Below are 48012 nucleotides of genomic sequence, written 5' to 3' on the forward strand. Positions count from 1 at the left end.
CCTCAACGTCCTTTGGGCGATGATCCGTGACGGAGAGCAGTTCCATGCTTCACCCCCCGTCACGCTGGCGGCTTGACATCACGATTGGGAAGTCCTACGGCTCCTGGCCGATGGCCTCGGCGTCTCACTGCAGGAGTTGCGGCCGGATGCCCCGCCGTCCGTGGAGGCGGAGGAGCCCGCGCCACGACCGAACGACCTCGACCAGGCCCGGCTTCTCATCTCGGGACATCCATCGCTCGATGTCCTTCTCTCTCCGGACGGTCACTGTGAGGAGCAGCCGCTGGCCGTACTGCGGTCGCAGGTCGACGAGGCCTGGTCGCTCGCGCACGGGGACCGGCTCTCGGAGCTGAGTGGATCGTTGGGCTCTCTCATTCCCCGCCTGGAACGCGCGACGCGGACGGCCGACAGTCGTCGGCGCTCCGAGGTGTACGCGTTGCAGGCTCGCGCCTACCAGGCACTGTCGGCGGCGTTCGTTCAGCAGAACGAAGCGGACGCCGCGTGGGTGGCCGCAGATCGGTCCATCGCCGCTGCCGAGCGGTCCGGCCGTGTGTTGGACGTGTTCGCAGGCACGTTCCGGCTGGCTCATGCCTTCGTGCGCCTCAAGCGCTATGACCAGGCCGACCACGTGGCGCAGTCGGCGGTGGTCGCGCTGAGGCGGCACACCGACCACGCCGAGGCCTCCCCGGATTTCTTGTCCCTCCTGGGTTCCCTGCATCTGGTACTCGCCTTGGTGCACGCGCGGTCCGGGAACCGGGCAGGCGCCCGACGCGAGACGGATCACGCCCGTCGAGTCGCCAGGCAACTCGGGGAGGACCGTAATGACTTCAATCTCGAATTCGGCCCGACCAACGTCGAGATCCAAGCGGTATCCGTCGCGGTCGACCTCGGTGACGCAGGTGAGGCCCTGGAGATCGGTGAGCGGTTGGACGCCTCGGGGCTGTCCATCGAACGTCAGGCCAGACTGGCTCTGGACCTGGGCCGGGCGCATGCCCAGCTTCGGCGTGTGGATGATGCGCTCGAGTCCTTCACCAAGGCCGAACGGCTGGCCCCTGAGATGGTGCACTCGCACGTGGCGGCACGCTCCGCGATCCGAGACTTGATGCTCGTCGCGGGCCGCACCGCTCCGCCGGAACTGCGGGCTCTTGCGCAACGGGCTGACGCGATGTCCTAGCAAGGAGGCGCTCATGGGCAGGCGTGACTTCGAGGACGATCCGGCCGCCCCGGCGGCCAACAGCCTCGTCCCGGCGGCTTCGGCTGTCGTCGTGGACGACGAGGGCCGTGTCCTGCTTCAGCGGCGGAGCGACAATGGCATGTGGGCGCTGCCCGGAGGTGCCATGTGCCTTGGCGAGTCCCTTGCCGAATGTGCCGTGCGGGAGACGCGAGAGGAAACGGGTCTGCGTGTCGAAGTAACCGGCATTGTGGGCACGTACAGCAATCCCCGGCATGTATTCGCCTACGACGACGGGGAAGTGCGGCAGGAGTTCTCCATCTGCTTCCTCGCCCGTCCGGTCGCGGGGGAGGCGGGCGCCCTGGTGGTGTCGGACGAGTCCACGGACGTGCGCTGGTTCGCTCCCGAGGAAGTGGACGCGTTGCCCATGGTGGCCGGCGTTCGCAAGCGCGTGGACGACTGGCGGCATGGGCGTATGCCCGCGATCCGATAGGGCTGGGGCGCGATGAGCAGCCTCGATTCGAGCGAGAGAAGTTCGTGACCCGGACCGACGTGACCTTCCTGGAGCGCGTCGACGGGAAGGTGTGAGCACGCGCCGGACCGGTGATCCGGTGAGTCCCCTGGATAGCTCACGCCGCGGCTCGATCAGCCGCTTCGCGGGGCGATGACGTCGGTGAGCACGGGCGTGCCATGCGCCGCACGGCTCGTCGCGGCCTCGGAGGTCGGGGGCGTGGGGTGTCCCCGACCCGTGTACCGGCGTAATCCCGATCGTCGGGAGACCGCTTCTATCGCCGAGCTGTCGAGGCAACGTCGCCGGAGACGGAGACCTTTTCGGCCCCGATCCGCCGCATGCGTTCGGTGCCCCATGTTCCCAAGGAGGCAAGGGCGGCGTTGAGCGAGACGCCGTGCTCCGTCAAGGAGTACTCGACCTTCGGTGGCACCTCGCGGTACACCTCACGGTGCACGAGCCCGTCTTCTTCCATCTCCCGCAGATGTTGGATCAGCATCTTCTCGCTGACACCCGGCAGTCCGCGTCGAAGCTCGGCGAACCGGCGGGTCCCGTGGTGGTGCAGCTCCCAGAGGATGAGCGACTTCCACTTGCCGGCGACCACGTCCATCGCCGCGTCGATGCCACAGAAATACGGACCGCGTCGCGCTGTCGTTGCCATCTGCCCCCCCAAGAGGTACTTACTCACAGGTGAGTACCCGACTAATTAGTCCGTACTGGTCAACTCTACTGGCTGCGGAGAGGATCGAGCCGAAGGACAAACACGAGGGGGAGCGCCAAAAATGGCAACTGACAACAGCGTCCAGGTGAGTGTTCTCGGGCTGGGGGCGATGGGCAGCGCCCTCGCGGGCGCCCTGGTGAAGGCCGGATACGCGACCACATGCTGGAACCGCTCACCGGGTAAGGCGGACGACCTCGTCGCCCAGGGCGCCAAGGCCGCCGACACGGCCGGCGACGCGGTGCGGGCCGGCCGATTGGTGATCGCATGCCTGCTGGACCACGCGTCGGTCCATGAGGTGCTCGATCCGCTCGCCGATGAGCTGGCCGGGCGGACCCTGGTCAACGTAACCACGACGTCACCGGCTCAGTCACGGGAGTTGGCCGACTGGGCCGCCCGAGCCGGGATCGCGTATCTGGACGGCGGAATCATGGCCGTACCGCACATGATCGGCCAACCTGGGTCATCGATCCTCTACAGCGGTTCGGCCGATGTCTTCCATCAGTACAAGCCGCTGCTCGACCTGTGGGGAGACAGTACCTACTTCGGTGAGGATGCCGGACTGGCGTCCCTGTACGATCTCGCCCTGCTGGCGGGCATGTACGTCATGTTCGCCGGATTCATGCACGGCGCCGCCATGGTCGCGCCGGCCGGGGTGACGGCGGGCGAGTTCGCCACCAGGGCCGCACCTTGGCTGACCGCCATGACCGGCGCCTTCGAAGGGTTCGCCGCAGTCATCGACGGCGGGGACTACACCGTCGAAGGGCAGCAGAGCCTCGACTTCTCCAACCTCGGTCACCTCCTGGCCGCCAGTTCCGACCAGGGCATCAACACCGAGGCAGTCGCCATGGTCCAGCGGCTCATCCAACGCCAGATCGATGCGGGCCACGGAGAGGAAGGCTTCGCCCGGATCTTCGAGAGCATCAAGCAACCGGGCTGAGACCCAGGCCGGCGCAGCCACCGGGCACGGCGCGCGGCGGCGAGTGGGTGCACGACGGGCTGACCCATCGGATCCGTGAGCCGCGAGGGATCATGAACCCCGGAAGGCGTGGGGCCCCTCCGGGCGGGCCGTGCGCGCGGCAGCGGTTGAACGGGTGAGGGCTTGTGCAGGCAGTGATATCCGGCTTCGTGCCGATCTGGGTGGTCACCGCGATGGGCTGGGCGGCAGGCCGCTTCGACCTGCTGGGCCGGCACGCCCAACCCGTGCTCGCCCGGTTCGCGTTCACCTTCGCCATGCCGGCGCTGCTGTTCCTCACGCTGTCCAAGGCCCCGGTGGGGGAGATCGCCGAGCCGGGAGTGGCGGTGTTCGCGATCAGTCTGCTCCTGGTGTTCGGGGCCGGCCTGCTGCTCTCCCGGAACGTGTTCCGGATGCGGCCGGCCGACCGCGCCGTCAATGCGATGGCCGCGTCCTATGTGAACTCGGCCAATCTCGGCATCCCGGTCGCGATCGGGGTGCTGGGTGACACCACGTTCATCGCCGCGGCCGCGGTGTTCCAGATGCTCTTCGTGACGCCGTTAATCATGGTGCTCATCGACCTGGACGTTCATCAGGGGGTGCGCGGTCAGTGGCGCCGGTTCGCGCAACTGCCCCTGCGCAACCCCGTCATCGGCGCGTCGGCGGCGGGGTTCGCGGTCTCCGCCCTGGGCCTGTCGCTGCCCACCTCGATGACCGAGCCGATCCGGATGGTCGGTGGCGCGGGTGTCCCGGCGGCCCTGTTCGCTCTCGGGATGTCCTTGAACACCAAGGTGGTGCCGGATGCCAAGGGGATCGCCGAGCGGCTCGTCCTCGTCGGCCTCAAGACAGCCGCGCAGCCGTTGCTCGCCTACGCGCTCGGGCACTGGCTGTTCGGTCTGCACGGGCACGCGCTGCTGGCCGTGGTGCTGTGCGCCGGCCTGCCCACCGCCCAGAACGCGTTCCTCTACGCCGCCGAGTACCGCCTTCGCACCGATGTGCCGAGGGACGTCGTGGTGTGGTCCACGCTCCTGTCACTGGGCACCCTGTCGCTGATCACCTGGCTCCTCGCGTGACGAGGACGGTCCGCAGGTGGAGAGAGCTCGCACCGGCTCAGTCGGACGCTTCGCGGGCGATGACGTCGGTGATCATCGGGCCGCATCCGTCCTGGCCGTCGGGGGAGAACCGCAGGACGCTCATGTTCGTGGTGGGAACGCAGTCGAAGTGGAAGGTCTGCCAGTCACCGCCGTCGGGAACCGTGACGGTGACCGGCGGCCGGGGCGGCCTCACACCCTGGCGCCGCACCGATCGCGGCGTGCCGCCGCGTGCCACGCCGCGAGGAGGCGTTCGTACATCCTCCGCTCCGACCTGGTGAGCAGGCCCCGGCGCGTGGCCAGGAAGGCGCGGATGGTGTCGTTTATCTCCTCGGGTGACAGATGGTCGGTAGTCGGGTCGAGTGACATGGAGCCAGGCTACGAGCAGGAGGCCCCCTTAAACCCCCAGACTCGATCAAGTTCGCGGAACGCTCATCAAACGGTCATCAAGACGCACGCTCCCCGAGACCCGTGGCAGCTTGTTACCCGACCGTCAGCACGATGCCGCCGTCCGGACCCGCCGTGACCCGGACCTGCTCCAGGTCCATGACGTGGACGTCCGGCGTGTGGGCCGCGGCGCGCGGGCCGACGCCCACGACGCGCATGCCGGCCGCCTTGCCCGCCGTGATGCCCGCCTCGGAGTCCTCGAAGACGACGCAGTCCTCCGGGGCGAAACCCAGGGCGGCGGCGCCCTTGAGGAAACCCTCCGGGTCCGGCTTGCTCGCGCCGACGCTCTCCGCCGTGACGCGGACCTCGGGCATCGGCAGGCCCGCCGCGCCCATGCGGGCCGTGGCCAGGGCGCGGTCGGCCGAGGTCACGAGGGCGTGCGGAAGGTCGGCGAGGGCGGCCATGAAGGCCGGGGCGCCGGGCACCGGGACGACGCCGTCGACGTCGGCGGTCTCCGCCGCGAGCATGCGGCGGTTGTCGGCGTGGTTCAGCTCCATGGGGCGGTCCGGAAGGAGGACGGCCATCGTCGCGTAACCCTGGCGGCCGTGGACGACCTTCATCACCGCGTCCGCGTCCAGCCCCTGCTCATCCGCCCACTGGCGCCAGCAGCGCTCCACGACGGCGTCGGAGTTGACGATCGTGCCGTCCATGTCCAAGAGCAGGGCACGGGCGGTCAGCGTGATCGGGGTGCTTGCGTTGGCCGGCATCGGCGGACTCCAGGGCGTGGGAGCAAAGACAAGTGGCTCCGCCCGCCGGTCAGGGTATACGGACGGAGCCACTTTGTTCCTTCACGATACAAAAAGGGCGCAGCGAACGCCAATGTCGCTGGTCGCAGCGCTCCAGGGGCGGTGCAGGCGCGCTCCAGGGGCTGCCAATGGGCTATCCCAGCGGGCCGCGGGCGCGGATCCGGATCACGATGGGTGGACGCGGGGCGCCGAGCGTTCCGCGGGACCCGAACCGAGCCGCATCCGAGGAGCGCTCATGGCGGAGGACACCCCGGGCCGAGCCGAGTACCCCCCGGGCCCCTCCCTGGCCGCGGCGCAGCCCTACGTGCCCGGCGAGGGGCAGTCCCCGCGCACCGTTCTGGTCGCGATCGGCGCGCTGCTGCTCGGGCTGCTGCTGGCGGCGCTCGACCAGACGATCGTCTCGACCGCGCTGCCCACCATCGTCAGCGATCTCGGCGGCCTGGAGCACCTCTCCTGGGTCGTCACCGCCTATCTGCTCGCCTCCACCGCCGCGACCCCGCTGTGGGGCAAGCTCGGGGACCAGTACGGGCGCAAGAGGCTCTTCCAGATCGCCATCGTCATCTTCCTCGTCGGCTCAGCGATGTGCGGCGCCGCCCAGAACATGCCGCAGCTCATCGGCTTCCGGGCCCTTCAAGGCCTCGGCGGCGGCGGGCTGATCGTGCTGTCGATGGCGATCGTCGGCGACATCGTGCCGCCCCGCGACCGTGGCCGCTACCAGGGCCTGTTCGGTGCCGTCTTCGGCGGTACGAGCGTCCTCGGGCCGCTGCTCGGCGGGCTGTTCGTGGACCACCTCAGCTGGCGCTGGGTGTTCTACATCAACCTGCCCATCGGCATTGTCGCGCTGCTCGTCATCGCCGCCGTGCTGCACATCCCCACCCGGCGCACCCCGCACCGCATCGACTACCTCGGCACGTTCCTCATCGCCGCCGTCGCCACCTGCCTGGTGCTGATGACCTCGCTCGGCGGGGTGAGTTACCCCTGGGGATCCTGGCAGATCATCGGCCTCGGGGTGCTGGGCGTCGCGCTGCTCGTCCCCTTCGTGCTCGTCGAACGCCGGGCGGCCGAGCCGGTCCTGCCGCTGAAGCTCTTCACGATCCGCACCTTCGCGCTCTGCTCGGTCATCGGCTTCGTCATCGGCTTCGCGATGTTCGGGTCCATGACCTATCTGCCGACCTTCCTCCAGGTCGTCCAGGGCGTCTCCCCGACGATGTCCGGGGTGCACATGCTGCCGATGGTGGCCGGCATGCTGATCTCCTCCACCGCCTCCGGCCAGATCGTCAGCCGCACCGGCCGCTACAAGGTCTTCCCCATCGCCGGCACCGGGCTGACCGCCCTCGGGCTGCTCCTGCTGCACCAGCTCGACCCCGCGAGCGGTGTCGGCGAGATGAGCGCCTACTTCTTCGTCTTCGGCTTCGGGCTCGGCCTGGTCATGCAGGTCCTCGTGCTGATCGTGCAGAACTCCGTCGGCTACGAGGACCTCGGCGTCGCCACCTCCGGTGCCACGTTCTTCCGCTCCATCGGCGCGTCCTTCGGCGTCTCCATCTTCGGCACGATCTTCACCAACAAGCTCGGGCCGCGCATCGCCGACGCCCTCGCCGGTGCGAAGCTGCCCGCAGGCGTCACCCCGGAACAGCTCCAGGGCGACCCGCGCGCCGTCTCGGCGCTGCCCCCCGCGGAACGGGCGGGGGTGCTCGACGCCTACTCCGTGTCGATCACCGATGTCTTCCTCTACGCGGTGCCCGCCATGGCCGTCGCCTTCGTCCTCGCCTGGCTGCTCAAGGAGGAACCGCTGCGCGGCAGCGTCACCGCCCCCGACACCAGCGAAGTGCTCTCCAGCAACCCCGTCGAACGCTCCTCGCGGGACGAGTGCGCCCGCGCGCTGTCCGTGCTCGGCAGCCGCGAAGGCCGCCGCAAGGTCTACGAGAAGATCACCGAACGGGCCGGGCTCGATCTGCCTCCCGCCTCCAGCTGGATGCTGCTGCGCATCAACCGCTACGGATCCGCCGAACCCGCGATGCTCGCCGAGCGCGTGCCCGTACCGCTACGGGTCATCACCGAGGCGGCACGGGAGTTGGAGGTGCGCGGCCTGGCCGTCCGTGAAGGGCTGCCGCTCGTCCTCACCGACCGGGGGCGGGACGTCGCGGCCCAACTCTTCCAGGCGCGTGAGGAGTCGCTCGCGGAACTGCTCGGCGACTGGTGGTCGCCGGACCGGCCCACCGACCTCATGGAGCTCGTACGGGAGCTGAACGGCGAGCTGTGCGGGTCGGACGCCGAACAGCCCCACAATGGGCAGACGGGCGACCACCGGCGCAAGCCGTAGCCGTACCTCTGCCAGGGGCTGTCCGACGGGTCTTCGGCTGCCGGGCCCGCCGTTTGCCGCCTGCTGCGGTGAGCGCCCTGCGGGCGCGTCCTCAAGCGCCGGACGGGCTGGTATGGGCTGAGCTCAGCCCGTACCAGCCCGCTGGGGGCACCTCCCAGCGGTAGCTGGGGGAGCTTGAGGACACCGCCGCGCAGCGGTGGTGCGCCACGTCCCCATGATCCGCCGGACAGGCCTAGGCCAGTTCCTTGGCGAGCCACACCTCGGCGTACGGGCTCTCGTTGTAGCGCGGAATCGGCAGATACCCGTGCCGGGCGTACAGTGCCCGGGCCTCCACCAGGTCCATCCGGGTGTCCAGGACGATCCGCTCCACGCCCCACGCGCGGGCCGCCTCCTCGGCGGCGCCCAGCAGTACGGCCGCGCCGCCGAGGCCGCGCTTGGCGGGGCGTATGTACATCCGCCGCAGCTCGGCCGTACGGGGGTCCAGCCGTCGCAGCCCCACACAACCCGCCTGCTCGCCGCCGTGCCGGCCGACCAGCAGCACGCCGTGCGGCGGGGTGAGGTCGTCGCTCGGGTCCTCGGCGAGGTGACGGTCGATCTCCTCGGGCGTCGAGGTCCGGTCGTGGTTCAGCTCGTACCAGCGGTCGGCCACATCGATGAGGTACTCACGCAGCAGAACAGCCGACTCGGCGGAGCCGACCGGCTCCGGGCCGACGGTCCAGGGCAGGCGGGTGGTCGCGGCATCGGTCATGCCGGGATCCTCGCATGTGGGGCGGGTGTGACGCCCGGGGTTTACCGGCGGGGGCGGGCGGCCGTCCCCGCCGGAGCGCGGGGCGGTCAGCCGTTCTTCGGCGCCGCCTGCTGGACGACCTCGAAGGACCACAGCGTGGAGCCGGACGCGGCGGGCTTCTGCTTGGGGGCGCCGTCGCCGCCCTCACCACCGCCGTGCGCGGCCTTCATCGTGCCGTTCATCCACGCCTGGAAGTCCTCCTCGGCACGCCAGCGCGTGTAGACGAGGTAGGTGTCCGTGCCCTCGACGGGCCGCAGCAGCTCGAACCACTCGAAGCCGTCGGAGTTCTCGACGGAACCGGCCCGCGCCGCGAACCGCTTCTCGAGCGTCTCCCGCTGCTCGGCGGGGACGGTCAGCACGTTGATCTTTACGACGCTCACATGACACCTCTCAGGAAACACAGGCCGGGCACTGCACCTTGCCTTGACCACGTGCGAGCAGTCTCCTACATCCGCCGGTCAAAGCGTCGTGAGGATGACTCCCAGGCGTCCCCCAGGGCGCAGCGAGAGCGATGTTCCTCGCCCATCGCCTGGAAGGGCTGGGAGGACCCGGAAGCCTTGGAAGTTCCGGTAGGGAACGACTGCCCGCATGAGGGATCAGATGCGGCGGGACGGACGTCCAGGAGCAGGGCGGAGTCCCGGCATCCCGCCGCCCCGTCCTGAGCTTCACGCTTGGCGATCGCCGGGTGGTGACGTTCAGCGACTCTCAGGCTAGGGGTGGGGTGTAACCCCTAGGCGCCATCTGTTGCCCAAGCCCTCCGTCGCCACTGCCCCCTCGCCTGCCCGCTGTGGCTGGCGAGGGGGCCATTAGCGGTTGCCCCCACGCGAATAATCGAGAATCACGCCGGACAGAACCTCCTGGGCGGACCCATCCTGGTCAGGATCTGTCCGACGAGAGGGGCACAAAGATGGCTCGGCGACTTCGCTTCATCGGCACCAACTCCGGCAACGCCCGCCGGAACAGTGCCGTTGGCGAAGACATCCGGAACCTGTGGAGGGGCGACGCGGAGTGGCTGAAGCTCCCGGAGGAAGATTTCTGGCTCTTCGATTCGCGCGTCATCGCGCGGCTTCATTTCGACGACGCGGACCGGATGACCGGCGTCGAACTCGTCACGGACCCTGTGGAGGTCGCGCGCGCCTGCCAGGTCCGCGATGCGGCATGGCACCACGCCGTCCCCCACGACAAATTCAGGGATCAGGTGTCTTCCGCCGAGTGACCACAGACTTTCAGCAGGCCAGGGCTTCCCTCGGTGCGCGACTCCGCGAGTTGCGCACCGAGCGGAGGCTTACGGGCCGGGAGTTGGCGGACAAGCTGGGGTGGCCTCAGTTCAAGGTCAGCAAGCTGGAGACCGGACGCCAGACCGCCACCGCCGACGATCTTCTGGCATGGGCACGAGGCACCGGACGGCCCGAGGCGGCCGAGGAGCTGACCACCCGGCTCCGGAGCCTGGAGTCCCGGTCCCGCTCCTGGCGGCGACAGCTTGCCGCCGGGCACAAGCCCGTCCAGGACGCACTCACGGCCGAGTACGAGCGTTCCACGATGTTCCGGGCCTGGCAGAGCGCCATGGTCTCCGGCATGTTCCAGACGGCGGAGTACGCCCGCCACGTGATCTCGCGGTACAGGGATCTGCACCAGTCGGTCCGGGACACGGAGGAAGCCGTCCGGGCACGCGTGAAGCGTCAGGAGATGCTGTACGAGCCGGGCAGGACGTTCCACATCGTGATGTGGGAGGCCGCTTTGCACTCCCTGATCTGCCCGCCCTCGGTACTGGCCGCACAACTCGACCGCCTGAGTGGCGTACTCGGACTCGACACCGTGACCCTGGGTATCGTCCCGTTCGGCGCCCCTCTCAAGCTCCCGCCCGCCAACGGGTTCTGGGTCTACGACGAACGCCTGGTCGTCGCGGAGGACTGGCACGCGGAACTGTGGCTCGACGACGCGGAGAGCGTCGGTCTGTATCTCAAGGTGTGGCAGGCGTTCGCCGACTCGGCCGTCTACGGTGCCGACGCCCATCGCGTGATCACCCGTGCCCGGCGGGCGCTGGACACCACTTGAGAATCATGCAGAAGTCCCTCCTGCGCCGATCGAATATTCGCGAATCTAAGATTCCAGGCAGGCTCCCCGTCCCTAGCGTGTCCGCATGGCAAGCAGCAGAGAGCCGACGCCGGACAAAGCCCCGCTGACCTGGTCGACCAGGGCCTTCTCCAGGCGCATCCCGCACCGTTCGGCTGCCTGGTCCAGCAGGGCGATGCCGGCTTCGTTGTCGTGCGCGCTGGCGGCCAGGACCACCACGCCGAGGATCAGGCCCAGCACGTCGACGGCCAGTCCCCGCTTCCTGCCGGGCGTCTTCTTGTTCGCGTCCAGTCCCGTGGTCTTCTTCGGCACCCCGGCCGCCCGCGGACGGACTGGGTGTCGATGATCACCGGGGACGGGTCCTCTAATCGCCGGGCCCGCTCCCGCACCTGGCAGCGCAGGATCTCCTGGGTCCGCTGGTCAAGGCCGTCCTGGCGCCACAGGGTGAAGTAGTAGAACACCGCCGACCAGGCCGGGAAGTCATGTGGCAGGAGCCGCCACTGACAGCCCGTCCGGTTCTGGTACAGCAGCGCGTTCACGACCTCGCGCAGATCGCAGGAGCCCGGGTCTCCGGTCGCCGAGCGCGCGGCCCGCTCCTGCTTCCAGGCGGTGACCAGTGGCTCGATCAAGGCCCACTGCCCGTCCGGCAAGTCTGTTGCGTACGGCATCCGTTCCATGCCCGAACATCATCATGCACACGACATGCGAGTCAGCCTGAAGGCTTCCGTACCCTCGAGCGGGCGACACCAGATCATCCAGAAACGAACTTAACGCCCACTCAGTACCGGAACGGACGAGGCCCCGTCAGTGACCACGCGCGCGCGAACCGGCCCGCGCGCACCGTCAGGAGGTCGACTCCGCCGACGGAGGTGCCGTCCACGCTGGTTTCGGCCGTCCAGAGGAGCGCCACATGCCCCCGCGTGGGGTCGACGATGGGCCGCCGGTGGATCGTGAAGGCCGGTGGGTCATCGGTTTGGGCCTGTCGCTTGATCAGGTCGGCGAGCTCGGAGGGGCCGTGCGCGTCGCTGACCGGGTCAGCCCCCGAGAACAGGTCGAAGTCGTCAGTCACCACGTCCAGGGCCAGTTCGACCCGGCCGTTGCGAAGCTGCATCCAGCGGTGGCACAGCTCCTCGATCGCGGCAGGGCCGGTCGTCTCAGCTGCCTCGGGTCCTGGATCGGACTGCGCACAATGCCGCTCTGCCACGAACGTCCAGTTCTCGTGGACGCGGTCGTCCTTGAGAATGTTGACGTCGATGCCGGTCAGTACCTGACCGTCGGCCTTCCTGACGTCCCACAGGTAGGCGAACCGGTCACCGGCGTCGACGCATACCCTCGGGCTGAAGATGTTCACATGCCGTGCGCGGTAGGCGGCAATGAACCGTTCCTGCTGGTGCGGGCCGATCACGGTGTCCAGGCCAGCGCTGCGATTCGACCACTGCACGCAATCGTCGGACATCAGGTCGTACGCCAGGGAGGGGTCCTCGTTCCACATACGGCACCACATGGTCATGCGCTTCTCGTTGTCCATGACGAACAGTCTGGCAACCGCTCGCGACACCGCTGTGTCGGTGATTGAGGTCACCACGCGAACGGTTCGGCGTCCAGGCGCTTCAGCTCGGCCTGCCAGTGCGGCTCCCGGGACACCACCCGCTCGCCCGACAGCTCCAGCGAACTGATCCGGTCGAGCTGGAAGCCTCGGATTGCTGACCGCAGTCGGCACCACGCCGCCAGATACCAGCCACTCGGCCCCCACAACAGCCCCAACGGCTCGACGTCGCGCGTTGTCACCGCGCCGGCTCGGTCGGCGTAGGTGAGGTGCAAGACGCGTCCGGAGACCATGGCCTCGACGATGACCTCGCTCAACACACCGTTCACGCTGGGCGTGTGGTCCCCGACCCGGTACACCTGCCGGGTGAGCGCTTCCTCCCGATGTCGCACGTCGGCGGGGAGCACCGCCAGCACCTTCTGACTGGCGCGCCGTGCGGCGGCCGCAAACGGAGTGGACGCCGCCGTCCGAAGCGCGACACTGATGGCGAGGGCCTCCGCGGTGCTGAGCGTCATGGGCGGTAGCGTGCGCTCCCGGTCCAGGCTGTATCCCCCGGCCCGACCGGCGTTGCTGCGGATCGGCAGGCCCGACTGCCGCAACGCCTCAAGATCCCGTTCAACAGTGCGCACGCTGACCTCGAAGCGCTGTGCCAGCCACCTGGCGCTGCGTGGCCGCGGCGCCACTGCTCGAAGTTCCTCAACCAGGGCGTACAAGCGATCGGTGCGATTCACCACCCCAGCCTAGGCTTTGAACTTCTCGGTGGGTTTCGCGCTGACGTCCGATGGGGTGTGTCCACTGAACGGTCCTGTCGCACACCAGGTGATGGCGCAGAGAACGAACGATTACGAACCGAGAGAGAAGGGACTTAACGCCCTCTCAGAGAACACAGGCCGGGCACTGCACCTTGCCTTGACCACGTGTGTGCAGTCTCCTACATCCGCCAGTCAAAGCGTCGCGAGGACGATTCGTCTGCGACTGCCCGGACATGACCGGGGGCTGGCGGGGGCCTTCTTCGGTTTCAGGCCGATGCCACCGACTCCTGTCCTCCTTGGACGCCCCGGATGAACAACGTGCCCGTGCGCCGGGCCCCCGGGGGCGGGGCGATCACGGAGGCGGACACATCCACGTATCCGTGCTCCTTGAGGATCAGCGCCCACACCTCTGCTTCGTAGTCCCACCGCTTGACGACAGCAGGGTCTTCATCAGGCCCGCGCGGGATGTACGACGCCTGGCAGCCGTAACACCCTTCGACCGGGGGTCGCTGGGACATGGCGAACACGCCACCGGGCTTGAGGCTCGCGTGGACGATCGGCAGCAGCAGGCCGGGGTCGGAGAACCAGCCCGCACCGAAGACGCTGTAGATCGCGTCGAAGACGGTACGGGTCTCTCCCAGGTAGGCGAGCGCGTCGCCCTGGTGCAGCTCCATCCCCTCCACGTCGGACCACCTGTCCCGCGCCTTCGCGAGTTGCTTGGGAGAGAGGTCGATGCCCACAGCCCGCATGCCGAGGCCGGCGAGGTGGGCCGCGTTCCCGCCCGCACCGCAGCCGAGGTCAAGCGCGGTCTCGCCCGGCTTCAAGGCAAGTACTTCGGCCCCCGGGCCGTGGTCGGCGTACTGAGTCCAGTTGAACCACGTGGACTCGCCCCGGGCATTCGTCGTGCGCCGCTGGGGCTTGGTCTGCGCGTACTCGTCCCAGGCAGCGCTACGGGCGTCAGACACTTCGGTTCCGTTCTCGCTCACGGGCACATCCGCCCGGCGTCGTGGCCGGGCGGCCGGCTCAGGGGGCTACTTGTTCACGGGGCTGTCGGTGCATCCAGCGTGGCACTGCGAGCAGTCCGCCGCTCCCATGCCGGGCCAGAACTCCGGGTCGACTTCGAACCCGGCCGCCTTGATCGCGGCCGTCGTCGCCGCCATCGCCGCCCTTCCCTCCTCGGGGTCCGCTCCGGCCCCGTCGTCGGGAACGTGGTGGATGTAGTCCACACCGAGGGACCTGGAGAACGCGACGTAGGGAACCGTCCGCTGGAGGAACCGGTGCCAGAACAGGTCCACGCGGAGCGAGGGCGTCAGCGGGCTGTCGGTGACCGTGCCGGCGGCCAGGAAGGCCACCATCTGGTTCACACCGCGCTCGCCCGTCTCGTCGGTGAGGTCGGGCCAGTCCTTGCGCACGTCCTTGATGAGCAGGGCCCGAAGGTCGCGGCTGATGAGGTCGAGAGCCTCGGTCGGTCGCTGGTGGGTGATCGTCACGTCTGTGCCTTCCTGGTCGGATGGTGCGCGAACGTGGGGGCCTTACGCGCGGTGCTTGGGGCACTCGCACGGGGGCCAAGCGGCAGACGCCGCCGGGCTGAGCCGCATTTCGCTCCGGCTAGCGGGGTAGGCGACCTGGGCGCCCCAGGTGCGGCCCGAGTCGCGGGAGACACGCACGGTCATGGAGACGCGTCCAGTCCCCGCCTTCTCCTCAGCACCCATCGCGGTCATTGCGAACCTCTCGCCGTCTGCCGTTGGTGGGCTAGATGTTCGCCTCTCGACGCGGGTCACAGCGACGACGCATCAGGCGTCTCGCGGGCGTCACTCAGAGGGGTGTCAATGACGCCCTCAAGGGCGTCAATTGGGTGTCATTGAGAGTTGCTTCGGTCTAGCTTTGACGTCATGACGACGACCGCTGTGGTGCCGAATGATGTGCTGCGGGCCGTGCGTATCGGCCTGCGCTTAAGCCAGGACGACTTCGCCAAGGCGCTCCGCCGGGCAGGTGCGGAACTGGGAGAGCCGAACGAGGCTTCCAAGCGTCTGGTGCAGCGCTGGGAGTCCGGCACGAGCAAGACGCCTCGGGGCGTGTACGCCCGGGCGTTGGAGCGGGTCACCGGCCGTCCGGTCGAGGCTCTGGGGTTCACCCTGCCGGTGCCGATGGCGCGGGTGCACGCAGACGGGAAGGGAGGGCATGACATGGAGAGCGGTGCAGGTGGTGTCACTTCTGCCGCAGCGGGTGTGCAGCCTGCCGTGCGGACGACTGAGGAAACGTTCTCGGGGGTGTGGCTCAGCCGCTACGAGTTCTTCTCTTCGAGCCGGGGTGACTCGTACGAGGGCAAGCACTACGTAGTGATCGTCCAGCACGGAAACCGGCTGACCGCACAGAGTCTGCCCGGGGCGGGCAGCAATCCGGACAGCCCGCTCACGCTGGACCTGACCGTTGATCGCAACGTGGTCACGGGTACGTGGGTCGAGCAGACGGCCGCAGACGGCTACTACAACGGGGCCCGCTACCACGGGGCCATTCAGCTCCTGGTCGAGCCGACCGGCCGACGCATGGCCGGGAAGTGGGTCGGCTTCGGCAAGGACTTCGATGTGAACACCGGACCGTGGGAGCTGCGGTTGGTGGACCGGTCCACCAGTAAGGCGACGCTGGAGCGGTACAGCCGGCCGCCGGAGTGATACGTCACTTCCCCCGCAGGGCTCGCGGCTGATCACCTGGTGCCCCTTCTTGCATCAGAACCCTGCCGGAGCCAACCCGAACCGGCGTTTCACCCCGTCTGCGGCCTCGGACGGCCCGAGCTGAGGTCGGCCAGGACCGTGCCGAGCTGTTCGAACGTCAGCGGGGGTGCGGGCAGGGGGTGGGCGGCCTCCGTGCGGAGGCCGTCGAAGAGGAGGGCGAGCTGGCGGCGCCAGGAGCCGGGGGCGACGGCGGCGGAGGAGGGGACGCAGCGGCCGACGGCGGCGAGGGCGAAGAGGAGGTCCTCGGCCACGATGTCGGGGCGCATCGTGCCCTGTTCCTGGGCACGGCGGACGAGCAGGCCGACCGTCTCGTGGTTGTGCTCGCGGAGGGTGGCCAGGGTCGGGCCGGCGGGGATGGCGGTGGTCATCAGGTCGATGGCGCCCCGGTCGGCGGCCAGGCCCTCGAAGACCGCCTCCATGTAGCCGACGAGGGCCGCCCAGGCGTCGTCCGCCCGGCGGGCCTCCTCGCCCAGCCGCAGCCCCGTGCTGAGGGTGTCGTGGAAGACCGCCTCGATGAGGTCCTCGCGGGTGGGGAAGCGCCGGTAGAGGGTGGCGTTGCCCACCCCCGCCCGGCGGGCGATGTCGTCGAGGGGGGCCTCCAGGCCCTGCTCGGCGAACAGCTCGCGGGCCGCCTCGATCAGCAGCTCCCGATTGCGTTGCGCGTCGCGCCGCAGGGCTGGCGGCTTGTCTGCACCGGTGCTCATGGTGCGCACCCTAACAAGTGTGGACTCATCCCCGTTTGCGTCGCCTCCGGGGAGGGTCCGGGGGTCGGCTCCGTCGTCGAGTCCGTCGTCGGGCCCGGTGCGGGTCCGGCGTCGGGCGCGGCCACAGGCGTGGCGCGGGCCCGACCGGTCCGGCTCGGTTGCGACGAAATAAGGACACCTGTGGGAAGTTGTCAAGTGACCTGGGGGTGACCTGCGTCTGTTCTTCAGGACTCAGTAAGGTCTCAAACAGCCTTACGAGGCTGACCGAGCTGGGCGGAGTGGAGGAGCGGCGGGGCGTGGCGAACGCAGAGGGGGGCGGGCTCGGGAGTCCGCCGAAGACGTTTTCACGGATCGGCATGGCGCTGGGAGCGCTGTGGCTGCTCGCGGGGGTGCTGGCGGTACGTCAGGCGGCGGTGGTGCTGCGGCTGCCGCCGGAGCGCCGCTTCACCGACCTCGAACGGTGGATCGGTGACAACGGTGTCCTGCACGTACGGGGCTCGCTGTACGACAAGGACGGCTTCACCGGCACCCCCTTCGCGGGCCTGGTGCTCAAACCGCTGACCCGGGCCGCCGAGCAGAGCCTCGGCATCGCCTTCACCTTCGGCACCCTGCTGCTCGTCGTCGCCCTCGCCCTCGTCGCCGCCCGCGCCCTGCCCGGCCCGGTCTCCCGCCGCACCGCGCTGCTCGCCGCCCCGGTCGCCATCAGCCTGACCGTGCTGTCGCTTCCCGTACGCAACACCTTCACCCTCGGTCAGACCAGCATCCTTCCCGTGCTGCTCGTGCTCCTCGGGTGCTGCCTGCCCCGGGCGGCCCAGGGCACCGGGCGCACCACCGGCATCCTCGTCGGCCTCGCGGCGGCACTGCAGCCCGTCGTGCTGCTCTTCGCGCCCCTGCTGTGGTTCACCGGGCGCCGCCGGGCGGCCCTCACCACGGGCGCCACCTTCGTGGCGTGCTCCGCGCTGGCGTGGGCGGCCATGCCGGACGACTCGTGGACGTACTGGGTGCACCACATCGCCGGGGCGGGCCTCGGCCAGGCGCCCGACGGGCTCGCCAACCAGTCCCTGCACGGCCTGCTGCTCCGCATCGGCCTGCGCGGCCCCGTCGAGCTGGTGCTGTACGCGCTGCTCGCCGCCGGTGTCACCGTGCTCGGCCTGCGTCGGGCCGTGCGCTACGCCAAGGACGGCCAGGCGCTGCTCGCGGTCGCCATCACCGGCTGTGCCGCGCTCGCCGTCTCGCCCACCGCCTGGCAGCACCAGCAACTGTGGATCCTGCTCGCCGTCGTCGGCCGGGTCGGCAAGCGCCGCGCCGACCGGCTGGTGTGGCCCGTGCTCGTCGTGCTCGTCATGACGCTCACGAGCACGGCCCTGATGCCGCACAACCGGGTCCAGGGCCCCATCGCCGACCACGCCCCGCTGCTCGCCGCCCTCATCGCGGCCTGCGCGGTGCCGTTCCTGTCCCGTACCTCGCCGCTGTGGGAGAAGCCGCTGCCCACCCCGGTCAGCGAGCCGCGGCCGGGCCGCTTCTCCTGGGTGCCGCTGCTGCGCTTCTGGAAGCGCCCGCTGTCCCGCCCGAACGTGCTGCTGGAACTGATGCTGATACGCGCCGGTTACTGGATCTACTCCTTCATCCGCTCGCAGGTGCCCGACGAGCGGATCCTCGCGGAGTCCCACGGCCGGCAGATCCTCGGTGCCGAGCAGTTCCTGCACATCGACATCGAGCACGGCTTCAACCAGTTCGTGGCGCGCACCGGCTGGCTCACCGACAGCATGAACTACTACTACGGCACCTTCCATTTCCTGGTGCCCGTCTCCCTGCTCGTCTATCTGTACCTGCGCCGCCCCGGCACGTACCGCTGGGCCCGCACCGCGCTGTCGCTGGCGACGCTCATGGCGCTCATAGGGTTCTGGGCCTACCCGCTGGCCCCGCCGCGGCTCATGCCGGGCCTCGGCTACGTCGACACCGCCAACGGCCCGCAGGACCTGGAGAACCCGGACTTCGGGGCGCTGACCGAACTGTCCAACCAGTACGCGGCGATGCCCTCGCTGCACATCGGCTGGTCGCTGTGGTGCGGCGTCGTGATCGCCATCATCGCGCCGAAGGTGTGGATGAAGGTGCTGGGTCTGCTCTACCCGCTGCTGACGTTCTCGGTGATCCTCGGCACCGCCAACCACTACGTGCTGGACGCGGTCGGCGGCGCGCTGGTCGTGACCGCCGGGTTCGCCATCCAGTACGCGCTGTGCGGCCCCGGCCGTACGGAGGGGGTGCCCCCGGCCGGGCGCCCGGGGAACAGCGACGCCCGGGAACGGAAACCGGCCGAGGTCGCCGGCTGATCCGGACCGGGCAGAGGCGCGGGGTGCGCGTACGGAACGGTCCGTACGCGCACCCCGCTCTCCTTTCACGGTGTCCGGGTCAGCCGCTCACCGTGATCTGGGAGGTCGGGTCCGTGACGTCCGTGACGTCGTACACCGCGTTGAACGCCGACGTCACGGCGCCGGTGGGACAGCCGAAGCCACCGGTGACCTTCACCGGGACCGAGGCGTTCACGAAGCTGATCTTCGAGGGGCTGCCGTTGGTCCAGGTCCCGGTGACGGAGCTGGGGCCGGTGGGCGCGGACGTCACCGTGCAGCTGGCCAGCCCGCTGGTCTGGAGTACGAAGCCCGCGGTGGGAACGGTCAGTGTCGCGCTCGCCGGCGACCCGTTCTGCATCGAGACGCCCCAGGTGCCGGTGGTGGTGACGGTGGCGGTCACGCCCGGCAGGTTGGTCGTGCAGGACGAATACGTGGGCGGGTTGATGTCACTGGCCACCGGTCCCGCGGGGTTGGCGTTGTCCGGCGCCTGGGGGATGTGGTTGTTGGTGCCGTCGGCCGACGGCTGCGACGCGGACACCGAACATGTGAGGGTCACCGAACCGGCCTTGAAGGTCGCCTTGCCGTTGACCTTGGCGGTGAAAGCGTGGCCCGCCGGGGTCACGGTGGTCGAGTCGGCCGGGGCGGGCCGGGCCTCCGCGACGCCGGTGCCGGCCAGGGTGAGGGCGGCGGTGACCAGCCCCGCACCGGAGGCGAGCCACGTTCTTGACTTCGTCATTTTGGGACTCCTTGTGTGGGAGGTGGGAGGTGCGGTCGCACTTCGTGCGTTGGCGCTCTGTGCGGTGCGGCTGTGAAGGGGGGCCGGCCGCTGTCCGTCCGCTGCGGGGCGGGCCCGTGCCGCTCCGGTGGGGCGCGGGACTGCTTCGCTTCACGTCCCGCGACCCACCTGCGCGTCCCGGGCCCTCACGCCGGTGGGCCTGCGGCTGTCGGCCGGTGCCCGAGCGTTTTCGGGCAGGCCGGGACACCGGACTGCCCGGGCTACCGGACAGCCGGACTAGCGGGTGGGGTGCGACTCGGGAGGCGGCTCGGTCCCGAGGGTGGGTGGACTGACGCAATCAGGCTTCTGATCGGGGGGTAGGGGCTTGTGCCCCGACGTCGTTTCCGGCTCGGAGCCCGGCTCGTTCCCCGATCCGGGGCCGGGACCCGGTTCCGGCCCCGCCGGCAGCGGTTGCCACGCGAAGATCATGCCGCCGCCGATGGTGCCGATGATCGTGCCGAACAGGAACCCGCCGAGGTTGGACATGACCAGCGTCGCCGTGGCGACCATGACCGTGAGCACCCCGGCGAGCGTGCGGTACTGCGGGGCGAACCACGCGGTCAGCCCCATCACCACCATGACCAGGCCCATCAGGACCGATGGGATGCCCGCGATGCCCTGGTGGAGCATGATCTTCAGCGGTGCGAGCGGGATGGCGCTGATCTCCGCGCCCGCGACGATCGTGGCCAGGCCGCCCCAGAAGGGGCGCCCCTTGCGCCACTGGCGCCACGCGGCCCACGGGCTGCGCCGCGCGGTGCCGGGCTCGGTGCCGCGCCGAGAGGCAGCGGCCACGTCAGAAGCATTCCCGCTTGCCCTTGGCGACCTTCATGCTCAGCCCGGAGAGCTTGAACGTGCCCGCGTTGGTCGCCCAGGCGACCTGCTGAAGGTTGGTGATCTTGACGGAGTCGGCCTGCTGGGCGAAGAGGTCCTGCATGCCCTGGGCGTTGTCCGGGCCCTTGTCCACCGTGGAGGCGTCCCGGCCGATCTCGATGTTCTTGAAGACCGCGTTGCCGGAGAGCTGGGTCGCGTCCACGAACAGGTCGCTGGCCTCGACGGGGTCCTTCCCGCCGCCCGCGCTGAGGTTGAGTGAGATGTCGCCGATGATGGGCAGATGGGTCACCACGGACTGGCAGAGCTTCTTGAGCTCGGCCTTCTTGATGGCGGTCACGGCGACGGGCAACAGGTCGCCGCGGGCGTTGGTGTCCACGCTGCCGTACTGCGCGAAGCCCTCGCCCTCCAGGCTGTCGGCGGAGACCTTGAACTGCTGGCCCGACACGGCGAACGAGGCGGCCAGCGCCCCGTCGGCCAGTGCGACCGCCAGCGCGGCCGTGGCCGCGAATCCCGGGACGGCCAGAACGGCGAACTTCCGCCACCGAACGCGGCCCGTCACCTGTCTTCCTTGAGCGTCTTTCATACTGATTGTCCCCTCGGAGAGCGTTGCACAGCGCAGGCAGCGCTGCTGGGGTGCTGGGGCCCGGTGGTGCGCACGGGGAGAAGCGGCTCTTGCGGTGCGCGATACCGATCACGGCGGCATGCGACGGGCATACGGTGCGGAGCTCGTGCGGCGCGACGGTCGTGGGGTGCGGCGCACACGCGACGTATCGAACATGCCACCCTCGAAGGTGTACCCGAGAGTAAGTCCGCGCCTGACGGCTGACAAGGTTCTGGTACGGACCGATTCCGGCCTATCCAGGGTCAGTTGGGGGTGAGCGCCCTGCGGGCGTGTCCTCAAGCGCCGGACGGACTGCTAAGGGCTGAGCTCAGCCCAATCGAGCCCGTCCGGCGATTGTTGGACGCCGCCCCGCAGCGGTGGTGCGCCCCCCGTGATCCGCCGGACACGGCTAGGCGTACCGCACCCGCAGCTCCTTGATCCCGTTCAGCCAGGCCGACCTCAACCGCCTTGGCTGACCCGCGAGTTGGATGTCCGGGAGGGTGTCGGCGATCGCGTTGAAGACAAGGTCGATCTCCATGACGGCCAGTGACTTGCCGAGGCAGAAGTGCGGACCGCCGCCGCCGAAGCCGAGATGGGGGTTGGGGTCGCGGGTGATGTCGAAGTTCTCGGGGGCGTCGAAGACCTCGGGGTCGTGATTGGCGGAGGCGTAGAAGAGGCCGACGCGCTGACCTGCCGCGATCCGGGTGCCCGACAGTTCGGTGTCGCGGGTGGCCGTGCGCTGGAAGGAGACGACCGGTGTCGCCCACCGCACGATCTCCTCCGCCGCCGTCACCGGCCGCTCCCGCCGGTAGAGGTCCCACTGCTCGGGGTGGGTGAGGAAGGCGTGCATGCCGTGGCTGATGGCGTTGCGCGTGGTCTCGTTGCCCGCGACGGCCAGCAGCAGGACGAAGAAGCCGAACTCGTCGGAGCCCAGATTGCCCTCGCCCTCGGCTGCCACCAGCCGGCTCACGATGTCCCGCGCCGGGCACTTCGCGCGGTCGGCGGCGAGGCTCATGGCGTACGCGATGAGCTCCGCCGCGGCCTCGGCGCCGATCTCCTCGGTGATGGCCAGCTCGGGGTCGTCGTAGCCGATCATCTTGTTGGACCAGTCGAAGATCCGCGCCCGGTCGTCCTGGGGGATGCCGATCAGCTCGGCGATGGCCTGCAGGGGCAGTTCGCAGGCGATGTCGGCGACGAAGTCGCCGCTGCCGCGCTCACGTGCCCGCGCCGCGATGGCGCCCGCCCGCTCGCGCAGGGCCGCCTCCAGGGCGCGCACCGAGCGCGGGGTGAAACCGCGCTGGACGATCTGGCGGACCCGGGTGTGTTCGGGCGGGTCCATGTTGAGCATCATCAGTCGCTGCGCTTCGATCTCGTCGCGCCCGATGTGCTCGCTGAAGCGGATCACGGAGGTGTTCAGCCCGGCGGAGAAGTCCTCCGGCCGGGTGGACACCTCCCGGACGTCCGCGTGCCGGGTGACGGCCCAGAAGCCCTCGTCGTCGAAGCCCGCGACGCCGCGCCGCTGGGCGTTCCACCAGACGGGCGCCGTCCGGCGCAGCGCCGCGAACTCCGGGAGCGGTACCCGGTGCCGGTAGAGATCGGGGTCGGTGAGGTCGAAGCCCTCGGGCAGCGCGGGACAAGGCATCGGGCACTCCGTTCCTGACGGCATCGCTGCCGTCATTGCTGACGGCCCATCAGAAATGCCCGAAGGTAACGACGGGTCCCGAAGGAGGCAAGGCCGACGACGCCATCTGTTGCGCACGCGGTGGTTGCGCGACTCTTGCGTACCGAGGTGGCAGTCATAAGACTGCGAGCGGAACTAGAACGCGTACCAGTTCGGCCAGGGGTCGGTGGTGGTCAGGCAGGGCCCCGGGAAGAGACAGCTCCGTGGGCGCCGGGACGTCCCGCGGCGCCCACGAGAGGACGAGTCAATGGCCGCGGAACCCGTCATCGTCGAAGCCGTGCGCACCCCCATCGGCAAGCGTCAGGGGGCGCTCGCCAATCTCCACCCCGCCTATCTGCTGGGGGAGACCTACCGAGAAGTCATCGCCCGCACCGGCATCCAGCCCGACTGCGTCGAGCAGATCGTCGGCGGCACCGTCACGCACGCCGGTGAGCAGTCGATGAACCCGGCACGCACCGCCTGGCTCGCCATGGGCCTGCCCTACGAGACCGCCGCCAGCACCGTGGACGCCCAGTGCGGCTCCTCCCAGCAGGCCAACCACCTGGTGGCCAACATGGTCGCGGGCGGGGTCATCGACATCGGCATCGCCTGCGGCGTCGAGGCCATGAGCCGGGTCCCGCTGGGCAGCGGCTCCAAGCACGGACCGGGCAAGCCCTTCCCCGACGAGTGGAACGTCGATCTGCCCAACCAGTTCGAGGCGGCCGAGCGAATCGCCCGCAAGCGCGGTCTGACCCGTGAGCGGGTCGACGCGCTCGGGCTGCTCTCGCAGGAGCGGGCGGCCCGGGCCTGGGCCGAGGAGCGCTTCAAGCGGGAGGTCTTCGCGGTCCAGGTACCCACCACCGAGGAGGAGCAGTACGCCGGGCAGGGCATGTGGCGGCTCGTCGACCGCGACGAGGGGTTACGCGACACCAGCGCGGAGGCGCTCGCCCAACTCAAGCCCGTCATGCCGACGGCGGTCCACACCGCCGGGAACTCCTCGCAGATATCCGACGGGGCCGCGGCCCTGATGTGGGCCTCCAAGCGCATGGCCCGCGCCCTGAAACTGCGCCCCCGCGCCCGGATCGTCGCCCAGGCCCTGGTCGGCGCGGATCCGCACTTCCATCTCGACGGGCCCGTCGACGCCACACGGGCCGTGCTCGGCAAGGCGGGCATGTCGCTGCGGGACATCGACCTGGTGGAGGTCAATGAGGCCTTCGCGTCCGTGGTGCTGTCCTGGGCGCAGGTCTTCGACCAGGACCTGGAGAAGGTCAACGTCAACGGCGGCGCGATAGCGCTCGGCCACCCGGTGGGTGCCACGGGGGCGCGGCTGATCGTCACCGCGCTGCACGAGCTGGAGCGCGCGGACAAGGAATTCGCGCTCATCACGATGTGCGCGGGCGGGGCGCAGGCCACGGGCACGATCATTCAGCGGCTGTAGCGCGGGTTGTCCTGCGGACTGCGGGCCGTCTTGCCGCCTGCGGCGGCGGGCGCCCTGCGGGCGCGTCCTCAAACGCCGGACGGGCTGCTTGTGGCTGAGCTCAGCCACCAGCAGCCCGTCCGGGGCAGCTTCTATCAGTACCAGTTGTGGGTCTGCCAGAAGGCCCAGGCGCCACAGGGGCTGCCGTAGCGGTCCTTCATGTAGTCCAGGCCCCACTTGATCTGGGTGGCGGGGTTGGTCTGCCAGTCGGAGCCGGCCGAGGCCATCTTCGAACCGGGCAGCGCCTGGACCAGGCCGTAGGCGCCGCTGCCGGCGTTGGTCGCCTTGTGGTTCCAGCCGCTCTCGTGCTCCACGATCTTGCTGAAGCACTGGAACTGCGCGGAGTCCTTGATCATCTGCTTGGCGGTCTCCTGCGCGGCGGCCTTCGGGGCCGCGGTCGCGGCCTGAGCCGGCACGGAGGCGAACACGACTCCGGCGGTACCCAGGGCGAGGGCGGCACCGGCGACGGTGGCCAGCTTGCGGGAGGCGGCACGGCTGATGGTCGAGAACGTCACGTAGGAACCTTCCGTGGGGGACATGGGCCGCCGCCGGGCCGACTTGCGCTCCGGCGACTCAACCGACCATGGACGACGCGGCGCGGCCTGGCAACGACCCCCCTCTACTAGCCGGCCTCGCAGGACGGGGGCGGGCGAGCGGGACATCGGGGCGTTCGTGGAAGGGTGTCCGGGCGTACGAAGCGGGGTCGTATGTGAACGGGGTCACGTGGGGGCGTTCACAAATCGGTAATCCCCGCAGTTCGATTGCAGGTATTACTTGCGGTCCGTTTCGGCGTCCTCGAAGCGCACCGGCGCGTCGAAGGCCGCGCGACGGGTGGCGCGGCGCAGGGCCTTCAGCACGGTGGGGCCCAGGGCGAGGGTCGCCGTCACCGTCACGATCGCCCGGGGCACGTCCCAGCCCAGGGACGTCGCCAGGCAGTACGCGACGAAGCGGGCGAGGTTCTCGGGGAGCGGGTCGCCGGGGACGAAGGAGACGCCCGTGGCGAGGGAGCCGATGTAGGGCCAGCCCTGGAGGTTCATGATCGTGCCGTAGAGGAGGGACGCCACCGCCCCGTATCCGGCGAGCAGCACCAGCTCCCGGCGCCCCCGCAGCCGGTTTGGCCCGGGCAGCAGGCCCGCGCCCATCGCCACCCACCCCATGGCCAGCATCTGGAACGGCATCCACGGCCCCACCCCGCCCGTCAGCAGCGCGGACGCGAACATCGACACCGAGCCGAGGACGAACCCGAAGCCGGGTCCGAGCACCCGCCCGGACAGCACCATGAGGAAGAACATCGGCTCGATGCCGGCCGTCCCCGCCCCCAGCGGCCGCAGGGCCGCGCCCGCCGCGGCCAGCACGCCCAGCATCGCGATGGCCTTCGCGTCCAGACCCGCGTCGGCGATGGTCGCCGCCACCACGGCGAGCAGCAGCGGCAGCAGCGCCGCGAAGAGCCAGGGGGCGTCCTTGGAGTGGGCGAGGCCGGAGGCGGTGTCCGCGAGCAGTGGCCAGCCGAAGGCGGCTACGCCTGTCGCTGAGACGAGTGCCAGTACGGCGATGGATCTCGGGCCGAGGCGGACGGCTCGCGCCTGGCGGTCCATGCCGGGGCTCCGCCCCGGACCCCGGTCCTCAAACGCCGGACGGGCTTGATTTTCGGGCCTGGGTTCGTCCTCAAACGCCGGACGGGCTGATTCTGCCGGTTCCTCGGTCGTCACGGTGCCTCCTGCAAGGCATCGCGTACCTGCGGCACCGTGAGCCATGGGGACGGGGCGAGGATCTTCGCCACCTGGGGGGCGAAGGCCGGGGAGGAGACCACGACCTCCGCGGTCGGGCCGTCCGCGACGATCTCTCCGTCGGCGATGACGACCACCCGGTGCGCCAGCTCCGCCGCCAGTTCCACATCGTGCGTGGCCAGGACGATCGCGTGGCCCTCGGTGGCCAGGGCGCGCAGGATCTCCACCAGGCGGGCCTTGGCCGCGTAGTCGAGGCCGCGGGTCGGCTCGTCGAGCAGGATCAGCGGGGGGCGCGCCGTCAGCACCACGGCGAGCGCGAGCGCCAGCCGCTGGCCCTCGGACAGATCGCGGGGGTGGGTCGTGTCGGACACGTCCGGCAGCAGCTCGGAGACCAGGGCCCGGCAGGTGCCCGGCGCCGCCGCCGCGTCACCGTCGGCGGCCTCGCACTCCGCCGCGACGGTGTCGGCGTAGAGCAGGTCGCGCGGCTCCTGGGGCACGAGGCCGACGTGGCGCAGCAGCTCGGCGGGGGCCGTGCTCTGCGGGATCACGCCACCGACCCGCACCGAGCCCGAGGCGGGCTTGTGCATGCCGACCAGCGTGCGCAGCAGCGTCGACTTGCCCGCGCCGTTGCGGCCCATCAGCGCGACGGTCTCCCCGGCCCGTACGGTCAGCTCCACGTCGTGCAGAGCGGTGACCCGGCCGTGCCGGACGCCGAGCCGGGTCACCGACGCGGGCGCGAGGCCGTCGGTGACCGATGCGGCTTCCGGGGCGACGGGGGCGTCCAGCCCGGCCAGCCGCTCCCGCAGCGGGGCGGCCTTGCGGCGCGCGTCCCGGACGGACAGGGGCAGCGGCGACCAGCCCGCGAGCCGGCCCAGGGCGACCACGGGCGGGTGGACGGGCGAGACGGCCATGATCTCGGCGGGGTCCCCGACGACGGGGGCCGCGCCCGGCGCGGGCAGCAGGATCACCTGGTCCGCGTACTGCACGACCCGTTCCAGCCGGTGCTCGGCCAGCAGGACCGTCGTGCCGAGGTCGTGCACGAGGCGCTGGAGCACGGCGAGGACCTCCTCGGCCGCGCCGGGGTCCAGCGCGGAGGTCGGCTCGTCGAGGACCAGCACCTTGGGGTGGGTGGTCAGCACCGAGCCGATCGCGACGCGCTGCTGTTGCCCGCCGGAAAGGGTGGCGATGGGGCGGTCACGCAGGGTGGCGAGCCCCAGCAGGTCCAGGGTCTCCTCGACGCGGCGGCGCATCACGTCGGGCGCGAGGCCCAGGGACTCCATGCCGTACGCGAGCTCGTCCTCGACGGTGTCGGTGACGAAGTGGGCCAGCGGGTCCTGGCCGACGGTGCCGACGACGTCGGCGAGCTCGCGCGGCCGGTGCGTGCGGGTGTCACGGCCCGCGACGGTGACCCGGCCGTGCAGGGTGCCGCCGGTGAAGTGCGGCACGAGCCCGCTGACGGTGCCCAGCAGTGTCGACTTGCCGACGCCGGACGGCCCGACGAGCAGACACAGCTCCCCTTCGGGGACAGTGAGGTCCACCCCCTGCAATGAGGGGGCTGCGGCGTCGTCGTAGGTGACCGACACCTGCTCGAAGCGGATCACCGGGTCTCCTCGGAGTGGGGTGTGTGGGTGGGTTGCCCGGCCGGCCTCGGCGCCACGAACGCCGGCAGCAGGCCCAGCAGGATCGACGCCGCCGGCCACAGCGGCAGCTGCGGCGAGGTCAGCGGCACGGCCGAGGGGTGCAGGGCCTGCGGGGCGTACGAGCTCGCCCAGATCGTCAAGGCAGCGACCGCCACGCCCGAGCCGGACACCAGCCACGCGCGCGTGCCCCACCGGTCGGGCCGGTAGCGGGTGCGGACCGAGCGGCGGCCGCCCAGCCACAGGCCCGCCAGCGCGGCGGCGAGTCCGGCCACCAGCACCGTCAGGCCGTAGCCCGCGCCCTGGTCGGCGAGCAGTCCGTACGTACCGGCGCAGACGCCCAGCAGTCCGCCCAGCGTCAGCGCCGTCGTGGTGTGCCGGACGGCGCGCGGGACCTCGGCGCTGCGGCCGTAACCGCGCGCGTCCATGGCCGCCGCCAGCGCCACCGAACGTTCCAGCGCTCCCTCCAACACCGGCAGCCCCACCTGGAGCAGGGCCTTGAGGCCCCGGTCCGGGCGGCCGCGCAGTCGGCGGGCGGCACGCAGCCGCTGGACGTCCGCGACGAGGTTGGGCGCGAAGGTCATCGCGACGACGATGGCCACCCCCGCCTCGTACAGTGCGGCCGGCAGGGACTTCAGCAGCCGGGCCGGGTTGGCGAGCGCGTTCGCCGCGCCGACGCAGACCAGCAGCGTGGCCAGCTTCAAGCCGTCGTACAGCGCGAAGACCAGCCCCTCGGCGGTCACCCGGCCGCCGATCCGCACCCCTTTCGCCCAGTGGGGGAGCGGGACCTCGGGGAGGGTGACGAGGATGTGCGTGCCCGGGATCGGCGAGCCGAGCACGATCGCGAACACCAGCCGGATGACGATCACGGCCAGCCCGAGCTTGAGGAACGCCCCGTACGAGCGCGCCCACGGCGCGTCCGTGCGGCGCGCGGCCACCACGTATCCGGCGACGGCGACCAGCAGGCCGAGCAGCAGCGGATTCGTCGTGCGCGAGGCGGCGGTGGCGAGCCCGAGCGCCCATATCCACCAGGCGCCCGCGTGCAGCGCGGACGCCCGTGCGGTGACGGGCGCGGGGCCCGTCCGCTCGGAGCGCGCCCGGCCGGTCCGGTGGCCGCCGGCGCGCGGCGGGGTCGGCTCACTCATGCGCGGCGGCGGGCCTGCCACACGGCGGCGCCGCCGAGGACGACCACGGCGGCGATACCGACGAGCAGACCCGCGGAAGGACCGCCGTCGTCCCCGCCGTCGGACTTGCCGGACTCGCCGGACTTCTCGGAGGCGGACGGCCGCTGCCCGGACTCCTGCGCGCCCACCTGCTCACCGCAGCCCGACTTCGGGTAGCCCGCGATGGCGCACAGCAGGGCGGCGGAGTTGTAGCGCAGCGGTTTGGCGACGGCCGCCAGCGCGTCACCGGCGCCGGCGTCCTCACCGACCTGCGCGCACGCGGTGCGTTGCCGGGGCGGGCGCTCGCCACCGGGGGCGTGCTCGGGTATGCCGAAGTCGACGACGACCGCGACGCGCTTGCTGCCGTCCTTCGCGGGCGTGGCGGCGCAGATCGCCGCGAAGTCGCCCTTGTCGCGGGGTTTCGCGGCGTGCGCGGAGTCCTCGCTGACCGCGAACCGGAAGCCGATGGTGTCCCCGTCGTCCGGCCGCAGCACCGATGGTCCCTGGGTGGCGTACGCCCAGCCGCTGTCGGTGTGCTCCCAGAACGACCAGTACCGGTACCCCGCCGCCTGCGCGGGCACGGCCCCCAGGACGGCGAGGAGCCCGGCGACCATCAGCGCGCCGACGGCTCGCGCGGCGGAACGCGCCACCGTCACAGCTGCTGCTTCTTGTTGCGGCCGCTGATCAGGAAGCCGACGCCGACGCTCGCGACGAAGAAGATGCCGACGATCCACCAGATGCCGATGGTGTCGTCGTCCTTCTTCTTCTCGTCCTTGGTCTCCGTCGATGACGGAGAAGCCTCCGCCTTGGGACCGGTCGCGGTCAACTGCTGCACCAGGTCGACGCCGGCGAAGTCACGCGGGTTGGCACCGGCGGCGTGCACGGCGAGCACGAGCTTGGAGAGACGGCCGGGGTCGCCCTTGGCCCAGTCGACGGTCTTGTTGGCGCCGTCGCCGAGCCACTTCAGCGGCTTGGCCGCGGCGTCGCGGTGGCCCCCCGCCGCGAGGGCGAGGGTGGCGTCGGCGGTGAGGGCCGGATCGGCCCCGCCCTGCGGCATGGCGGACTTCAGGGCGCCGTTGTTCGCCTCGAGCTTCGCGGCCAGGTAGGCGGCCGCGGCGGCACCGGCGGACGGCGCGCCCTTGGGCTCGGCCGACTCGTCGTCGGCGCACTCGAGCGGCTTGACGGGCATGTCGCCGCCCTTGGCGGGCGCGACGAGGTAGCCCTTGCCGAGCGCGGCCAGCGCGGCGGCGGTGGTGGCCAGGTCGTTGGGGGTGAGCTTGCCCTTCTGGTCCGGGTAGGCGAAGACGCCCCGCTCGTCCTCCTTCTGGTCACAGCCGAGCTGGAAGCCGATCAGCGCGTCGTAGGGGTTCTTGCCGCCCTTGGCCGTCACCTTGGCGGGGTCCTGGCCGGTGGCCGCGTACGCGCCGATCGCGGTGGAGGTGGAGTTGGGGTCGCTGGGGGAGCCGGGGCCCATGCCCCAGCCGCCGTCCTCGTTCTGGTGGGCCTTGAGCCAGCCCAGGCCCTTCTTCACCGCGTCGCCGTGCCCGCCGGTGGCCGCGAGGCCCTGCACGGCGAGGGCGGTCTGGTCGGTGAACTCACCGGCCTTGGGGTCGCACGCCTTGGCCGTGTCCGCGCGGTACGCGGCGAAGCCGCCGTCCGCGCACTGCTGCCCCGCGAGCCAGTCGGTGGCCTGCTTCGGCGGGGCGACATCCGTCGCCTTCTGCGCGAGGAGGGCCAGGGACTGCCGGAAGACACCGTCGAACTGCGGGTCCTTCTTGCCGTACAGCCCCGGGGCGGTGGCCGGGGACGGTGAGCCGTCGGCGAACGCGGCAGGGGCCACGGCCGCGCTGAGGACGGCCGCGGTGGCCAGGGCCGCGGCGCCGCGGCGCGCGTGGACGGCGAAGGAGGGGGCCATGGGAAGTCGGTGCCTCTCGGTGGGTGTCTCACTGCGGTGGGCGGCATACGGCTGGGTGCTACGGGTGGTGCACAGCCTCGCACGGCAGCCCAGCCGCGCACTCGCGCGGTGGCACCGGGACGTCGGCTCCGCATACCTCGACGGTGCCGGTGTCCGGACGGCACCGCACGCGGCACGACCGGCTCCGGGGACCTGCGCCGCCACGGAGCGGGAGCTCCGGCTCGCCCGGCCGCACGGGGGTGCGGGCCGCGCTCACGGTTGCGGGTCAGCGCCGGATTCGCACCGGCTTTCCCCGTTCCGAGGCGGGATGAAGTTGTCACGCACACTTTAGCTGTCGCTTTACGGGCGTCTGATACCGCCACGAATGCCCTCCCGGCGGATGGCGTGGTTGTCCGCGGCCTGTGCCGAGCGGCGGTGGTCCGCCGGGAGCGGCAGCACGACGGGGGTGCCGGTCACTGATGTCCTCAAGCGCCGGACGGGCTTGTTTCAAGCCCGTCCGGCGCTTGAGGACCGGGCCCGGGGCTGAGCCCCGGCGGGCCGGGGCGGCCGTCCAGGGTGCCCGGTGCCCGGGGGCATTGCCCCCGCAAGCCCGTACTGGTACCACTCCTGATACAGCGTCAGGTATGCGGCGCGAGGCGGAAGCCGGGAGGCGGCGGGACATGGCTGGACTCATCGAGCACGGGCAGCTCTTCATCGGCGGGGTGATGGTCGATCCGGCCGGTACGGACACCATCGACGTCGTCTCCCCGCACACCGAAGCCGTCATCGGGCGGGTCCCGCACGCCTGCCGCAAGGACGTCGACCGGGCTGTCGCCGCCGCCCGCACCTCCTTCGACTCCGGCGTCTGGGCCGAGCGGCCCCTCGCCGAGCGGATCGAGGTCGTCACGCGGATCAAGGACGCGATCGCCGCCCGGCACGAGGAGATCGCCCGGGTCGTCTCCGCGCAGAACGGGTCCCCCTACTCCTGGAGCGTCCTCGGGCAGGCGCTCGGCGCCATGATGGTCTGGGACTGCGCCATCACCGTCGCCCGGGACTTCCCCTACGAGGAACGGCGGGCCGGTGTCCTCGGGCCGCTGCTCGTGCGGCGGGAGCCGGTCGGGGTCGTGGCGGCCGTCGTGCCGTGGAACGCGCCGCAGTTCGTGGCGGCCGCCAAGCTCGCGCCCGCGCTGCTGGCCGGCTGTTCGGTCGTCCTCAAGCCGTCCCCGGAGACGCCGCTGGACGCCTATCTGCTCGCGGAGATCGTCGCCGGGGCGGGACTGCCCGAAGGCGTGCTGTCGATCCTGCCCGCCGGCCGGGAGACCGGCGAGTACCTCGTCGGGCACCCCGGCATCGACAAGGTGTCCTTCACCGGCTCCGTGGAGGCGGGCCGGCGTGTCATGGCGACCGCCGCCCGCAACCTCACCCGCGTCACCCTGGAGCTCGGCGGCAAGTCCGCCGCCGTCATCCTCCCCGACGCGGACCTCGACGCGGCCGTCGCCGGCATCGTGCCCGCCGCCTGGATGAACAACGGCCAGACCTGCGTCGCCCAGACCCGCGTCCTGGCGCCCCGCGCCCACTACGACGAACTCGCCGAGCGCTTCGCCGCCGCCGCGTCCGCCTTCGTCGTCGGCGACCCACTGGACCCCGCCACCCAGGTCGGCCCGCTCGTCGCGGAGCGCCAGCGGCGCCGGTCGCTGGACTACATCGCGCTCGGGCAGCGCGAGGGCGCCAAGGTCCTCGCCGGGGGCGGCCGACCCGCCGGACAGGACAGCGGGTGGTACGTCGAGCCCACCCTCTTCGGCGACGTCGCCAACACGATGCGGATCGCCCGCGAGGAGATCTTCGGCCCCGTCGTCTGCCTCCTGCCGTACGAGGACGAGGAGGAGGCCGTCCGCATCGCCGACGACTCCGACTACGGTCTCTCCGGCAGCGTCTGGACCCGCGACGTCGAGCGCGGCATCGACGTCGCGCGACGGGTGCGCACCGGCACGTACTGCGTGAACACCTTCAGCCTCGACATGCTCGGCCCCTTCGGCGGCTACAAGAACTCCGGTCTGGGGCGGGAGTTCGGGCCGGAGGGCTTCGCCGCCTATATGGAACACAAGACGATCCATCTCCCCGCCGGTCACGAGGCGCCGTGATGGCCGAGCGCTGGCACGTGGAGGTCGACCGGAGCGTCTGCGTCGGATCGGGGATGTGCGCGGGGATCGCGCCGTGGGCGTTCCGGCTCGACACGGCCCGGCAGTCCCACCCTGTCGAACCGGAGACCGACGCGGCGCGCCCGTACGCGCCGCCGCGGAGAGCTGCCCCGTCGAGGCCATCACCCTCCGGGCTCTCGGCGACGGCGCCGCGGTCTTCCCGCCCGAGGACGCATGACCGGGGCCCCGGGGTCGCACAGGCAACCGGAACCGGGAGAGCCCACAACCGGAACACGAGTTGTCTTGTTACTCGTGCGTTCCTCATAGCGGGTTCATGACATATGCGACTGTCCCCTCCCGGTGACGCCGTGGAACCCTCACGACGTCACCGGACGAGGGAGTGCGATGAACAAGGGCTACGCCGTCTACTGCGACGCGGATCGCCGGTTCTACGACGCCCCGCACCGCCTGCCCACCGACGGCGACGGCCCCACCGCCTTCTACGCGACCGCCCGCCGCGAGCCCCCCGCCGACTGGCAGCGCCACGACTCCGGCGACTGGAGGGCGTTCCGGCCGCTCGACGCCCAACTGCCCAACCAGGGCTGGAAGATCCACGTCTCCGCGTGCCTGGACAACGCCGAGCGGATCCTCGCCGCCGTCTGGGACTACTGCGTACCGCGGCGCATCGCCTTCAAGTGCGTGCCGAGCCCGTACCTCCTGCACACCCGCAACGCCAAGTACGCCGACCGGGGCGGCAGCGGGAAGTTCATCACCGTCTACCCCGCCGACGACGCGCAGTGCCGGGCCGTCGCCGAGGACCTCGACGCCCTGCTGACCGGCGAGGCGGGCCCCTACATCCTCACCGACCTGCGCTGGGGCGACGGGCCGGTGTACGTGCGGTACGGCAGCTTCACCGAGCGGCACTGCTACGACGACAAGGGCGAGCTGCGCCCGGCCGTCGAGAACGCCGACGGGGTGCTCGTGCCCGACCGCCGGGACCCGGCCTTCCACGTCCCCGACTGGATCACCCTCCCCGACTTCCTCGCCCCGCACCTCGCCGCCCGCTCGGCGACGACGGTCAGCGACATCCCGTACCGGATCGACCGCGCCCTGCACTTCTCCAACGGCGGTGGCGTCTACGTCGGCACCGACCTGCGCACGAACCGGCAGGTCGTCCTCAAGGAAGGCCGCCCGCACGCGGGCCTGGCCGCCGACGGCGCCGACGCGGTGACCCGGCTGGAACGCGAACGGGACGCCCTGCGCGCGCTGTCGGGGCTGCCGTACACCCCCGAGGTGCACGACTACTTCACCCTCGGCGACCACCACTTCCTGGTCCTCGAATTCGTCGAGGGCCGGCCGCTCAACACCTTCTTCGCCCGGCGGCACCCGCTCGTCGACCCGGACCCCGGCGCCGAGGCCCTGGCCGCCTACACGGACTGGGCGATGCGGCTGTACCGGCTGGTCGAGGAGGCCGTCGACGCCGTCCACGCGCGCGGCATCGTCTTCAACGACCTGCACCTGTTCAACATCATGGTCGCCGAGGACGAGGAGTCGGTGGTCCTCCTCGACTTCGAGGCCGCCGCGCACATCGACGAGGGCCGCCGCCAGACCATCGCCAACCCCGGCTTCGTCGCCCCGGCCGACCGCAAGGGCTTCGACGTCGACCGCTACGCCCTGGCCTGTCTGCGCATCGCCCTTTTCCTGCCGCTGACGAGCCTGTTCGCCGTCGACCCGCACAAGGCGGCACACCTGGCACAGACGGCACGCGAGCAGTTCCCGGTGCCGCCCGGCTACTTCGACGAGGCCGTCGCGGAGATCGTCCACGGGCCGCGTACCGCGCGTGCCGCACGGGGGCTCGACGGGCCGCCGGGGGGATCGGCCACCGCCGCCGACTACCTGCCCGTCGACCTCGCCGACTGGCCGCGCAGCCGCGACTCCATGACGGAGGCCGTCCTCGCCTCGGCCACCCCCCAGCGCGAGGATCGCTACTTCCCCGGCGACATCGCCCAGTTCGCCACCGGCGGCGGCATCTGCTTCGCCCACGGCGCGGCCGGCGTGCTGTACGCCCTGGACGCCACCGGCGGGCGCGAGCGGTGCGGCGACGCCGAGGAATGGCTGCTGCGCCACACCAAGAGCCCCCGGCCCGGCACCCCCCTCGGCTTCTACGACGGACTCGCCGGCGTCGCCTGGGTCCTCGAACGGCTCGGCCACCGCGCCCGTGCCCTGGAACTCGCCGAGACGATCACCGCCCAGAACTGGGACCAGATCGCCCCCGACCTGCACAGCGGCCTCGCCGGCCTCGGCCTCGCCCTCGACTCCCTGGCCACGACCACGGGCGAGAGCGCCCTCCACGACGCGGCCCTGCGCTGCGCGGAACTGGTCATGGCCAAGCCGGTCGCCGAAGCGGGCGGCAAGCCCCGCGCCGGTCTGCTCCACGGCGCCACCGGCACGGCCCTGCTCCTGCTGCGCCTCTACGAACGCACCGGTGACCCGACACTCCTCGACCGCGCCGCCGACGCCCTGCGCCGTGACCTCGCCCGCTGCGTCCTCGGCGTGGGCGACGTCCTCCAGGTCGACGAGGGCTGGCGCACCATGCCCTACCTCGGCGCCGGAAGCGTCGGCATCGGCATGCTGCTCGACGACTACCTCGCCCACCGGCCCGACCCGGAGTTCGAGCAGGCGCGGGGCCGGATCGTCCGGGCCGCCCAGGCGACCTTCTACGCGCAGCCCGGCCTCTTCCGGGGCACCGCGGGCATGGTGCTCTACCTGAGCCGCACCACGGCCGCCGGACCCGGCACCGCCCCCGCAGACCTGCACCGCCAGATCGGCTCCCTGTCCTGGGGCGCCGTGCCCTTCCAGGGCCATCTGGCCTTCCCCGGCGAGCAGATGATGCGTCTGTCGATGGACCTGTCCACCGGCACCGCCGGTTGTCTGCTCGCCCTGGGCAGCGCCTTGCACCCCACACCGGTGCACCTGCCCTTCCTCCCGCCGCTCCGGCGGCCCCCAGAGCCGGCCCTTCGGGGTCGTACAGAAAAACACCCCGTCCCCACAAGTGAGAGGAACTGACATGACCCTTCTCGACCTGCAGACGATGGAGACCCCCAAGACCGAGGTGACCAACGAGCTGGGCGGCGGCGGTGGCGGCAGCCGCGCCAGCCTGCTGCTCTGTGGTGACAGCAGCCTGTCGGTCGTCACCTGCAACTGATCGCGGGCACGGCGGTCGCAGACCGCCACGCCACGATCGTGGTGACGTAACCCACGCACGGTCGAACCGGTCCCGGGCGCATCGCCGCCCGGGGCCGGTTCGCGCCCCTGGCCACGCCCACGGACGAGGACCCACCGCGTATGGCCACGACGCCCCGCACACCCAGAGCCACGGACCCCGCACCGGCGGCCGACGAACGCAGGCCCCCCGCCCGGGGCCGGGCGCACGACGACGCAACGGTGAACGAGGACGCTCGGGTGAACGAGGACGCACGGGCGGTCGACAACGCTCGGGCGCGCGATGACGCACGGGCACACGACACCGCGCAGGCACACGACACCGACGCATCGGACGCCGACCGGCTGCTGCTGGCCGCCGCCCGGCACAGCGTCGGCCGCACCGCCGTGATCTGCCTGCTCAGCACGGTGACCGCGGGCTGTGCGCTCGCCCTGCCCGCCGCGCTCGGCCACACCCTCGACCTGATCCTTGCCAACGGCCCCTCGCCGTACCTCTGGACGGCCCTGTGCGCGGCCCTGATCAGCGCCGAAGTCCTCCTCGAAGCTCTGACGGCCTTCGTCACCGGCACCACGAACGCGCGCGGCGGCTCCTGGCTCCGCCGCCTCGGTGTCCGGGGTCTGCTCGCCGCCGGCCCGCACCACGCCTCCCGCTTCACCCCCGGCGACCTTGTCACCCGGCTGACCGGCAACGCGGCCGAGGCGGGCACCGCCCCGACGACCGCCGCCACCGGCGTCGCCGCGCTGATCACCCCGCTCGGCGGGCTGATCGCCCTCGCCTTCATCGACCTCTGGCTGGCCGCCGTCTTCCTCGCCGGGGCACCGGCGCTGTTCCTCTTCCTGCGTGCCTTCGCCCGCAGCTCCTCCGACAGCGTCTCGCGCTACCAGCGCGTCCAGGGCGAACTCGCCGCCCGGCTCGTCGAGGCCCTCGGCGGTGCCCGTACCGTCGCCGCCGCCGGCACCGCCCGGCGCGAGCGCGACCGGGTCCTCGCACCGCTGCCCGAACTGAGCGCCCAGGGGCGGCGCATGTGGCAGGTGTACGGGCGGGCCGTCGTCCAGGGCGGCATCCTGGTGCCGCTGCTGCAGACGGCCGTCCTCGCGGTCGGCGGGGTGCGCCTCGCCGCCGGTGACCTGAGCGTCGGCGAACTGCTGGCCGCCACCCGTTACGCGGCGCTCGCCGCCGGTGTCGGCTCCGTCATCGGCCGGCTCAACTCCCTGGTGCGCAGCCGCGCCGCCGCCCGGCGCGCCGCCGAACTCCTGGCGCTGCCCGCCATGCCGTACGGCACCAGGCCCCTGCCCCCGGACGGCCCCGGCCGGCTCGAACTGAGGGGCGTGAGCGTCACCCGCGGTGGCTGCGAGGTGCTGCGCGGCGTCGACCTGGTGGTCCCCGGCGGTACCACGACGGCCGTCGTCGGCCGCTCCGGCGCGGGCAAGTCCGTCCTGGCCGCCGTCGCCGGCCGGCTGACCGACCCCGGCAGCGGGCAGGTGCTGCTCGACGGCGTGCCCCTGACCGAGGCGGACCCCGCAGAGCTGCGGCGGGAGATCGGGTACGCCTTCGAGCGGCCCGCGCTGTTCGGTGACACGGTCGGGGGGGCCGTCGCCTTCGGGGCGTACGCCCCCGACGGGCCCGCCGTCGAGGCCGCCGCGCGGGCGGCCAGCGCGGACCGCTTCATCCGGTTGCTCCCGCGCGGGTACGACACCCCCCTCGCCGACGCGCCGCTGTCGGGCGGCGAGCTGCAACGCCTCGGCCTGGCCCGGGCCTTCGCCCACGCGGGCCGGCTGCTGGTGCTCGACGACGCCACCTCCAGCCTGGACAGCGTCACGGAGGTTCAGGTGGGGCGGGCACTGGTCGGCGAGGTCCGGGCGGGCACCCGGCTGCTGATCGCGCACCGCGTCTCCTCGGCGGCCCGCGCGGACCGCGTCGCCTGGCTGGAGAACGGCCGCATCCGCGCCGTGGGCCCGCACGAGGAGCTGTGGGAACTGGCCGACTACCGGGCGGTGTTCGCGGACGAGCCGGAGGAGTCGGCCGAGCCGGCCGAGCCGGAAGCCGAGCGTGCCGACGGAACGGGGGCGGGCCGGTGAGTGACAGCGTGTGGGTTGTACCTCCGGGTGAACAGGCGAGGCGCGGCCCGGTGGCCGACACCCGCACGCGGCCCGGTCCCGCCCGCCGCATCCTGCGGAAGGCCGTGTGGGTCGTCCGCCCGGGGCGAGGGCGCGCTCAGGGCACCGTCGCTGCTGCGACGTGGCGGACCACTCCGCCGGGACTCGGCCGGGCCGGGGCCGCCGCCCCCGCCGGGAGGCAGCCCGCCGGGCGGGGTGCGGTCCGGTGACCGGCACCCGCACGCGGCCCGGTCCCGCCCGCCGCGTCCTGCCGAAGGCCAAACGCTTCCTGGCGTGCCGCAAGCGCGTGCTGCTGACGCTCGGCGGCTGGTCCCTGCTGGAGTCCGCGCAGACCTTCCTCGGCGGCTACAGCGTGGCCCGCGCCCTCGACGACGGATTCCTGGCGGGCCGGCCCGGCGTCGGACTCGGCTGGCTGGCGCTCGCCGCCGTGACGATCGTCGTCGGCGGACTCGCCACCGGCGGGGTGTTCCGCGGGCTGGCCGACCTCGTGGAGCCGCTCCGGGACGGGCTGGTGCGCCGGGTGGTGAGCCGGTCGCTGGGGGAGGCTGTGAGCGGCGGGGGGCGGGCGGACAGCGCCGTGGTCTCCCGGCTGACCCACCAGACCGAGCTGGCCCGCGACAGCTTCGCGGGGCTGGTGCTGGTGGCCCGCTCGTTCGTCTTCACCGCGGCCGGGGCGTTGCTGGGCCTCGCCTCCCTCGCGCCGCTCCTGCTGCTGGTCGTCGTGCCGCCCCTGCTGCTGGGCCTGGCGCTGTTCGTGGCCACCCTGGCACCGATGGCCGACCGGCAGCAGGACTTCCTCGGCGCCGACGAACGCATGTCCACCGAGTTCGGCGCGCTCGCCGAGGGGCTGCGCGACGTGGTGGCGTGCGGGGCGGAGCGGCAGGCCACCGGACGGGCGGACGCGCTGATCGCCGCCGAGGTCCGGGCGGCCCGTTCGCTCGCCGGGTGGGCGGCGGTCCGGGCCCTGGCGCTCGGCGTGGCCGGGCAGTTGCCGGTGGTGCTGCTGCTCGTCGCCGCGCCCTGGCTGCTCGACCGGGGCCTGACCGCGGGCGAGCTGCTCGGCGCGCTCACCTACCTCGTCCAGGCGCTGCTGCCCGCCCTGCACACCCTGATGAACGCGCTCGGAGCGGCGGGCACCCGGCTGCTGGTGGTGCTCGACCGCCTCACCTCGGGTGCCGACGGCGACCTGCCCGCGCACGGCGACGAGGGGGCGCCGGCGGCGCCCGCGCAGCCGCCGCGCGTCGAGTTGCGGTCGGTCACCTTCGCCTACGGGCCGCGCGCCCACCCCGTCGTCCGGGACCTCGACCTCGTGGTGGAGCCAGGCGAGCACCTGGTGGTGGTCGGCCCCAGCGGCATCGGCAAGTCCACCCTGACGGGACTCGTCGCGGGGCTGCTCACCCCGGACCGGGGCGAGGTGCGGGTGGCGGGGGAGCCCGTGGCCGGGCCGGCGGCGGCCCCGGGCCGGGAGTGGGCGCGGCAGCGGGTGCTGATCCCCCAGCAGGCCTATGTCTTCACCGCCACCGTCCGGGAGAACCTGCTCTACCTCCGCCCCGGCGGGGCGCCCCCGGCGGCCGTCGCGGCATCGGTGGCGGCCGTGGGCCTCGAAGGGCTGGTGGAGCGGCTGGGCGGGCTGGACGCACAGGTCGACCCGGCCGCGCTGTCACAGGGGGAGCGGCAGCTCATCGCGCTGGGCCGGGCCCATCTGTCCCCCGCGCCGCTCGTGCTGCTGGACGAGGCGACCTGCTATCTGGACCCGGCGGCGGAAGCGCGCGCCGAGCGCGCCTTCGCCGAGCGGCCCGGCACCCTGATCGTGGTGGCGCACCGGATCAGCTCCGCGCGCAGGGCCGACCGGGTGCTGGTGATGGACGGCGCCCACGCCGTCTGCGGGCGCCACGACGAACTGCTCGACTCCTCGGTCCTCTACCGCGATCTGGTGGGGCGCTGGCACGCGGGGCACGTCTGACCCAGGCACGCTGCCCGGCCCGCGGCCCCGGCTACACCCACCCCGCGCACTGGGAGATCCGTATGGCGTCCACCCGGTTGCGGGCGCCGGTCTTGCGGGTGATGGCGGCCATGTAGTTGCGCACGGTCCCGTTCGACAGACACAGACTGCGGGCGATCTCCCCGATGGAGGCGCCCTCGGCGGCCAGCGATAACACGCTGAGTTCGCGTCGCGTCAGCGGCATTTCCGACGCCTCCAGAAAGCCGAAGCCGAGTGACTCGTCGACGTAGCGCTCGCCCTTGGCGACACGCCGGATGCCCTCGACCAGCCGATCGGGAGAAGCGTTTTTGCTCAAGAACCCCAGGGCCCTCTCCTCATAGGCCCGGCGCAGGGGGCCCGGCCGTCCCGCGCTCGCCAGGGCCAGCAGGGAGAAACCGTCGCCCCCTTCGTAACATCGGCGGGACAGCTCCCGGATGCCGCGCGGGCCGACCGCGTCGGGGCTGTCCATGTCCACCACGCACACCTGGGGCCGCAGCGTCCGCGAGGTCGCGACGGCTCCCGGCCAGGACGTCGAGGAGACCTCGAGATCGGTCTCCCTACCGATCAGCGCTGCCAGCGCCGTCCTCAGCAGATAGGTGTCGTGCACCAGAAGGACCCGGATCACGTTCCCGCCTCTCCCCGCTCGCGCTCCCCGGGTAGCGAGCGCTACGTCGGGCACGTCGGTAAATACTTACCGGCGTGTGCCACTGTCACGGGTGCCGAAACCGAACGTGCGGGGGGCGCAAGGGCGCACGAAACTCGCGGCGTGCGCCCCAAGTGTGAGCGAATGCGCCTCCCCCTGCGCATGGACGCCGGAGCGGGAAGGTGGTCGTACGCGGCGGTCAGCGCCGTTTGGCGCGGCCCGACTTGGTGTGACTCGTAGGGGTACGACCCGACTTGACGCGCCCGCCGCCCGCCGCGCCTGCCGCGCCCGCTGTTCCCGCCGCCGCGCCCGTCGCGCTCCCCGTGCCCGCCGTCGGGCCGTCGGCCGCCGACGTCAGGTCGATCAGCCGGCAGACCGTCTCGATGTCTATCTTCACCTGGGCGATGGAGGCCCGCCCCGACAGCCAGGTGATCAGCGCCGAGTGCCAGGTGTGCTCGATGACCCGCACGGCCGAGAGCTGCGCGGGGGTGGGCGGGACGGTCAGGCCCATCGCGTCCAGGATGATCGTCGTCGTCAGCCGGGAGGCCGCGTCGACCTCGGCGCTCACCGACCGGTCGGCGAACGTGAGGGCGCGCACCATCGCGTCGGCCAGATGCGGCTCGCGTTGCATCGCGCGGAACGCCCGCATCAGCGTCTGCGCGACCCGGGCGGCGGGCTCCTCCTCGGTGGGCGGACGCTTGCGCAGCGTCTCGTGCAGATGCTGGAGCTGGTCCTGCATCGTGGCCACCAGCAGATGGATCTTCGAGGGGAAGTAGCGGTAGAGCGTGCCGAGCGCGACGCTCGAGGACTCGGCGACCTCCCGCATCTGCACCGCGTCGAAGCCGCCGCGGCCGGCCAGCTGGGCGGTGGCGTGCAGGATCCGGCGGCGCCGCGCCTCCTGACGCTCGGTCAGGGGGAGACCGGACGGGGCGATGGCGACCGATGCGGTCGCCGACTTGGGTTCCGTCGTCATATGTCCCATTCCGTGGCAATCCATCCAGCGGTGTCTGTACAGCCCGGACGGCACAGCATGGCAGGGGCCGGGTCGTGGCGCGAATCACCTGATCCGGCTCCGGCGCGTTGCCGTGAGGCCGGTAGATTCGAGACTTCTGGACGACTCGGTCTGAAACTTGTTCTAGATTACCGCGACCGGTTACGCTCCGGCGGAATCGCAGTGAGAAGGAGGCCGGGAGTGACCGCTGAGGCCGCTGAGGCAACGAGATCCCACCTCCTGGACCAGGACGTCGGCCGACCGCTGCGCATCGCGATGCTCACGTACAAGGGGAACCCGTTCTGCGGCGGCCAGGGCGTCTACGTACGCCACCTCTCCCGTGAACTCGCCCGGCTCGGCCACACCGTCGAGGTCATCGGTTCCCAGCCCTATCCCGTCCTGGACGAGGGCACCGGACCCGGCAAGGTCAGCCTCACCGAGCTGCCCAGCCTCGACCTCTACCGCCAGCCGGACCCCTTCCGCACCCCGGGGCGCGACGAGTACCGCGACTGGATCGACGCGCTGGAGGTCGGCACCATGTGGACCGGCGGTTTCCCCGAGCCGCTCACGTTCAGCCTGCGCGCCCGCCGTCATCTGCTGGCCCGCCGCGGCGAGTTCGACGTCGTCCACGACAACCAGACCCTCGGCTACGGCCTCCTCGGCAACCTCGGCACCCCCCTGGTCACCACCATCCACCACCCCATCACCGTCGACCGGCAGCTGGACCTCGACGCCGCCGACGGCTGGCAGCGCCGCGCCTCCGTGCGCCGCTGGTACGGCTTCACCCGGATGCAGAAGCGCGTCGCCCGGCGGCTGCCGTCCGTGCTCACCGTCTCCGGCTCCTCGCGCCAGGAGATAGTCGATCACCTCGGGGTGCGCGACGAGCGCGTCCACGTCGTCCACATCGGCGCCGACACCCAGCTCTTCTCCCCGGACCCGGCCGTCGCCGAGGTACCCGGCCGGATCGTGACGACCTCCAGCGCCGACGTCCCCCTCAAGGGACTCGTCCACCTCGTCGAGGCGCTCGCCAAGGTCCGTACGGAGGCCCCCGACGCCCACCTCGTCGTCGTCGGCAAGCGCGCCGAGGGCGGCCCGGTCGCCGCGGCCATCGAGCGGTACGGGCTCGAGGGGGCCGTCGAGTTCGTCAAGGGCATCACCGACGCCGAGCTCGTCGACCTGGTCCGCTCGGCGCAGATCGCCTGCGTCCCCTCCCTCTACGAAGGCTTCTCGCTGCCCGCCGCCGAGGCCATGGCGACCGGCACGCCGCTGGTGGCCACCACCGGCGGCGCCATCCCCGAGGTCGCCGGCCCCGACGGCGAGACGTGCCTCGCCGTGCCGCCCGGTGACGCGGGGGCGCTCGCCGCCGCGCTGGGCCGGCTGCTCGGCGACGCGGGACTGCGCCGCCGGCTGGGCGCCGCGGGCCGCGAGCGTGTGCTGGCCCGGTTCACCTGGGAGCAGGCCGCCATCGGCACCGCCGAGCGCTACCGCGCCGCCATCGCCGACCGGGGCGCCGGGCGCGGCGCCCCGGCCCGCGCCACCGCGAGACGCAAGCCCGCCTGACCCCTGGACCGGCGGCCGCCCGCCACCCGCTTTCGCCCCCTCACGACCCCGCAGGACGCATTCCCCGAGCCAGAAGGCAGAGCCCGTGCTGACCGTCGATTTCTCCCGCTTCCCGCTCGCCGCAGGCGACCGCGTCCTCGATCTGGGGTGCGGCGCAGGGCGGCACGCCTTCGAGTGCTACCGGCGGGGCGCGCAGGTCGTGGCCCTCGACCGCAACGGCGAGGAGATCCGCGAGGTCGCCAAGTGGTTCGCCGCCATGAAGGAGGCCGGTGAGGCCCCGGCGGGCGCCACCGCCACCGCCATGGAGGGCGACGCGCTGGCCCTGCCCTTCCCCGACGACAGCTTCGACGTCGTCATCATCTCCGAGGTCATGGAGCACATCCCGGACGACAAGGGCGTGCTCGCCGAGATGGTGCGCGTCCTCAAGCCCGGCGGCCGTATCGCCGTCACCGTGCCGCGCTACGGCCCGGAGAAGATCTGCTGGGCCCTCTCCGACGCCTATCACGAGGTCGAAGGCGGCCACATCCGCATCTACCGCGGCGACGAACTCCTGGACCGGATGCGCGAGGCGGGCCTCAAGCCGTACGGCACCCACCACGCCCACGGGCTGCACAGCCCGTACTGGTGGCTCAAGTGCGCCTTCGGGGTGGGCAAGGACGGTCAAGACGCAGCGCTGCCGGTCCGCGCGTACCACAAGCTGCTGGTCTGGGACATCATGAAGAAGCCACGGGCCACCCGCCTCGCCGAGCAGGTCCTCAACCCCCTCATCGGCAAGAGCTTCGTCGCCTACGCCACCAAGCCGCACGCCGCGGCCGCCCAGGTCACCAAGGACGCTGCCCGCGAGGGGCGAGCGTGACGACACCGGGCCGTACCGAGCGCCTCGTCCTCGCCGGGGTGCTCACCGCCGAGCAGGTCGCGCAGACCGTCGCGGGCATCGCCGCCACGCAGTGCCCCGACGGCGCCATACCCTGGTTCCGCGGCCACCACCTGGACCCCTGGGACCACGTCGAGGCCGCGATGGCGCTGGACGTGGCGGGCGAACGGGACCGGGCCGAGGCCGCCTACCGCTGGCTGGCCGAGCACCAGAACCCCGACGGCTCGTGGTACGCCGCGTACGCCGACGGCGACCCCGAGGAGCCCACCGACCGGGGGCGGGAGACGAACTTCGTCGCCTACGTCGCCGTCGGCGTCTGGCACCACTACCTCGCCACCGGCGACGACGCCTTCCTCGACCGCATGTGGCCGACCGTCTTCGCCGCCGTCGAGTTCGTCCTGGGCCTGCAACAGCCCGGCGGCCAGATCGGCTGGAAGCGGGAGGACGACGGCACCCCCGTCGACGACGCGCTGCTGACCGGCTCGTCCTCCATCCACCACGCGCTGCGCTGCGCCCTCGCCATCGCAGAGCACCGCGAGGAGCCGCAGCCCGACTGGGAACTGGCCGCGGGCTTCCTCGGCCACGCCATCCGGCACCACCCCGAGCGGTTCCTGGACAAGGACCGCTTCTCGATGGACTGGTACTACCCGGTCCTCGGCGGCGCGGTCACCGGCGCCGCCGCGAAGGAGCGCCTGGAGGCGGGCTGGGACCGCTTCGTCGTCCCGGGCCTGGGCGTGCGCTGCGTCTCCGACCGGCCCTGGGTGACCGGCGGCGAGAGTTGCGAACTCGCCCTCGCGCTCTGGGCGATGGGCGAGTCCGACCGCGCGGTCGCGATCCTCCAGTGGATCCAGCACCTACGCGCCGAGGACGGCATGTACTGGACCGGCTACGTCTACGAGGACGACGCCGTCTGGCCGGAGGAACGCACCTCCTGGACCGCCGGCTCACTGCTCCTGGCCGTGGCCGCCCTCGGCGGCGACGAGGCGACCACCACGGTCTTCGGCGGCGAACGCCTCCCGTACGGCCTGGAACCGGACTGCTGCGCCTGAGTCCTGAGCCGGACGGTCGAAGCCGGCCCCGGCCCGGGAAGCCCCCGCCAGCGGGGCGGGAGAGCCGCCGCGGGGCGGGAATCCGGGCGCCGGTCGGCAATCCAACCGCCCGGGGCGGGGCTCCAGCCGCCGGGCGGTAAACCCGGGTTCCGGGCAGGGAATCCAGCCGTCGGGGGGCGAATCCAGCCCGTCCGGCGGTTGAGGACAATCTTGTACGGCGACAACGACCGCGGTTCCTGGGGAACGGACCCCACCCGAACGGACCCCTCCGAGTCGCACAGCGAACCGCGCCGGGCCACCCTGAGAGAACACAGCCGCACCGCCGCCCCCAACAGTCGCCCCGGCCCAAGGCGTTGTCAGTGGCCCGTTCTAGAGTGACGTCATGAGCCTTCTCAGTCACGACCGTTACTGCTCCGAGGTCGAAGCCCAGACCGGACTGCTGCGTTCGGCACTGCACGGCACCGACCTCTCCGCGACCGTGCCCACCTGTCCCGACTGGTCGCTCAGCGAGCTGGTCCTGCACGTCGGCGGCGCGCAGCGCTGGGCCGAGACGATCGTGCGGACGCGCGCGAGCGAGCCCGTGGCCCCCGAGGCGATCGCCGGCGCGGCCGGCCCGGACCCGCTCGACGCGGCCGGGCTCGACGCGTGGCTGGCCGAGGGCGCCGAGGCGCTCGCGCGGACCCTGCGCGCCGCGGACCCCGCCGAGGAGGTGTGGACCTGGGCACCGAAGCAGACGCCGGGCTTCTGGGCCCGCCGGATGGCGCACGAGACGGTGATCCACCGGGCCGACGCGTATCTGACCGCCGGCCTCGACTTCACCCTCGACGCCGATCTCGCGGCGGACTGCATCGACGAATGGCTGGAGATCGGCAGCTATCCGCAGACGGTGGAGCGCAAGCCGGAGCTCAAGGAGCTGCTCGGCCCCGGCCGCACCATTCATCTGCACGCCACGGACACCCCTGCCGAGCTCGAGGCGGAGTGGTTCGTCGACCTCACCGGTGAGCGTGCCACCTGGCGTCGCGCCCACGAGAAGGCGGCCGTCGCCCTGCGTGGGCCGCTCACCGACGTCCTGCGCGTCTTCTACCGCCGCCTCCCGGCGGACACCGACCGTGTCGAGGTGCTCGGCGACCGCGAGCTGCTCGACTTCTGGCTGGAGCGGGTCACCTTCTGATGAGAACCGACGAGCACATGTCCGACGGCGGGCGCCGGGCGCCCGCGCCGCGCCGTCTGCTGCGTGGTGCCCTGCCGGTGGTCCTGATGCTCGTCGCGGCCTGTACGGGCGACGGCGGTGGCGTGGCCGCCGCCGCCGGGCAGCCCGGGGTGGCGGGCGTCGGCGACCCGCTCTTCCCCCGCCTGGGCAACGGCGGTTATGACGTCCGCCACTACGGACTCACCCTCGACTACGTGCCCGAGGGGAACCGGCTGCACGGCATCGCCGTCGTCAAGGCCCGGGCCAAGCAGGATCTGAACGCCTTCAACCTCGACTTCAAGGGTTTGAAGGTGCGGACCGCGCTGGTCGACGGAAAGTCCGCGCGGGTCTCCCGCAAGGGCGACGAACTGACGGTGACGCCCCGCTCGACGATCGGCAAGGGGCACGAATTCGAGGCGAAGATCGTCTATGACGGCAAGCCCCAGCGCGTCGTCGACGCGGACGACGGCAAGGAGGGCTGGGTCGAGACCGACGACGGTTCGGTGAGCCTCGGTGAGCCCATGGGCTCGATGACCTGGTTCCCCGGCAACCACCACCCCTCGGACAAGGCCACCTACGACATCGACGTCACCGTCCCCGAGGGCTTCACCGCCGTGGCCAACGGCGAGTTGAAGCGCAAGAAGGTCGCCGAGGACGGACGGACGACCTTCGCCTGGCACACCGCCGAACCCATGGCCAGCTATCTCGCCAGCGTCGCCGTAGGGGACTTCACCGTCTCCGAGACCAAGGCGAAGAACGGCCTCCCGGTGTACGTCGCCGTCGACCCGGACGAGGCGGAGCGGAGCAAGGGCGTCGAGAAGCTCATACCCGAGGTCGTCGAGTGGGGGAGCGGACTCTTCGGCCCGTACCCCTTCAGCGGCACCGGCGCCGTCATCGACAACAACCCCGACATCGGCTACGCCCTGGAGACACAGAGCAAGCCGTACTTCCCGCACGCGCCCGACGATCTGCTGGTGGTGCACGAGCTGGTGCACCAGTGGTTCGGCAACTCCGTCTCCCCCCGCACCTGGCGGGACATGTGGCTCAACGAGAGCTTCCCGACCTACGCCGAGTGGATGTGGGAGGAGAAGACCGGCGGCCGGAGCGTGGCCAAGATATTCCAGGACTACTACGACGGCACCGACAAACTCAGCAAGTACATCTGGGACTTCCCGCCCGGCAGCCCGCCCGCCGACGACGTGTCCGGCGACCCCGTCTACGGCCGGGGCGCGATGGTGCTGCACAAGGTGCGCGAAACCGTCGGCGACAAGACCTTCTTCGACATCCTCCGCACCTGGACGAAGGAACACCGGCACGGCAACGCCGAGACCCGCCAGTTCATCGAGCTGTGCGAGAAGAAGTCCGGCAAGGACCTGGGCAAGCTCTTCGAGGCCTGGCTGTACGGAAAGGCGAAGCCTCCGAGGGGCGAGGTCACGCCGTAGTCGGTCGGGTGTGCCACCGCTGCGCGGCGGTGTCCTCAAGCGCCGGACGGGGTTGGTCCAGCCCGTCCGGCGATTGGGGGAAAACCCCACAGAAAAGCCCCCCCCCCAGCAGGCACAGCCAACAAACAACCAATTGGCACTCATT

General features: G+C 71.6%; 42 protein-coding genes, 3 pseudogenes and 1 riboswitch. Of the genes and pseudogenes, 21 read left to right on the forward strand and 24 right to left on the reverse strand.

Annotated elements, in window-relative coordinates; genetic code table 11:
* Window positions 1–160: 160 nt before the first annotated feature.
* The gene (locus ACZ53N_RS19425) at window positions 161–1171 is read left to right on the forward strand and encodes a helix-turn-helix domain-containing protein (protein ID WP_469142059.1); all 1011 of its coding nucleotides are present in this window, start codon (window positions 161–163) and stop codon (window positions 1169–1171) included.
* A gap of 13 nt (window positions 1172–1184) precedes the next feature.
* Entirely contained in the window at window positions 1185–1661 is a 477-nt protein-coding gene (locus ACZ53N_RS19430) for an NUDIX domain-containing protein (RefSeq protein ID WP_469142060.1), read from the forward strand.
* A gap of 292 nt (window positions 1662–1953) precedes the next feature.
* On the opposite strand, the gene ACZ53N_RS19435 is transcribed toward ACZ53N_RS19430, so the two are convergent.
* On the reverse strand, window positions 1954–2337 hold the full coding sequence (locus ACZ53N_RS19435) for a winged helix-turn-helix transcriptional regulator (protein WP_469142061.1): 384 nt from the start codon (window positions 2335–2337) through the stop codon (window positions 1954–1956).
* A gap of 121 nt (window positions 2338–2458) precedes the next feature.
* Here ACZ53N_RS19435 and ACZ53N_RS19440 point away from each other — a divergent pair, with 121 nt between their 5' ends.
* Both ACZ53N_RS19440 and ACZ53N_RS19445 read left to right on the forward strand, forming a co-directional pair.
* Complete coding sequence (locus tag ACZ53N_RS19440) at window positions 2459–3334, forward strand: NAD(P)-dependent oxidoreductase (RefSeq protein WP_469142062.1); 876 nt, start codon at window positions 2459–2461, stop codon at window positions 3332–3334.
* A gap of 164 nt (window positions 3335–3498) precedes the next feature.
* Window positions 3499–4422 carry an AEC family transporter gene (locus ACZ53N_RS19445; protein ID WP_469142063.1) on the forward strand — a complete coding sequence of 308 codons (924 nt, stop codon included), beginning with the start codon at window positions 3499–3501 and terminating at the stop codon, window positions 4420–4422.
* A gap of 37 nt (window positions 4423–4459) precedes the next feature.
* On the opposite strand, the gene ACZ53N_RS19450 is transcribed toward ACZ53N_RS19445, so the two are convergent.
* The 3 genes from ACZ53N_RS19450 to ACZ53N_RS19460 form a co-directional block, all read right to left on the reverse strand.
* Entirely contained in the window at window positions 4460–4636 is a 177-nt protein-coding gene (locus tag ACZ53N_RS19450; protein ID WP_469142064.1) for a hypothetical protein, read from the reverse strand.
* Window positions 4633–4809, reverse strand: a complete 177-nt coding sequence (locus ACZ53N_RS19455; protein WP_469142065.1) for a hypothetical protein — start codon at window positions 4807–4809, stop codon at window positions 4633–4635. The genes ACZ53N_RS19450 and ACZ53N_RS19455 overlap by 4 nt, the downstream gene beginning before the upstream one ends.
* 113 nt (window positions 4810–4922) lie before the next feature.
* Window positions 4923–5594 (reverse strand): HAD family hydrolase, encoded by a 672-nt coding sequence (locus tag ACZ53N_RS19460; RefSeq protein WP_469142066.1) that lies wholly within the window; start codon window positions 5592–5594, stop codon window positions 4923–4925.
* A 274-nt stretch (window positions 5595–5868) separates the two neighbouring features.
* Here ACZ53N_RS19460 and ACZ53N_RS19465 point away from each other — a divergent pair, with 274 nt between their 5' ends.
* On the forward strand, window positions 5869–7953 hold the full coding sequence (locus ACZ53N_RS19465) for an MFS transporter (RefSeq protein WP_469142067.1): 2085 nt from the start codon (window positions 5869–5871) through the stop codon (window positions 7951–7953).
* A gap of 232 nt (window positions 7954–8185) precedes the next feature.
* Here ACZ53N_RS19465 and ACZ53N_RS19470 read toward each other — a convergent pair whose 3' ends face one another.
* The gene (locus ACZ53N_RS19470; protein WP_469142068.1) at window positions 8186–8701 is read right to left on the reverse strand and encodes a GNAT family N-acetyltransferase; all 516 of its coding nucleotides are present in this window, start codon (window positions 8699–8701) and stop codon (window positions 8186–8188) included.
* 86 nt (window positions 8702–8787) lie between these two features.
* Window positions 8788–9120 carry an antibiotic biosynthesis monooxygenase family protein gene (locus ACZ53N_RS19475; protein ID WP_469142069.1) on the reverse strand — a complete coding sequence of 111 codons (333 nt, stop codon included), beginning with the start codon at window positions 9118–9120 and terminating at the stop codon, window positions 8788–8790.
* A 527-nt stretch (window positions 9121–9647) separates the two neighbouring features.
* On the opposite strand from ACZ53N_RS19475, the gene ACZ53N_RS19480 reads away from it, so the two are divergent.
* On the forward strand, window positions 9648–9956 hold the full coding sequence (locus ACZ53N_RS19480; RefSeq protein WP_469142070.1) for a DUF6879 family protein: 309 nt from the start codon (window positions 9648–9650) through the stop codon (window positions 9954–9956).
* Window positions 9953–10795 (forward strand): DUF5753 domain-containing protein, encoded by an 843-nt coding sequence (locus ACZ53N_RS19485; RefSeq protein ID WP_469142071.1) that lies wholly within the window; start codon window positions 9953–9955, stop codon window positions 10793–10795. Before ACZ53N_RS19480 ends, ACZ53N_RS19485 begins: the two co-directional genes overlap by 4 nt.
* Before the next feature lie 129 nt (window positions 10796–10924).
* Here the strand turns inward: ACZ53N_RS19485 and ACZ53N_RS19490 are convergent.
* The 5 genes and pseudogenes from ACZ53N_RS19490 to ACZ53N_RS19510 form a co-directional block, all read right to left on the reverse strand.
* Window positions 10925–11490: pseudogene (locus ACZ53N_RS19490) on the reverse strand (IS5 family transposase); the annotation flags it as partial.
* A gap of 101 nt (window positions 11491–11591) precedes the next feature.
* Window positions 11592–12341 carry a nuclear transport factor 2 family protein gene (locus ACZ53N_RS19495; RefSeq protein WP_469142072.1) on the reverse strand — a complete coding sequence of 250 codons (750 nt, stop codon included), beginning with the start codon at window positions 12339–12341 and terminating at the stop codon, window positions 11592–11594.
* A 50-nt stretch (window positions 12342–12391) separates the two neighbouring features.
* Window positions 12392–13090 (reverse strand): helix-turn-helix transcriptional regulator, encoded by a 699-nt coding sequence (locus ACZ53N_RS19500; RefSeq protein ID WP_469142073.1) that lies wholly within the window; start codon window positions 13088–13090, stop codon window positions 12392–12394.
* A gap of 287 nt (window positions 13091–13377) precedes the next feature.
* Window positions 13378–14076, reverse strand: coding sequence for a class I SAM-dependent methyltransferase (locus ACZ53N_RS19505; RefSeq protein ID WP_469142074.1), 699 nt, complete (start codon window positions 14074–14076; stop codon window positions 13378–13380).
* A gap of 66 nt (window positions 14077–14142) precedes the next feature.
* Window positions 14143–14601 (reverse strand): glycine-rich domain-containing protein, encoded by a 459-nt coding sequence (locus ACZ53N_RS19510; RefSeq protein ID WP_469142075.1) that lies wholly within the window; start codon window positions 14599–14601, stop codon window positions 14143–14145.
* Window positions 14602–15003: 402 nt separating this feature from the next.
* Between ACZ53N_RS19510 and ACZ53N_RS19515 the strand changes: the two genes are divergently transcribed.
* On the forward strand, window positions 15004–15783 hold the full coding sequence (locus ACZ53N_RS19515) for a helix-turn-helix domain-containing protein (RefSeq protein WP_469142076.1): 780 nt from the start codon (window positions 15004–15006) through the stop codon (window positions 15781–15783).
* Window positions 15784–15872: 89 nt separating this feature from the next.
* Here ACZ53N_RS19515 and ACZ53N_RS19520 read toward each other — a convergent pair whose 3' ends face one another.
* Window positions 15873–16547 (reverse strand): TetR/AcrR family transcriptional regulator, encoded by a 675-nt coding sequence (locus tag ACZ53N_RS19520; protein ID WP_469142077.1) that lies wholly within the window; start codon window positions 16545–16547, stop codon window positions 15873–15875.
* Between the two features lie 356 nt (window positions 16548–16903).
* Here ACZ53N_RS19520 and ACZ53N_RS19525 point away from each other — a divergent pair, with 356 nt between their 5' ends.
* Window positions 16904–18877 carry a bifunctional glycosyltransferase 87/phosphatase PAP2 family protein gene (locus ACZ53N_RS19525; protein WP_469142165.1) on the forward strand — a complete coding sequence of 658 codons (1974 nt, stop codon included), beginning with the start codon at window positions 16904–16906 and terminating at the stop codon, window positions 18875–18877.
* A gap of 79 nt (window positions 18878–18956) precedes the next feature.
* Here the strand turns inward: ACZ53N_RS19525 and ACZ53N_RS19530 are convergent, their stop codons facing one another.
* The 4 genes from ACZ53N_RS19530 to ACZ53N_RS19545 form a co-directional block, all read right to left on the reverse strand.
* Entirely contained in the window at window positions 18957–19631 is a 675-nt protein-coding gene (locus tag ACZ53N_RS19530) for a hypothetical protein (protein ID WP_469142078.1), read from the reverse strand.
* 276 nt (window positions 19632–19907) lie between these two features.
* Window positions 19908–20462 carry a DUF6114 domain-containing protein gene (locus ACZ53N_RS19535; protein WP_469142079.1) on the reverse strand — a complete coding sequence of 185 codons (555 nt, stop codon included), beginning with the start codon at window positions 20460–20462 and terminating at the stop codon, window positions 19908–19910.
* 1 nt (window position 20463) lies between these two features.
* Entirely contained in the window at window positions 20464–21084 is a 621-nt protein-coding gene (locus tag ACZ53N_RS19540) for a DUF6230 family protein (RefSeq protein WP_469142080.1), read from the reverse strand.
* A 427-nt stretch (window positions 21085–21511) separates the two neighbouring features.
* Entirely contained in the window at window positions 21512–22744 is a 1233-nt protein-coding gene (locus ACZ53N_RS19545) for a cytochrome P450 (protein WP_469142081.1), read from the reverse strand.
* Window positions 22745–23030: 286 nt separating this feature from the next.
* On the opposite strand from ACZ53N_RS19545, the gene ACZ53N_RS19550 reads away from it, so the two are divergent.
* Window positions 23031–24200, forward strand: coding sequence for a steroid 3-ketoacyl-CoA thiolase (locus ACZ53N_RS19550; protein ID WP_469142082.1), 1170 nt, complete (start codon window positions 23031–23033; stop codon window positions 24198–24200).
* 134 nt (window positions 24201–24334) lie between these two features.
* On the opposite strand, the gene ACZ53N_RS19555 is transcribed toward ACZ53N_RS19550, so the two are convergent.
* The 6 genes from ACZ53N_RS19555 to ACZ53N_RS19580 all read right to left on the reverse strand — a co-directional run bounded on the left by ACZ53N_RS19555 (window position 24335) and on the right by ACZ53N_RS19580 (window position 30681).
* Window positions 24335–24754 carry an aggregation-promoting factor C-terminal-like domain-containing protein gene (locus ACZ53N_RS19555; RefSeq protein ID WP_242626008.1) on the reverse strand — a complete coding sequence of 140 codons (420 nt, stop codon included), beginning with the start codon at window positions 24752–24754 and terminating at the stop codon, window positions 24335–24337.
* A 255-nt stretch (window positions 24755–25009) separates the two neighbouring features.
* Window positions 25010–25834, reverse strand: coding sequence for an ECF transporter S component (locus ACZ53N_RS19560; protein WP_469142083.1), 825 nt, complete (start codon window positions 25832–25834; stop codon window positions 25010–25012).
* 110 nt (window positions 25835–25944) lie between these two features.
* On the reverse strand, window positions 25945–27567 hold the full coding sequence (locus ACZ53N_RS19565; protein ID WP_469142084.1) for an ABC transporter ATP-binding protein: 1623 nt from the start codon (window positions 27565–27567) through the stop codon (window positions 25945–25947).
* Window positions 27564–28748, reverse strand: coding sequence for a CbiQ family ECF transporter T component (locus tag ACZ53N_RS19570; RefSeq protein WP_469142085.1), 1185 nt, complete (start codon window positions 28746–28748; stop codon window positions 27564–27566). Before ACZ53N_RS19570 ends, ACZ53N_RS19565 begins: the two co-directional genes overlap by 4 nt.
* On the reverse strand, window positions 28745–29422 hold the full coding sequence (locus ACZ53N_RS19575) for an SCO2322 family protein (RefSeq protein ID WP_469142086.1): 678 nt from the start codon (window positions 29420–29422) through the stop codon (window positions 28745–28747). Before ACZ53N_RS19575 ends, ACZ53N_RS19570 begins: the two co-directional genes overlap by 4 nt.
* A complete protein-coding gene (locus ACZ53N_RS19580) occupies window positions 29419–30681 on the reverse strand; it encodes a prenyltransferase/squalene oxidase repeat-containing protein (protein WP_469142087.1) in 1263 nt (420 codons plus the stop codon). The genes ACZ53N_RS19575 and ACZ53N_RS19580 overlap by 4 nt, the downstream gene beginning before the upstream one ends.
* Window positions 30682–30904: 223 nt before the next feature.
* A riboswitch (cobalamin riboswitch) is annotated at window positions 30905–31022 on the reverse strand.
* A gap of 318 nt (window positions 31023–31340) precedes the next feature.
* On the opposite strand from ACZ53N_RS19580, the gene ACZ53N_RS19585 reads away from it, so the two are divergent.
* The 6 genes and pseudogenes from ACZ53N_RS19585 (at window position 31341) to ACZ53N_RS19610 (ending at window position 40101) form a co-directional block, all read left to right on the forward strand.
* Window positions 31341–32801: an aldehyde dehydrogenase gene (locus ACZ53N_RS19585; RefSeq protein WP_469142088.1), complete on the forward strand. Its 1461-nt coding sequence runs from the start codon at window positions 31341–31343 to the stop codon at window positions 32799–32801.
* Window positions 32801–33036: pseudogene (locus tag ACZ53N_RS19590) on the forward strand (ferredoxin). Before ACZ53N_RS19585 ends, ACZ53N_RS19590 begins: the two are co-directional and overlap by 1 nt.
* A 167-nt stretch (window positions 33037–33203) precedes the next feature.
* A complete protein-coding gene (gene lanKC, locus ACZ53N_RS19595; RefSeq protein ID WP_469142089.1) occupies window positions 33204–35864 on the forward strand; it encodes a class III lanthionine synthetase LanKC in 2661 nt (886 codons plus the stop codon).
* Window position 35865: 1 nt separating this feature from the next.
* A complete protein-coding gene (locus ACZ53N_RS19600; protein ID WP_469142090.1) occupies window positions 35866–36003 on the forward strand; it encodes a SapB/AmfS family lanthipeptide in 138 nt (45 codons plus the stop codon).
* Between the two features lie 140 nt (window positions 36004–36143).
* Window positions 36144–38099, forward strand: a complete 1956-nt coding sequence (locus tag ACZ53N_RS19605; RefSeq protein ID WP_469142091.1) for an ABC transporter ATP-binding protein — start codon at window positions 36144–36146, stop codon at window positions 38097–38099.
* A 244-nt stretch (window positions 38100–38343) separates the two neighbouring features.
* Window positions 38344–40101 carry an ATP-binding cassette domain-containing protein gene (locus ACZ53N_RS19610; RefSeq protein ID WP_469142092.1) on the forward strand — a complete coding sequence of 586 codons (1758 nt, stop codon included), beginning with the start codon at window positions 38344–38346 and terminating at the stop codon, window positions 40099–40101.
* Window positions 40102–40132: 31 nt separating this feature from the next.
* On the opposite strand, the gene ACZ53N_RS19615 is transcribed toward ACZ53N_RS19610, so the two are convergent.
* Window positions 40133–40744 (reverse strand): LuxR C-terminal-related transcriptional regulator, encoded by a 612-nt coding sequence (locus ACZ53N_RS19615; protein WP_469142093.1) that lies wholly within the window; start codon window positions 40742–40744, stop codon window positions 40133–40135.
* A 367-nt stretch (window positions 40745–41111) separates the two neighbouring features.
* Window positions 41112–41735 (reverse strand): annotated as a pseudogene (locus tag ACZ53N_RS19620) (TetR family transcriptional regulator); the annotation flags it as partial.
* Between the two features lie 219 nt (window positions 41736–41954).
* Between ACZ53N_RS19620 and ACZ53N_RS19625 the strand changes: the two are divergent.
* The 5 genes from ACZ53N_RS19625 to ACZ53N_RS19645 all read left to right on the forward strand — a co-directional run bounded on the left by ACZ53N_RS19625 (window position 41955) and on the right by ACZ53N_RS19645 (window position 47867).
* Window positions 41955–43313 carry a glycosyltransferase family 4 protein gene (locus ACZ53N_RS19625; protein ID WP_469142094.1) on the forward strand — a complete coding sequence of 453 codons (1359 nt, stop codon included), beginning with the start codon at window positions 41955–41957 and terminating at the stop codon, window positions 43311–43313.
* Between the two features lie 85 nt (window positions 43314–43398).
* Window positions 43399–44169, forward strand: a complete 771-nt coding sequence (locus ACZ53N_RS19630) for a class I SAM-dependent methyltransferase (RefSeq protein WP_469142095.1) — start codon at window positions 43399–43401, stop codon at window positions 44167–44169.
* The gene (locus ACZ53N_RS19635) at window positions 44166–45236 is read left to right on the forward strand and encodes a prenyltransferase/squalene oxidase repeat-containing protein (RefSeq protein WP_469142096.1); all 1071 of its coding nucleotides are present in this window, start codon (window positions 44166–44168) and stop codon (window positions 45234–45236) included. Before ACZ53N_RS19630 ends, ACZ53N_RS19635 begins: the two co-directional genes overlap by 4 nt.
* Before the next feature lie 382 nt (window positions 45237–45618).
* Window positions 45619–46407 carry a maleylpyruvate isomerase family mycothiol-dependent enzyme gene (locus tag ACZ53N_RS19640; protein ID WP_469142097.1) on the forward strand — a complete coding sequence of 263 codons (789 nt, stop codon included), beginning with the start codon at window positions 45619–45621 and terminating at the stop codon, window positions 46405–46407.
* Window positions 46407–47867, forward strand: coding sequence for a M1 family metallopeptidase (locus ACZ53N_RS19645; protein WP_469142098.1), 1461 nt, complete (start codon window positions 46407–46409; stop codon window positions 47865–47867). The genes ACZ53N_RS19640 and ACZ53N_RS19645 overlap by 1 nt, the downstream gene beginning before the upstream one ends.
* Window positions 47868–48012: the final 145 nt, after the last annotated feature.

The sequence above is a fragment of the Streptomyces sp. NPDC033229 genome, assembly GCF_055576875.1.

Bases quoted from the DNA above. Each gene is read 5' to 3' on its own strand.
- ACZ53N_RS19430 (WP_469142060.1), top strand. From the start codon at position 1,185: ATGGGCAGGCGTGACTTCGAGGACGATCCGGCCGCCCCGGCGGCCAAC.
- ACZ53N_RS19435 (WP_469142061.1), bottom strand. From the start codon at position 2,337: ATGGCAACGACAGCGCGACGCGGTCCGTATTTCTGTGGCATCGACGCG.
- ACZ53N_RS19440 (WP_469142062.1), top strand. From the start codon at position 2,459: ATGGCAACTGACAACAGCGTCCAGGTGAGTGTTCTCGGGCTGGGGGCG.
- ACZ53N_RS19455 (WP_469142065.1), bottom strand. From the start codon at position 4,809: ATGTCACTCGACCCGACTACCGACCATCTGTCACCCGAGGAGATAAAC.
- ACZ53N_RS19460 (WP_469142066.1), bottom strand. From the start codon at position 5,594: ATGCCGGCCAACGCAAGCACCCCGATCACGCTGACCGCCCGTGCCCTG.
- ACZ53N_RS19465 (WP_469142067.1), top strand. From the start codon at position 5,869: ATGGCGGAGGACACCCCGGGCCGAGCCGAGTACCCCCCGGGCCCCTCC.
- ACZ53N_RS19470 (WP_469142068.1), bottom strand. From the start codon at position 8,701: ATGACCGATGCCGCGACCACCCGCCTGCCCTGGACCGTCGGCCCGGAG.
- ACZ53N_RS19480 (WP_469142070.1), top strand. From the start codon at position 9,648: ATGGCTCGGCGACTTCGCTTCATCGGCACCAACTCCGGCAACGCCCGC.
- ACZ53N_RS19495 (WP_469142072.1), bottom strand. From the start codon at position 12,341: ATGGACAACGAGAAGCGCATGACCATGTGGTGCCGTATGTGGAACGAG.
- ACZ53N_RS19515 (WP_469142076.1), top strand. From the start codon at position 15,004: ATGACGACGACCGCTGTGGTGCCGAATGATGTGCTGCGGGCCGTGCGT.
- ACZ53N_RS19520 (WP_469142077.1), bottom strand. From the start codon at position 16,547: ATGAGCACCGGTGCAGACAAGCCGCCAGCCCTGCGGCGCGACGCGCAA.
- ACZ53N_RS19525 (WP_469142165.1), top strand. From the start codon at position 16,904: ATGGCGCTGGGAGCGCTGTGGCTGCTCGCGGGGGTGCTGGCGGTACGT.
- ACZ53N_RS19530 (WP_469142078.1), bottom strand. From the start codon at position 19,631: ATGACGAAGTCAAGAACGTGGCTCGCCTCCGGTGCGGGGCTGGTCACC.
- ACZ53N_RS19540 (WP_469142080.1), bottom strand. From the start codon at position 21,084: ATGAAAGACGCTCAAGGAAGACAGGTGACGGGCCGCGTTCGGTGGCGG.
- ACZ53N_RS19545 (WP_469142081.1), bottom strand. From the start codon at position 22,744: ATGCCTTGTCCCGCGCTGCCCGAGGGCTTCGACCTCACCGACCCCGAT.
- ACZ53N_RS19550 (WP_469142082.1), top strand. From the start codon at position 23,031: ATGGCCGCGGAACCCGTCATCGTCGAAGCCGTGCGCACCCCCATCGGC.
- ACZ53N_RS19560 (WP_469142083.1), bottom strand. From the start codon at position 25,834: ATGGACCGCCAGGCGCGAGCCGTCCGCCTCGGCCCGAGATCCATCGCC.
- ACZ53N_RS19570 (WP_469142085.1), bottom strand. From the start codon at position 28,748: ATGAGTGAGCCGACCCCGCCGCGCGCCGGCGGCCACCGGACCGGCCGG.
- ACZ53N_RS19580 (WP_469142087.1), bottom strand. From the start codon at position 30,681: ATGGCCCCCTCCTTCGCCGTCCACGCGCGCCGCGGCGCCGCGGCCCTG.
- ACZ53N_RS19585 (WP_469142088.1), top strand. From the start codon at position 31,341: ATGGCTGGACTCATCGAGCACGGGCAGCTCTTCATCGGCGGGGTGATG.
- lanKC (WP_469142089.1), top strand. From the start codon at position 33,204: ATGAACAAGGGCTACGCCGTCTACTGCGACGCGGATCGCCGGTTCTAC.
- ACZ53N_RS19600 (WP_469142090.1), top strand. From the start codon at position 35,866: ATGACCCTTCTCGACCTGCAGACGATGGAGACCCCCAAGACCGAGGTG.
- ACZ53N_RS19605 (WP_469142091.1), top strand. From the start codon at position 36,144: ATGGCCACGACGCCCCGCACACCCAGAGCCACGGACCCCGCACCGGCG.
- ACZ53N_RS19640 (WP_469142097.1), top strand. From the start codon at position 45,619: ATGAGCCTTCTCAGTCACGACCGTTACTGCTCCGAGGTCGAAGCCCAG.
- ACZ53N_RS19645 (WP_469142098.1), top strand. From the start codon at position 46,407: ATGAGAACCGACGAGCACATGTCCGACGGCGGGCGCCGGGCGCCCGCG.